This is a genomic window from Ralstonia psammae (assembly GCF_958405935.1).
GTDB classification, from domain to species: Bacteria; Pseudomonadota; Gammaproteobacteria; order Burkholderiales; family Burkholderiaceae; genus Ralstonia; species Ralstonia psammae.
The window spans coordinates 1-50,428 of record NZ_CATZBU010000020.1; the positions used below are offsets into that span (position 1 = coordinate 1).

The window sequence follows — 50,428 nt, forward strand, 5'->3', positions numbered from 1 at the left end:
CGGCGCTCTCGCGTCTGGCAATCGCCTTTGAACACTACAATGAGCGCCACCCGCACAGCGCCCTGAAATACCGTTCGCCACGGGAGTTCAGGAGGACTGCGGCATCCTTAACTTAACGATGTCCGAGTGTCCTGAGATGCGGGGGCAACTCCAAGAACTGGTTTGTCTTATTCATAGCTCCATTCTCTCAAGAGTTGGAGCCTCCTCGATTCCCGGGGCGATTCACCCCTGGCAATCAGGCCAGCGTTGTACTGCGCCCAGTTCTTGACGCGATAGGTGCCCTTGGGCTCGGCTCGCTTCTTTGTGTCCCTGCGCATCTTCTCGGCAAAAGACGAGAATCTACGCAGCCAGCCGGATTGTTTACAGCGCTATCTGCCCAAGCCGTTGCGCGTAAACGTCAGCATGCCGCGCACCAGCGACCGGATTTATGCAACAACGCCTTGTACGTCCGAAATTAGCCGACAGCGCGCAGTTGTAAATTGATACGCGGACGTACTTTGGAATTGATACACCTCGTTGTAGAGTCGTCTTTTTTGGGCGCCCGTGATCAGCTACGAGGATTACATGGAAGTACAGATTCTGCGTCGCCGGGGCTGCAGCTTGCGAGAGATCGCAACCGAGACTGGCATGGCCGTGAATACCATCAGGAAGTACGCGGTACGCCCGCCGCGGTTCTCGAAGAGAGCATCGATTTTCGCAATCAGGTCTGGCCCAAGTGCATCGGCGATTGTGCCGTAGATGGTCGCATTGACTTAGCTTCGGGCGCGGGCGGCGATCCAGCCCGCAAAAACGAACATGGGTTCCACTTGCGCGCTAGACGCCGACTCGCGCAGCCTCAGCGCAGCAGTGCTAAGTCCCGAGCAGACGGATACCCCGCTGACGGCCACGCAAACTTTGCGTCGCAGTCAAGTGAAGCCGAGTTAGGTGTTTTCGCCTGCGCGGGCCGCTTTGCTAACCTTCGCAGAGACGAACTGGCAAAAGGACGTAACGATGTCCGTGTGTAGGGTTAGGACATTACCTTCTGTGATATCAGCGGGGGTCAGCTTATGTCGACGTACCATAATCTTGCCGTGCAGTGGAGACGCTAGGAACGATCGGACAAGGTCCTTGCGGGTTTTCGCGTCGGCGTCAGTGAAGTGCCTGCGTCCGGACTGGATTTCATCGTTGACCCGATCTCGCGTCGCTGCGTCGTGCATGGCCGTGCTGGTCTGGACTGCCTTGTGGGCTGATGACTTCTCCTCCGCCAGTTTGCGCTCGGCTGTTAGGAGGTTCCCCTGAATGGTATTCATCTTCAGCTCGGCTTCGCTGACGGCCCAGTTGCCTCTCAAGGCCTGCATGAGATACCCGGCCGGACTCTTTTTCACCACGCCCTGATTGATGCGATATCGGGTGTATTCCAGCGCCTGCAGAATCCGATCGTCTGTCCACGTGCTCCGGTTTTCAGAGATTTCCGTGAATTGCTCCGTCGACAGGCGAAACTCATTCTTCAGCGTCATATACAAGTCGCTCGCATCGGAGAGATTCACAAGGACAGCATCGGCGGTTTCTTTACGCTTCAAATTCACGAACCGGATGCGGTCAATTTTCTTCGACGAGGGCGATTCACTGCGCGTTTCGTACTCCAGCTCGATGTCGGAAATCGCGTTGATTTCCTTCACGGCAGGCTCCAGCCAATCACGCTTGAAGTACTTGAAGATGGCCGCATTCGCGCCCATCTTTCCTGGCCAATTGCGGACCTCCTCGAGCGGTATCCAGTCGGTCCTGCCCTGCTGGACACTTGGCAGGATGCGGTCGTAAATTGCACGAGCCAGACTTCGCGTGAACGCCGTGGCAATGCGAAGGCTCAACCAGTGCGAGCGTTGTGGGTCACGGATGTGGGGGAGTAGCTCAGGAGGTACGCGAAATCCAATTCGGCCACGATGCATGGCCACCGTACCCATCAGTTGCACCGATACCCACGAGTCGTCGTCGCGCGGCGCTTGACCTGGCGGCGTGCTGGTAACGCGAATCTTGCCATTCTGGCACTCGTCCGCAACAGACCTCAGGTGTTTGAGGTTGCGGCTGTCATACCGCATGAGCCACTTGAAGTAATTCAGGTCGACGTCGAAGAAGTCCTTCTCGGAAGCATCCTGTGCGATGAGGAAGTACGCCGCGTCGAGAAAGCGGCGTGCGGGCAGGCCTACGTTGACAATCTCCGTGAAGAGGTTGTTGCGCTGGTAGCCAATTTCCCGGTTGGCTTCGTTGATGGGCACGCCGATATCGAACATGTCCTCGAACAGTGCGAGCGCCATCTGCCGTGATGTCGCTTTGACTGTGCCATCTGCCGGGTTGTCCGCTGCCATTGCTAGGTCTGCCCTTTTTCTGTTCCGTGGACTGTAGCACGCGGTGGTGAGCAGTCAACACATAGAACCTCACCGTAGCGTTCAAGGGACAGCTGCACAACCAACCTCCCCTTACCCTGCACAACGTGCCTCACCAACAAATGCGGCACGATGCCCGCGAAGCCTTATGGAATGCGTGTCTATGTGTTATCCACAGACGCGCGCACAACCTACCTCACCCACCGGTTATCCGGGTTCATCGTGCACACGCGGGGTCACCTTGGTGTAGTCCAGAGCCTCACCTTGTCAGCACAGCTACCCTCACCTGTCAGTACACTAAACCTCACCTCTGGCACAAGAACCCTCACCTTTACGGACCTAAGCCCTTGAATTTAATGAACATTGGGTTTCCCTGTTGGTTTGTAGGTCGGTTGTTTTTGAAAAAAAACAAACAAACCTTGGGCTTTTATGAAGGTTGAGTGGTAACGCGAAGGTTCTCGGGGACCTTAATGGTGAGGTGCATTGTGTGTGTACGCGGAATGAAGTCATCACTGTGCGCAAGACGTGCCCACACCCCTTCAATCTGGGTGAGGTTCATTGTGCGGATAAGCCCAGCGCGGAGTTCAATGGTGAGATTCATTGTGCTGAATTCAATGGATGGAGGGTCTGATGGTTCTTGCCGCCACCGGTTGTGCTGAAGATTTCGGCATGGGAACCGCAGGTCGCGCACCGCATGTGCGTGGCTAAAATGCACTTCCGTGTAAACCTGCACAACGGACCTCACCTTTAAGACAGGTTCGGGGATTCTGTCGAGGGTCGATCAACTCTACCTGCTACTTGCGCACTGCCCTGCGGCGAAGCGTTTCTGCAACGAAAACGTCGAAAAGTGCCGGTCTGTTCAATAGAATCTATCGTTCACTAAAGACGCTTTCTGCATTTTGCTATATTCTGAGGTTTGTGGAATTTTTCTAGAAAACCTCAGAATGGTAAAAACAATCCAACTTCCAGCGATCGACCGGACTGTTACGCTGGAGCAGATTAGCCAGTTTGCAGACAAGGTCACGATTTTTACCGACGAGCTGCGTGAAACGATTCTCGCGCCACGACCCCGGAAGACCCCACCGATCTTCAAGACAGGCGAAATCGCCGACATGTGCAACATCTCGCATTCGCAAGTCCAGTATCTAGCGACGAAGGGAGATGGTGAGCTGCCCGCTGGGACTGCGGCTGGTACCGGCAGGACCCGTACGTTCACCCTGGCTGAAGCACGTACGTGGGTCCAGAAGGTCAGTGACATCTACCAAACACCTCTGGCTTCTGGAACTGGCGATGGCAAGGGGAAGATCTTGATTACGGCCCAGCTTAAGGGGGGGTCTGCCAAAACCACTACCACCATGTGCATTGCACAGGGGCTGACGCTTCGTGGACGAAAGGTACTTGTAGTGGACTTGGATCCGCAGGCGTCCCTCTCGGAGCTGTGTGGGCTATATGCCGAGAAGGATGTCACGTCGGACGACACGGTGCTGCCATTCATCTACGACCAAAAGATGCCTGGTGGATTGGAGTCAAAAATCCAATCCACCTACTGGGACGGCTTGGATGTGCTTCCGGCTCATACCGAGCTCATCGGTGCAGAGTTTCACCTGCCGGCCATGCAGCGAGTCACTCCAGGGTTCAAGTTCTGGACCGTGTTGCGCGATGGGCTTGAGCCACTGCGCGCGAAGTATGACTACATCCTGATGGACACTTCGCCATCGCTTTCCTACATGAATCTCAATGCGCTGTTGGCGGCCGACGCTATGGTCATGCCCATGGTTCCTGAGAGCCTGGACTTCATTAGCTCGCTGTCATTCTGGAAATTGTTCTCGGACGTGTCCAAGAGTTTCCTTCAGTACGAACAAGGCAAGAAGTACGACTTCGTTTCACTAGTGTTGTCCAAGGTCGACTATGGACGCACCTCGTCCGCGCCCGTTGTTCGTGCATGGGCGGAGTCAGCATATGAGAAATGGCTTCATTCCATCGAGGTGCCGGCGAGTTCAGTAATGAGCACCGGCGCGTTGGCGTTTTCCACCGTGTTTGACGTGAGCAGCTCCCATAGCGCGGCGAAGTCCCTTCAGCGTGTTCGTCAGCCATTGGTTGATTACTGTCGCTGGATTGATGAGACTTACGCTGAGAAGTGGAGGAACGAACAATGAGCAACAATCTGCGGGAATCCCTGCTGAACAAGACCGCCGGCCTTCGGAAGACTTCGGACATCAAAGACGGCGAAGTGCCCCGGAATAACCGCACACAGACGGCGCCGGGTCTTGCTGGCGCGCTTGCTGTTGCCCAGCTTCGAGTACAAGAGCTTGAAGCCAAAGGGACTGCTTCGGAGCTCTTGGTTGTGGAGATTGGTCCGAATCCCTGGCAGCCGCGTCGAAAGTTCAACGAAGCGAAGATGGCCGAGCTCGCCGAGTCGATTCGCGAGGTCGGGCTCATGCAGCCTATCGTTGTTCGGCGTATGGAGACGGGATACCAAATTGTGGCTGGCGAGCGACGTTGGCGAGCACACAAGATCCTCGGCCTGGAGAACATCAAAGCGGTCGTGGCGGAGTGCAGTGACGAGGATATGGCCGTGCTGGCGCTCGTCGAGAATATGGGGCGCGACGACCTGGCCGACTACGAGATCTCCTTGTCGCTTCAGCGGTCGGTCAAGGAGTTTCCGAACAGAAAGCGCCTGGCTGAGGCGCTTGGCTTGTCGAAGCAGGGGCTGCATCGTTTCTTGGCATTCGAGAGGTTGCCTGACTTCATCCGTGCTGACTTGGACCTTGAGCCAGGTCTGCTAGGCGGAAATGCTGCGGAAGCGCTTGCCGCCGCGTTGAAGAAGCACGGGGACGCTGCACTTGCGGCGGCGAAGGAACTTTGGCCGTCGGTATCGGCCGGCCAGATGGCGGAGACGAAGCTTGCTGCTGCAGTGATCGCTGTTGCGACTCGTAAGGGAACCCCTGCAGTTGCGACCGAGCGTACCATCGACAAGTTCTTTTCAGGAAAGAAGCAGGCTGGAAGTCTCACTAAGGATGTGAACTCGCTGACCCTGAAAATCAAGCGTGCCATGTTGACCGACGCTCAAGAGGTGCGAATTCGGCAGCTTATGAGTGAGCTATTCAGCGAGAACCCCGGACAGGATTGAGCTAGATGTCTGCACTGAAGAGCCCGTTGGGGCTCTTTTTTTTGGGGGGTGAATGGGGCAGTCCCTTTTAGGGACTTCGTTGTGGGAACCGGTTTTCAGAAGCCGTGTGATCGGCTGGGGGAGCTTTCATATCAAGTAGTCCCTAAAAGGGACCGGGTTCTCAGATCCTTTTTGTGGCCTCTGGAGCGACTCGAGACGCAGCGAGCACTACCAACCTTGCAAGACAGAGGGCGCTGCACTTCCCAGTATTGCGAGTACAGCGAGAGGCACACAACCACCTCGGTGTGCGCATGCTTTGCAGCGCTCACGAGAGCCCTGACTTCTGGTCGCCTCGTGGATGAGCCATAGGGCGCGGTGAATGCGGTCCCTTTTAGGGGCCGGCCTTCTGAACGTAAAGTCGTCGGTCGCGCGCTCTTCTATCTCAGGATGCGCTTGCTGCAAACCAGTCCAAGATGGCTGCTTGCGAGGCTGATTTCATTAGGACAACGGCAGCGGGCGACGTTGATCTTCGAACGGGCGATCCCGTCGCTGGTACAGGGCGGCCTGGATAGGGTGGTTGAGCGGAGGGCCCTCCGGCCCTCGGGGACGACGTCCCGCTGGGCAGCTCCACACACAAATGGCGTTGGGCGGCGCAGAGGATTGAGGCGCCACACACTTCAAAACCAAGCGGCTTCTAGAGCAGCGGCCGCACGTCGTCGCGCCCCAGCCAGGCGGCGGTGCCGACTAGCCCGCTCCGCCCTATCCGCTCAATGAACTCGTCGACCGTCCAGGGCGGGTTCTTCTTGCGCGAGCGCATTTCCTTGAAGGCCACGACGGCGCGCTTTTCCTGCAGGTCGATGAGATCCAGAACAAAGTTATCGGGGTGCAGGATTTCAATGTCGTGCGTCTGCAGCACGTGTTCCGCCGCAAAGTCCCGCAGGTTGAACGTCACCACGGCATCCGCCCTCGCAGCGATAGCAGTCATCACCACGTGGCGATCTTTGGGGTCGACCGGTGCCAAGTCGGCGGTCTCGGGCAACACGTCTTCAACGAGCGCATCGGGGAATGCCCGGTCCATGTTGTCGCGGATCGCTTCGATCCTTGCCTGAACATCGCCAGTCAGATTCAGCGCCTGACGATGTGCAATCAGATTACGTGTCCATTCATCGTGCAGCCGGGCCGACCACTTCGGGTTGAAGAACTCGTGGTCGGCCAGGGTGAGGAGCACGTCGCGTACCACCATCGGGAACAGGACGCACGCATCGAGGACGACGGCGAAGCGGTCGAAGGCAATCACAGGTCGTATCCGCCCAACGACTCGCTGTCTTCTACCAGAGCGTCCAAGGCAGCCCGGCGCGTCTGGCGCATGGTCTCCTTAAACGCCAGCACGTCTTCCATCCGGATGCGGCGATGGCGACCTACCTTGCGGTAGTCCAGTTCGCCGGCCTCCAGGCGCGCGATCAGGTACGGGCGCGACACACCGAGCAGCTCGGCGGCCTGCTTGGTGGTCAGCTCCGTATGGGCGGGATAGAGCAGGAAGGCCTGTTCACTGGCCATCATGGCCAGTACACGCGAGAGCAGACGCAGTGTATCGGGCGGCACCTCGATGCGGGCAATGTCGCGCCCCTCTTCTTCTTCAACAAGGGCGACGCGGGCGGCGTGGGGCCGGTCCAGCGCCTCGCCCATCAGGCGGCTGGCGTCAGCCAGCAATTGCGCCACATCGTCCGGCAGGTCGATGCGGTCGGGAGTCGCGGTGGTCATGTTGTTGTCCTGGGTCGGTATGGCTGTCCGCTCGCCGGCGGCTAGTAGGTTTACTGTACTGGCACGAAGTAGCAAACGCAATAAACGCAACGAATGAAATAGATGCAGGTGTTGCCCCAAAGTTCACCCTTGCCGATAACTCTTATTACTGGCGACACGCATGAACAACTAAAGTTGTAACCATCGGTGGGCTGCATAAAATTCACCAAAGCCCTTGCCTAGCCAAGTCTTGGCGCCAATTCTGCCGTCAACTGAAGTTGTGTCGATCGGTCCCGACGGCGTCAACTAAAGTCGACACGTGATGCGCGATTTCAACTAATCGTGTGCCTGAGTGCCACGGACAGACTCACGAGGACGCGCACACGTTGCTGCCAACTGCGGTCGCCGCGTTACCGGTGAAACTGACCTGCGCCAATGTACCGGCGGCGCGATGCGATTCGAATTTCACTTCCAGTCCTCGGGGAGGGCCAGTCCGCCAGCCACGGCCGCGGCCACATCCTCCAGCGCCTCGTGCGTGTAGGTGCGGGTTGTGTTGATGTCCCGATGCCGCAGGACGCGCTGCACGTCGGTCACCAGGCGCCCGGCGCGCAGGAGTTGGGTCGCCGTTGTGTGGCGTAGCCAGTGGGTCGATGCGCACCGCAGCTTGTCCGCCAGTTCGGCGTCGTCGTGGGGCGCGAGCCGATCCGCCGCCTCCGCAAAGGCCTGTCGCACGATGCCATACACACCCTGACGAGTTCCGACCGGACGCATCAGCAAGCGCTGCAACGTTAGCCGGTCGTGAGGCCGGGTGGACTTGCGCGCTCCGCCCGGGATCGCCGGGATGACGGCCGCGGTGTCGGTGCTGCGCGGCTCCGGCGACAGGCCCAGCACCTGCCGGAAACGCGCGATCTCCGCCATCGCGTTGTCGCACGGCACCTCCTGCGCGTCGCCCCCCTTGGCTTCCCGGATGACCACCACCCAGTAGGGCCCGTGCCGGCCGCGGCGTCGCTCAAAGTCGCCCCAGCGCAGGGCCGCTAGCTCGGAGGCGCGCAGGCCGGTCTGGAAGGCCAGGGCAATCACCAGGCGGTCGCGCGCCTGCTTGATCCGGTCCCAGAAAGCCGGTGTCGGCCGCGCGGCGATGGTGTCGAACACGGCCCGCAGGTGGTCGAGCTCCAGGAAGTGCTGCTGCGAGCCAGGGCCACGTGCGCGCCGCGGGCGGGGCAGGGCCGGGAAGGGGTTGACGCGCAGCGCCGCCATCTTGACCAGCCAGCCAAAGAAGCTGCGCGCGATCAGCGCGCTCTGGCGCGCCGACGCCTCGGATAGCGGCCCCCGCAGCGGCCGCCACGCCGGGCTGTCAACGGTGCGGGTGTCGCCCACCGCGTGCGCGGGCGGCTGCAGCAGCAGCGCCAGGTAGGCCTGCGCGTGCGTCGCGTCCCACTGCTGCAGGCGGCGCCCGGTGGTCTGCGCGAACCACAACAGGCGCCGGCCTTCGAGCGCGTACTGGTGCGCGGTGTTGGGCCGGATGCCGAGGCCCCCGGCCAGCTTGGCGGCCAGCCACTGGCGCACGAGTTCGGTGTCGTCGGCGTCGGCCGGCAGCACGGGGCTGGGCAGGGCATTGGATGTGTCGGCAGCCGTTTTGGGGGCCGTGGGGAGGGTCGACATGGGTGCGAAGAGGGTCGCAGGACGGATTGGGCGGGAAATGCTACCAATTTACCATTAGTTGGTTAATGGTAAGGGATCGCGGTTTACCGTGGCAAAATTGATTGTGACATGATCGCGACTATAATGACCCAATGCCGCGCACGCCTACCGCCTTCTCCGACGACGAACTGCACGCGATCTGCCTCGCGCTGCAGCAGCTCGACGCCCGCCACGCCGACAACCGCGTGTTTCTGCGCCGCGCCTTCGATGCGATCGACCACGTCGCCGGCCGTACCTTCGGCGAGACGGTCTATCGGCGCCTGCTGGCCGTCGCCGGTATTGCGCGTGCGCCCAGCACGCGCACTGTGCAGGCGGTGCTCGCTGCGCGCCGCGCAGAAGGGAAGGGGGGGGCTACGCCGGAGGTGGCGCCGGCCGATCGCGTGCGTGCTCTGGTGCAGCGCGAATTGCAGGTGGCGTTGCAACAGCTGGCTCCCCTGCCGTCCAATGCGCCACCGGCACCCGCCACTCTACGTGCCGATGCAGAAGCCGACACTTGGCTGGCGCGCCACTGCGAGCGCCTGGAAGCGGAGCAGCCGCAGTTGCGTGCGTTGTTGCAGGCGGCCGAGGCCCGTGCGGCCGCCGCCGATGCGCGCGTGCAGTTGCTCGCTGCCCAACTCGAACACGCGCAGGCGAGCATGGCGGCGCGCGGACGCGAGGTCGCGACGCAACTCACGCGCGCCAGCGCCGACCTAATCGCCCTGGCCACGCGCCTGGAAGGCGCCGAGCGGCGCCGTGCCGTTGAGACCGATGCCGTGCGGCAGGCGTTTCGGGAGGAGCGCGGGCAGCTCGTTGCGCGCGTTGAACGCCTGGAGAAGGACTTGGTGGTGGCGCGTCAGGCGCTGGAGGTCTACCGACGCCGCGTCGGTGGCAATGCGGGGTGAGGTCGCAGGATCGATGACGCGTCGACTCCGTTAGCGCGCGATGTCGGGGGGGCGCCACTGGTCATGGACGCGGCACGATCTACTTTGACGCCTACCAGACGGCGACGCTGATGCCAGAGGTTGAAGGCAATGGGTTTTCGCCTGCGCCGCTCTCGCCAGCCTTCTCGGGAATGCCAGCCCCCTTAGGACCGGCAGCTGGGCAACCTCCCAAGCTCCCCGTTCACTCCGAACGTTTGGAAACAAGCTCAGGAGGTTTGGGTCTGGCACAGGAACCGCCGGGACGTGCCCGCAACGTCATATTGTCTTTATATCCGCGAGGCATGCCCAGGAAGATGAAGTAGGAGGCTTTGCGAGACCTGATCTTGGACCTTTGTGCCGTCGAGGCACTCAGTCTGCGGGACTTGGCTACCCTCCTGATTTCATCCGCATCCAATATATTCGGCCCATGGTCGCCGCTGGTAGTTTGGTTGCAGAATTTCCAGACCGGCCACGTCACCCGGGCCAGCGTTATCGCCGGGCTTAGCCTGCAGCAAGTCGGAGAACGCCCGTTCCGGGAGCGAGCGGCGCTCAGGGGGCAGGGGTAGGCTCCACGTCGGTGACTGTGTTGATGGCGGCCTCCGATATCTACGGCGAACTGGCCCGCTGGCTTGTGCGTCGCGAAAATGGCCGCGTTGCGGAGTGCGTAGACGTCGGTTTCAGGATCGGCTCTTCAACGGACGGGGGCGTGATTGCGCGGCGGCTGTTTCCGGTAGAACTCATGATCTTTGCTGCGCCGTCCTACCTGGAGCGGCATGGGGTGCCAAGATCCCAGCATGAGTTAGCGGCGCACAGTTGCAGCGCATTTCGCCATCCAGCCACGGGGCAGGTGTTGCCGTGGTATCTCAATATCGACGGGGAAATCGTGCATCGGCACGTCTCACCAATGTTTGCCACGAACGACACCGAATTGGAGATAAAAGCCCTCTTGGCGGGCCAAGTGATTGGACAAGCCGTCAATTTGTCTGTGGCTGAGCACATTCGGGCAGGCCGGCTTGTACCGCTGCTCCTGCAGCATATGAGCGGCCATACCCATGTCCATGTGTACTACGGCACGCGAGCCGCGCAACCACGGCGGGTGCGCGCGTTTATCGATCTGGCGGTCGAACGATTGCACGAGACACCGACTTACATGCTGATTGAGAAGAAGCGTGCCTTGGCAACGATCTTTCCTACAGGAAAAGTACGCCGCTTGTCCTGACCGCTCTGAGGATGTCCTCAATTATGCGCAGCAGGTCAGATAACAACCGGTCTATAAACCACTGTCGCTTGGTATTGGGATACCGTTGAGACGGGACGAAGCGTTGATGGCATTGATGGGTGCTCCTCCGTTTGTCTGTAGAGGAGAAGATCGAGCGTTTGAATCTCTCGGTTCCTTGGCCATCCTAGATGGAGATCCTGTCAGCTAGGACTGGGAGTCTCAGAAGGCGGCGGATGCTCAAATGATCCCTATCCGGCCTAGTGGTTGTACGCGATTAGGAGCTGCGCTTGCGGCGAATCGTTTTGGGCCGAGCAGCAGGCCATTGACTGTCGTCTTGCAATCGGTCGAACAGGCGCGTCCGTTGTTCTTCCGTGAATGGGCACAGCCCGAAAAGAGCGGATAGGACTAGGCCCTGCGCGGCGGACCAGCGCAGTAGCGACAGATCGGCGTCGGCCGCTTCGGCCGCGATGGACCGGACCTTCTCCACCGAACTCGCGCGCGAGGCCGCCAGCAGGTTGGGGTCTTCGGCCAGTACGGCTAGGATGGCCGCGGTAATCGCAGCAGGGGTGGTGACGGCCTCGCGCAGCGTGGCGAGTTGTGCCGCCAGCGTGGGCTCAGCCAACGAATCGCCCGCCGATGCAAGGTAGGCGCCTGAGAAGCGCTCGAAGTGCTCTATTTGGTGATCCAGCAACGCCTTCAGGACCGCGCCCTTGTTCGGAAACTGATGCATCAGTCCGCCCTTACTGATGCCACTTTCCCGCGCCATGGCTTCGAACGTCAACTGCTTCGGGCCATCACGCGAGACGATGGTCAGCGCGGCCTGAATGCCCGCCTGCCGAGTGCGTTCTGAACGAGTTGCGTTGTCCATGGTGTTTGTTTGAAGGCTCCTCGGAGGAGCCGGTCTGACTGGAGCGAAAAACGAAGGCGATTGTACAAGCGCTGTCCCAGTGTCGTGGTCGATGATCGGCACTAAGGTGCCGGAGCGCGCTGCTCCAACGTGCCGGAAAGCACGCCAAGAGCCTGCAACGCCTGATTCAAATGTTCGCGTGCCGGCTGGAAATCCGGTCCTTGAGACGGCGAGGCATGCAAGTCCGCTTCCGCATCGTCGAGTAGTTGTTTGGCCGCCCCTAGTGTTTCCCGCCCCTGCGGCACCAACTGCGCATTCGCCAACTTGAAGAGACGGCGCGCCCGCACGAATGAACGGCTCAGTTCGGATCCGACGGGGCCAAACGGCACGCGATCCAGGGTGTGCAGCATCTGGCTGATCTCTGCCTGCAGATCGTCAAGCGCGTTGGGAACAGTTGGTAACTCAACCGGAGACCGAACGAGATCCAACCGCACGGGTAACGCATGCGGAAACATGTCCAGTGCCACATAAAGTTGATTGGTCAGAAGATTGCCCGTGCGCAGTTGGCCTCTCAACCCATCGTCGACCAGCTTGCGCAGCAATGCCCTCCCGGCAACCGCGTCGACATGTTCAGCTGAATCCCGAAACTGTTGACCCAAGCGATCAGGGTACAAGCTCATTGTGACCAGCATCACGGGTTCCCGTTTGCCAACGTCGTGTTCGATCTCGATCTTGGTGACTTCGCCCAGGGCCAAGCCGCGAAAGTCGACCGTCGCGCCAACGGACAAGCCGCGCAGCGATGGCGCAAAGCGCATGACGACCACTGCCGGCGCACTGGTAGGCGGTTCGTCGGCGATGCGTTCGTTCTCAGCCAGCACGAACGTCATTCCGGTCGGGGCCTGTGCGCCCGGCGACTGGCCCGTCACAGGTTGGAAAGCCACAGCACCAAACCACATTCCTGTCAGTGATTGCATGCTGACTGAAAGGCCGCGCGCGTCCAACCACAGGCTGCAGCCGCTTGCGTTCCACCAGCGCGTATTGGCTACGATGTAGCGGTGATACGGCGCATCTATAAACACGTCGATCGAAACGCCTTTGCCGTCCGGGTCCAACGATACGGCGGTTACCCGGCCGACATCCACGTGCCGGTAGTAGACCGGGGCGCCGGCCTCAATGGAATTCTGCGAACGCGCCCGCAGCACGTAGCGGGTACCTCGCTGCCCATGCGTGACAGCCGGCGGGCCCTCCAGCCCCGTGAATGCGGATGCTGCTTCATGTGAAAGGCCGGCATCGAGTCCAACGTAACTACCCACCAGCAACGTGCCCACGCCAGATATGCCGCGCGATTCCACGCGAGGCCGCACAATCCAGAAATGTGTGTCGGCGACGGCGAGGCCAGCGGCCGCGCGAGCAAGTCGTACCGAAGCCAGTACGCGTTTACGATCCGGCGACAGATGCACCGCAGTGACAATCCCCACGTCGACATCCCGATATCGGACTGGCGTGCGACCGGATTCCAACCCCTCGGCGTCAAGAAAGCTGATGGTGATCAGAGGACCGGAGTCATCGACAAGCCACAAGAGCAGCCCCATGCCGATCAGCGCCGCCAAGAGCGACACCAGCACACACCAGAGACGCGCCGCGCGGCCGCTCGTCATGTGCGTTGGCTACTTCAACTTTGCGACCAGCGCGTCGGCACCTTTGTCGATACCGGTCTTGGCCGCGCTCAACGATCCCACGCTCGCCCCGATGTTCCACGGACTGGGGTATTGCTTGGTAACGTAGGCGTTCAGCAAACGATTGCTCGTCGCATCAAAAATTTCGACCGAATAGATGACGAAACCGGTGAATGTGCCTTCGCGGCCGCGAAAGGTCTGCACACCGTTGTAGATGCCACCAGCGATATCGAAACGCGACAACGTGCCGAGTACTGGCGTGGTGGTATCGGCGCCCGTGAGGGTTAGTTTCACGCGTAATGTGTTCGAGTCGCCACTGCGTACGAGTTCGAAGCGCGACTGCAACCTTTCGGCGAACTTGCTCTGCATGTAGCTGGCGAGCGCGGCACGGTCACCCTCGCTCATGTCACCGAACTGGCTGTCGGCACCGCGATAGATTGCGACGGGGTCGATCATTACGCTGCGGTATCGGTGCCAATCGGCCTGTGCTGAGTAGCTGTAGGGCACACGGTCTGAATCGTCTTGCGCGTTCGGCTTCATGTACGAGGACGATTCCACGCCCGAATATGCAACCGGCTGGACGCTCGCGCAGCCAGTGAGGCCTGCGCATGCCACGGCAATCAGCAGTACTCCTGCGTTGCTTGAATTCTTCATGTTGATCTCCGTTTTCGATGAGTGGCCCTCTGCCTTGCACAGGGGGACAGCCGAATGCCCGGGCATCCAGACGAGCCGGAGCGTAGCATCGGCACATCACAATGTAAACCGGACAGCCGGTTTGTTTGTGAAAAAAACGTGAGAGGTGCCGAAGTAATCGTCTCGAAAGACCTCGCTCCGAGGGCGGCGGCTATGACTCGAACACTGGCGAAGTACGCCAGCAGTCACAGCGATTGCTACACGGACGCGTGTTTTAGATACTTGGCCGAGTCTGCTAACACCGATGGCCGAGCAATGAGGCATCGCTAACCATGCGCGCTATGGTGCCGGTTGCCTTTTCTGGCGCAGTTCCTTGATAGCGCTTCGCAAAGAGATCCGCTTGTTGCTTCAACGATGGAGTCGAGAGCGCGGTCGTGAGCACTGTGCGTGCACTTTCAAGTGTGCGAGGCGGTTTCCACATGATCCCTGCGCCAAGATCCTCAATGCGGCGCGCCGCCAAAGCTTGCTCAATGACCTGCGGAACCATCAGGAGAGGTACCCCAGCCAGTAGTGCGTCAGCCATGGTGCCAGTTCCGTAGACCACGGCGAGGTCCACGCCCTGGAGCGTGGCATTCAAAGCGACTGGGTGCGGCAAAATCTTAAGGCGTGGCGAACTCAATCGTTTTATATCGTCTTCCGACATACCAGGCGAGACGCAAAGCACCGTTGCCGCTGTGTCCCTGAGCGCTGCAAGCATGTGCTCGAATCCGGGCACTGACGGGCGAAGATAGGCAAAGATGCGACGCCTCGCCCCTGCGGGCCAGGGGCACTCTACCGCGTTCGTCAGCATGGAGACGGGGCCGACGTACAAGACGTCAGTGCGCGCCCCATAGTGGTCCAACTCCGGAAACGTCGTTAGTACGGTCGGCAGATTGGCGAACAGGTCGGCTACGCGCAATATCGGTGCTCGGTCAAATCTGTCCAAGACGGAATTGAAGGTATGCAGGACGACCGAATCTGCTTGCTGCAACCGCTCGGTGGGAATGCTTTCCCATGGCCGGATGCTCGGAAGCGGGCTGACGGCAGGCGGCAACTCGAAACCGATGCAGGTCAGCACAACTGGCAGCCCCAAAGCGCGGGCCGCGAGGAGTGCTGTCGGCGCGTGGTTGATCACCACAACTTCGGTTTGGTGCAGGTCAAAGACGGCCGCCCATGCTTTCACACGTGCGATTGTGCCGAGCACATCTCCGTATCCGGATCCAATCAACATTTCGGAGTAGTTCGCAGGTGCGTAACTATCTTGAGGGATGCCTGCGGCAGCCGGGGCCTGGACAAATTTGAAGCCTGCCGGCGATAAAACCTGTTCAGCGACGCGCAAGTCTTTCACCGAGAAAAGCACGTCATGCCGCTGTTTTCGTAGCACTTCGGCCACGGGCAGATCGCGCGCGAGATGCCCGAGATTGGCGCCCAACTCCCAAGCGAACAGGATGCGGCTCATGCCGGAAAAAAGAGATTCGAATATCTGATTTTCAAAAGATTCATCTGCTGTCGCGAAAGATGCACACCTACCTTAGGAGGAGCTTTCTACCGGACGCCTTGCTGCTACCCTCCCTGCCCAATAACAAACGCGTCCATACGCGTAGCACGGGGAGTTTCCAGCATGTCCGAGGGCAATCACGCCAACGCCACCGGGAGCGTAGCCGATAAAGTCGGGACTGCGCGCATCAGCACGGGCCTTATTTGCGTCTGCATTGTGGCCGGGCATCACCAGCGGCCAACAGATGCAAATCAATTGGCGCGCGCGCTCGCGTTCGAGGCCGGCCGTCTTCTCTCAGACGTGGAAGTACTGCGGGCTGCAGGAGAGATTGGCCTGAAGGCAAAGTTCGCATCGTCATCCTGGGAACGGCTCGCGCGTACGCCCTTACCGGCCATTGCAACGTTGGACGGCGGGGAGCGCGTTGTTATCCTGCGCATCCTCTCGGATGACCGAATCGTCGTGGCAGATCCACGGCAACCGCGCGCCACGCTGTTTACTCGCGAAGCATTCGAAGAGGTCTGGACGGGGCAGCTTTGTCTCATCAAGACCAAGCTCCGGCTCGACAATCCCAATCGCCTTTTCGATATTGCTTGGTTCGTTCCCGCAATTTGGAAGTACAAGCGCATTCTGGGCGAGATCCTGGTCGCCGCTTTCGTCATCCAGCTGTTTGGTCTGGTCACACCGCTGTTCACGCAGGTCATCATTGACAAGGTGCTAATGCACAAGAGCTTGTCGACGCTGCACGTGCTGGCAGCTGGCATGCTGATCCTGATCGTCTTCGAAGCCATCCTGAGCGTGCTCAAGGCGCAGTTGATGGCGCATACCTCCAACCGGATCGATGTGGGGCTTGGTGCGAAGCTGTTTAAGCACTTGCTGCATATCCCACTGCGCTACTTCGAGGTCCGGCGAGTCGGCGACACCGTGGCGCGCGTACGTGAACTGGAGGGTATTCGCCAGTTCCTGACAGGCTCATCCATCAACGTCGTGATGGATCTGCTGTTCGTGGTGATCTTCATCGCTGTAATGCTGCTGTACAGCCCGCTACTGACTGCGGTGGTCTTGGCGTTCATCCCGCTATTCGTTGCGCTGTCGTTGGTAATGCGCCCGCTGATGCGTGAGCGGCTCGAAGAGAAGTTCGATCGCGGTGCGGAAAGCCAGTCCTATCTGGTGGAGGCGGTTACGGGTGTGCAGACCGTCAAGGCCATGGCGCTGGAGCCGATTCTGTACAAGCGCTGGGAAGAGCTGCTTGCACGGTATGTCACCGCGTCGTTCCGCACTTCACACCTCTCAGGCATCTCCGGCGCACTTGGCCAATCCATTCAGAAGCTATCAACCTTGGCGGTGTTGTGGGTTGGCGCCTATCTGGTGATGGAGAACAGCCTGACGGTCGGGCAGCTGATCGCGTTTCAGATGCTGTCGGGGCGCGTGATTTCGCCGGTGCTGCGTGTCGTGCAGACGTGGCAAACGTTCCAGCAGGTCGGGCTGTCGGTCGAGCGGCTCGGCGACATCCTCAATACGCGTGCAGAGCCATCGCTCAATCCAAACAAGGCGAGCCTTCCAGCTATTCAAGGGGCGGTGCGTCTGGAGAACGTGCGCTTTCGCTACAACGTCGATGGCCCCGAAATTCTGCGCAATCTATCGTTCACGATCGAGCCAGGCACGACCGTCGGCATCGTAGGGCGCAGTGGTTCCGGTAAGAGCACGCTCACGCGGCTGTTGCAGCGACTGTATGTGCCGGAATCGGGACGCGTGCTCATCGATGGTGTCGACTTGCAGCAGGCCGATCCGATGTGGCTACGCCGACAAATCGGCGTCGTGCTGCAGGAGAACTTCCTCTTCAACGGCAGTGTCCGCGACAACATTGCCATCCACGTGCCTGGCACCTCGATGCAACGCATTGTAGAAGTGGCCAAGCTCGCCGGGGCGCATGACTTCATTCTCGAGTTGCCCGAGGCGTATGACACCCCAGTCGGCGAACGCGGCACCGCGCTTTCCGGCGGGCAACGCCAGCGCATTGCGATCGCTCGTGCGCTCCTAGCCAACCCCCGCATTCTGATTTTCGACGAAGCGACCAGCGCGCTGGACTATGAGTCGGAGCGGATCATCCAGGACAACCTGAGCAAGATCTGTGAGGGCCGCAGTGTCTTCATCATTGCGCACCGGCTGTCCACCATTCGCCATGCGGACACCATTCTGGTGATGGACAAGGGCGAACTGGCTGAGCGCGGCTCGCACGCGGAACTGCTCGCGCGCGGTGGCATCTACGCGCATCTGTTCTCTCAACAAGCGGGGGCGGAATATGCCGCTGCTTAAGTTGATGAAGTTTGACCGCACGGATGCAAGCGGCCAGACCAAGGCCGAACGTCGGCGCGCCCGTCGCAATGCCCCGCTGACGCCGCTGGAGCAGGAGTTTCTGCCACATCTGCTGGAAATCCAGGAGACACCGCCATCTCCGGCGCACCGCAAGGTGTTGTGGAGCATTGTCGGGCTCGTTGTGATTTTGATTGTGTGGTCGTGCATCGGCCAAATCGCAGTCGTGGCGACGGCCCCGGGCAAGTTCATCCCCGACGGGCGGATCAAGCAGATCCAGCCGCTGGAGGCGTCGACCATCAAGGCGATCCACGTGCAAGAGGGCCAGCACGTGCGGGCTGGTGACCTGTTGCTCGAACTTGATCCGGCTATCAGCGGTGCCGCACTTCAAGCAAACACCGACAAGTACGCATACAACCGCCTTGAGCAGGCACGGTTGGCCGCAGAACTTACACACACTGCACCTGACTACCGCAACGCTGATCCTGCCTGGGTTGCGCTGCAGGAAAGTACTCGCGCCGCAAGGGAAGCCGCATATACCGCAAAGCGAGAGCAAGCGCGGTCACAAGTCGAAGAGAAAACCCACGGTTTGGCTGCAGCTCAGGCCACGCTGACGAAATACCGAGAGAACACCGCCATCAGCGAAGAGCGCGAATCCAGCGCCCGACCACTAGTGGAAAGCGGCGCTATTTCACGCGTCGACTACCTCCAACTCAAGCAAGAACTGACGAGCAACCGCAACGATCTGGCTGCCCAATCTAAAACGGTGGACGAGCAGCGCGCTGCGCTGCAGGAAGCCCAAAAGCGTCTGGCCGAAGTCGAGCACGATCACCAGGCCGAGGTCTACGGGCAGTTGAGCGACAAGGTGGCCAACGAGCCAGGGTTGCGCGGCGATATGGAGAAAAGCCGCGAACTGCACGAGTTGAAGTGGCTCAAGGCGCCGGTGGATGGCTGGGTGCAGAAGATCAACGTGACGACGGTGGGTGGTGTCGTCAATCCTGCCCAGACGCTGATGACCATCGTGCCGGATGGCATGCCGCTGGTGGTCGAAGCCACGCTTTCCAACGATGACATCGGGTACGTCAAAGTGGGACAGCCGGTGGAGCTCAAAGTCGATACCTTCCCGTTCCAGAAGTACGGGACGCTGAAAGGAACGTTGGTGTGGGTGAGCCCCGATGCGGAGGAGAAGAGCAGTGCCTCCATCAGTGATGAGAATGGCGCTGGGGGAAATCAACCGGAGAAAGCCATTCAGAACGTGAAGTCGGTGAAGGATGGGTATGTCTACAAGGCGCGAATCCGAGCTGAGCGAAGTGGCTTTGTTGTGGATGGGCTCCCCGCACCGTTGCAGGCTGGGATGACGGTACAGGCCGATATTGAGACGGATCACAGGAAGGTTATTCAGTTCATCTTGTCTCCTGTAACAAAGTACCTTAGTGAGTCAGCCAGTCTTCGCTAATCACATCGAAATGTCTCTCAAGAATTGATTGATAAACAAAGAACATCATGAAGAAAAGAACCCTACTACAGTTGCCCCGAATTCTCGCAGCGATGTTAGTGAGCGCATTGTGTCTCTGTTCGTGCAAGCAAATGCAGGCGCGTGAAAATTCAAAGTACAGCAGCACTGCAGAAAAGGCTTTTCTGCCGCCCGCAGTTCCAAGCGATGTTCTTGTGGTTTTGGCCCCTCCTCATCAGGAGTATCGAGCAGGCTTGACTGAGGAGACACTGAAGAAATTCGGGTGCGAATACCGAATCAGTGATCAGATTATCATTGGTCGATTGATTAATTCAGTCGAGAAATCCCATATTTCAGGTCGTATTACTGATCTTGTGAAATTGGATCTTAGGGAGGCTGTCTATATGAAATACACCGATAGGCCGCCAATCAAATTATTGCTCAGAGCACCGTTCCCAGGTGAGGTTCGACTACCAGGGTTCGTAGATGATGCGCCGATTTCAATTGATGCCGGCATTGTTGAGAAAATATACGAATTGGTGGCGAACCTTGGAATCGATGATGGGTGCAGTTTTTTTGTTCGGGCCGGGAAGTAATTTCAATTGATTGACGTGTTTAATATCATTTAAATATCAAATGACACTCACTGCAAACGATTTTCGTGTTATTGGCGCAACCGCAGGGGATATCGCCAACCTCAATGCCGCGCTTGCCTATCTACAACAAAGCCCGGTGGCCGCCGCGATTCTTCAGCAAATGGCTCAGAATGGAACGACGATTAATATAAATGCAAGGGATCAAGATACTTACAATCCCCCAGTTGGCGCGCCGCGGTACAACCCAAATTTCCCTCCTAATAGCATAAATTGGGATCCAAATTCCGGCCAAATTGTATCGGATGCCAACGGGACTATATTGGGGGTTCAGTCCGCTGCACTCAGTCTCCTGCATGAGGCTGCGCATGCAACGGACCCCAACTTCAATACAAATGCAATCACTCCGAATTCGCAGTACGACGATAACGCAGAGCAATACGCGATCGGCCAGGAGGATGCGGTTGCACAGCAGCTTGGCGAACCGCAACGCTTCAACCACCACGGTGGCGCCATAGACGACGCAAATCCAACGGACCATACTATTAGCAATGGAGATGGAACGTTGAGCTGGCAGGAGACCGTGCTGAATGGTGCAGCTACGGTAACCAGTGGAACGATGCAGCAAGGGGACATCCCTTCGCAAAGCGGAAATCAAGCGGTCAGCGTGATCGATAACACGATCAATGCAAGCAATGCGGCAATTACGGTGTCGGCCGGTGCCAGTGTATCTATTAGTGGGGCGGGGGATACCGTTAACCTCGGAAATGGAAGCAGCGTAAGCATTGACTCTTCGGGGAGCAATACCGTGACGTGCGGGCAAGGCACGGCCACCGTTACGGGAGGCTCAACCGCAACGTGTTCAAACGGAAGCATCACAGTTTCGGATACTACCAAGGGCGCAAGTATCGACATTACGGGAAGTGGAATCTCCGTGGCTGCCAATGGCGATTCCGTCAATGTTGCCGACAACGGCAATACCACTATTGACGGGAGTGGGAACACTGTGAATGTTGGTGCGAATGACACAGTTTCAGTGGTCGGCGGAGATAACACGATCAACATCACGGGTGCTGGAAGCCAGGTTGTAATCGGCCGCAACGATTCCAATGGCAATTTGAACTCGATCGAGAACATATCTAGCCAGAGCGGCAGCAATGGAAATCTCGAAATCACGACCACCCTCACAAGCTACGACCCCATTACAGGAGTCGAAATCGGCCGAAATGTCCAGACCAACGACGGCGAGGGCAACACCACGACGAGTAGCTACGACGCCAACGGCAATCTGACCTCCTATGGCTGGCAGACAGAAGGTGGCGGCTCGGGCTCCAACACGTACGGCCCGAACGGCCAGATCACCAGCGAAACCTGGAACGACGGCAACGGCAATTCAGGCAGCAACACCTACGATTCGAACGGCACGCTGGAATCCTCCTCGTGGCAAAGCAACGACGGCCACTCGGGTACCAACAACTACGACCAGAACGGCAATCTGACCTCCGATTCGTGGCAATCCCCCGATGGCACGACGGGCACCGACACGTATAACTCCGACGGTTCGCGCGCTTCTGACACGTGGCAATCGACGGGTGGCAGCTACGGATCGGACACCTACAACCAGGACGGGTCAGTCGCGAGCTCAAGCGTGACCACCGTTACCACCAATGCTGACGGCTCCGTCACCACCTCAACGAGAGAGGACAATTACTCGACTGGCGGCGGTGACAGTTACGGTGGTGGCTATGGCGGTGGCTACGGTGGCGACTATGGTGGTGGCTATGGCGGCAGCTATGGTGACATCTACAACGACACCACCATCACGACCAACCCGGACGGGTCGTCGGTAGAAGTCGTCAGCACCAATCAATACGGCTATGGTGATACCACCACGACCGTCAAGTCGGCCGACGGCTCTTACAGCACCACTGAGACGACCGCGATGGGTATCACTTGGGAAAACTCGTACAACGCCACCACGGGCGAGTACGACAATTCCACCATCTATAACGATGGCTCACGCGTCGACAATCAACAACAGGCCGACGGGACCAATACGTCTACCGAGCGAGACGCAAACGGGAACGTGACGCGGGTCGAAGTGAGCAACGGCGACTCGGATGTCACGACGATCTACCAAGGTAACGGTACCGTCAGCGTTGACACGCGAACCGGCGACGACCATGTGATCGAAACCACCAACCCCGACGGCTCCCATTCGGAAACGCGCATCACCAACGACTGGAACGACCGCATCACCGACAACTACGATGCGAGCGGTCGCTTGACGAGCGAGGACGGTTACAACGCTTCGATACCGAGCGACAACACGTCGAGCGGAACCATCAGTAGCAGTTGGGAAACCACATACAACAGCGACGGCTCGAGCTCAACGCATGAAATTGAGATGGCCGGGAATGGACAGATCACGCACGATACAGAAACGGACTCGTATGGCCACACTGTCAGTGCCAGCACGACGATCGAGGTGAACGGCGTCTCGGATCAAACGACGCAAAACGCTGACGGCTCGCACTCGACGGCACACTGGGACGACAACGGCAACTATGATTCGCACCAGTACGACGCCGATGGTCACGACATCCATGACGTGTCGCGCGGTTCCGACGGCTCGTACTCGGATCAGACCTATGACCCTTCCTCGGGCAGCACGACGGAGGACGCTTACAACGGGTCGACCGGTGAGCACTCAACATACGAGAGCTCTTACGACGCCGACGGTATCCATCACGAAATCACTACGCTGGATCGCGCCGATGGAAGCAGTGAGACGCAGCAGACCGACACCCTCAACGGCATCTCGCTAATGACGGATACCAGCAGCGATGGAACAACGAACTACTACATGAACGGCTCAGGAATCTCGGCGGACCAGTTCGACCAGTACTGGCAGGACTACTTTGCCGGCGACGCTGCCAGCAATGATCCGGGCGCAGGTGATCCGGGCACGGGGGATCCTGGCGTTGCCGGTGGCAGCACAAGCGCTACTTCTACCGATATGGCCGCTGGAACGACGGACCAACAAGCAGCTGCGTAGTGAGTAAGCAGGACGAGCCGTGCATGGGTGCGGCTCGTCTTTTTTCTTGTGATAGATCCGCTACCCGCGGTGGCGGCAAAGTTGTTTTTCATGTTCGAACGTCTCGCACTGGTCTTTCTAACAGCGCTTTGGTGCGGCGCATGTCATGCCGTAGGGGGAGTCGGATCAGATGGTGCCGTACCGTGCGCTGGCTTAAGTGCAGAACCGATTGCTCTGAGCAAATCGCTGCAGATTGCATCGCAAGGACAGCCACAGTACCTGATGACGCTGCAGGATCAGGAAAAAGCCAAAGCGGGTGTCCTGCGCGCTTGGTCTGCCTTTCTGCCTTCCGCTGCCGCAACGGTTGAGAACGACCGCTACAAGCCAGCGAACGGAGGTAGTCCTGCGATTGTCGTCGGCAACTCCATCGTCGGTGGCAACGGCCAGGGCTACACCAGTTACGGCGCTGTCAGCGTTAATCTGAACCTATACAACGGCGGCCGAGATGTCGCTGGCTATCGTGGCAGCAAAGCGCTGGAGCGCGCTAGCGCAGCGACCCTTGATGCCACGTTCGCTGACACCCTGCAGGCTGTCATCGTTGCCTATGGCGACTTATATAAGGCACAACTTGCCGTGGATGAAACTGGGCGGGTACTGAAGAGCCTGAAAATCATTCAGGGCACAGCGACGGAACGTTATCGTGATGGCCACGGAACGACCATCACCATTGGGAAGGCACGCAATGATGTGCTGGATGCAGAGCGTCAGCTCTACCAGGCCTGCCACACACTGCGCGATAGGTCGGATACGTTGGTCAAGGCCATGGGCGCGGATGTGTCGCCGGGCAAAGTCCTGGTAGCGAGCGGCAATGTTCCCTCCGCTGATACGGAGATCGCTGATGCCGTCACGATGGATGCCGTGGTCATGGCTGATCCCGCAGTGATTGCAGCACGCCAGCAGGTCGACGCAGCATATGCCAAGGTCGATCAGGCCCGTGGTGCTTTCCTTCCTGTTGTCAGTGCTTTTGCTAAGAAGGATTTCTTGGGGCAGAGCCTCTCCGGCTTCGGATCAGCCAATGGCGCATTGGGATACCAAAGCTATCGCGTGGGCGTATCGGTTCAGCAGCCGCTGGGCCCATTCACCACCGAGTATGCGGAGTTAGAGACCGCGAAGGCCGATGCACTCCGGCAGGAGGCCGTGTTACAGCAAGTCATTGTCGACACCAGAAATCGGCTGCATGCGGCTTTCAATGCCTTGCTTGAGGCGAAGGATGCTGTTCGAGCGGCCAAAGACAGCGTTGAGGAATCGCGCAAGCTGCTGGCTCTTACTGAATCACTCTACAAGGCGGGTCGAGCCGCCATAGATAGCGTCGAACAGTCGCGCATCGACGTTCGAAAGTCGGAGCGCTTGTTAGATGAGCAGACTGCCGAACTGCGTGTCGCTGGCTGGCGGTTGTCCAAGTCGATGGACGCGCGCTCTTTTGTGGACCGTGCACTTGGAATACTCCCCTAGCCATGAAGCGCCTCCTTTATCGCCTTTGAGTCGCTAACAAAACCAAGTCATCGCGTCATGCACTTGGGGCGTTGTAGGTGGCATGACACGAAAGAAGATCAGCAACCAACTGTGGAAGGCTCTGCAACCGCTGCTGCCGGTTGTGGATCCTTCGACCAAAGGCGGTCCCGTGCGTGGATGATCGGGCGGCGCTCAACGGCATCCTGTTTGTTCTGCATACCGGTATCCCGTGGGAAGACCTGCCTAAAGAACTGGGCTTTGGCAGCGGTATGACGTGCTGGCGCCGCTTGCGCGACTGGCAGGCCAACGGCATTTGGGAGCGGCTGCATTTGGCTCTGCTCAAGCGCCTACGGGAGCACGACCAGATCGACTGGAGCAGGGCTAGCCTCGACGGTGCAACGGTGGCCAGCCCCCGGGGGGGCGAACAGACTGGGCCGAACCCAACGGATCGCGGCAAGTTCGGCAGCAAGCGCCATCTCGTCGTAGACCGGCGCGGCGTGCCGTTGGCGCTGATGGTCACGGTGCCAATCGTCACGATTCGATGGTGATCGAGGAACTCGTTGACGCCACCCCGAGCGTGCCCGGACTCGATGGCCGCCCGCGATGCCGTCCCGACAAGCTTCACGCGGGTAAGGGATACGACTTCGCGCGATGCCGCCGACATCTGCGCGAGCGCAGTATCACTCCCCGGATCGCTCGCCGAGGCATCGAGAAGAACGACCGGCTCGGCAAGCATCGCTGGATTGTAGAAAGCCCCCATGCTTGGCTTGCCGGCTTCGGCAAGATGCGCATTCGTTTCGAGCGCTCTCTTCAGACTCATCTCGCGTTGCTTACCCTGGCTTGCGCCGTCATCTGCGGCCGACTTGTTGATCGGCTTTGTTAGCGACTCTTATGCAGCAACGCCCAGAAGTTCTCTAGCAACTCCCTGACGTAATGGTGCCCCGTCCTGCGCCCCGCCATCATGGGGTTGCGCTGCCATTCAATATGCACTGTCTGGTTTCGACATAGATTATTCGAGGCCCGGTTTCAAGGTCCGAACTGGATAATATTTGCAGATTTATCCCAACCCAACACATTAATCAGTAAGGACTATTATTTTTTCCCGGCGATTTCCGTTCTTGGTGGTGGGTGGCCCCACGAAACTTTGGTGCAACGCCCATGATTACCCGTGAAGCCGCCCAAAAAACGAGCGCTGTTCATTTGAGAGCAAAGCGTGGAATGAGCAAAGGCGAGACGCTCGAAATTCCATTTTCAATGGAGGTCAAATCGCACATTGCCGCTCGATGGAGATGTGGTCATTGAATCTTGCCGGCTTCAATTCTTCGCTTCGGGCCAACCTCAGAAGCTTGGGCAAGGCTATTTGACTTGAGTTAAAGCCGATGCAGAAATGAGATGCCTATCCAATCCGATAGCGTGCGCGCCAATAATCATCGTTAGTCATTTTCTGCAGGTTTCGCAATACACATGATCGCTCAACGCTTCCAATAAGGACCGCTTATGCCGTCAACCATTCCCTATGATCCGGCGCTTGCTCTAGGCAATATCGTCAGCCCTCAGCGTCTTGATGTCCTCGAAAAGATCGCCGCTGCCCAAGCTCCGGCTGACGCGGCCGAAGACAATCTCAACTCGCTAATTGCAATGAAGCGATCATTGGATATGACTATCCAGGAAATGATCAACATGGGCACCGACCCGGCCGACGTGATCACGGCCAGCAGCGACACAGGCAAACAGATTTCCGCGGCGGCATCGGAATTCGCCAAGGCCAAGATTCAGTCGCTCAAAGATACTCAGCCGCTCAAGGCAACGATCCGGGGCATCAACGACTCCATCGAGAGTCCGCTTGACTACAATCGCACCGCCATCAAGAAGATGCCGCTGTCGGCAGACTCGATGCGCATGAACGTGCAGTACTTCGCCGTCGATCAGAACGCTCAGAGTTCCAACACGCACGCGGCCACGATCAGCGCGTTCGTGAGTGACCAAGTCAGTTATTTCGGCGACGATTTCTCGTCGCAGGCCAGCACCTCGGCATCTTCGCAAGTGAACAGCCAGATGGCCAATCACAGCATCGCCGGCACGCTGGTCATCTCCGTCACGTGCACGCATAAGGACGCGGTACTGCTTGCCCCGTTCATCCTCGACGTGGACAAGGCCATCCGCGTCTGGAATCAGGTCCACTCCGACGCGATGATCAAGACCGATTCGATCCAGAACGTTTCCACGATCGCAGCCCAGGCCGATACCCCCGACGAAAAATCCATCACGCTGCTGTCGGGAGCCACCTACGGCTCGTGCTTCATCGGCATGGTGCATGTCCTGAATACCACTGACACAACGAGCAGCGAGGAGATGTACTCCTTTGCCGACAAGCTCCAGGAACAGTTCAAGGTTTCCGGCTGGTTCGCCGACGTGCAGGGCGGCTTCGGCGTCGATGGCAGCTTCTCTCAGGACGCGAAAAATCTGTTGAGCACCCAGAACATCACCGCACACTGTTCGCTGGTAACGATGGGCTCCATTCCGTCGATCAAGTCCAACCAGGTTGCGATGGGCGTGAAGGGCTTTAGCGATGACGACGGCGCCAAATCCATGGCCGCGCTGATGAAACTGCAGAATGCGACAGCCCAGGCGCAGGACTCCGTTGACGCATCCGCGCAGGCAGCACGTACCGGGGCGCAGATGATCACCTTGCAGAACTCAAGAATCCAGGCCGCGCTGAGCGGTCTCGCAAACATCGACAATCAGCAGAACAAGATCATCGACACCAACTCCGTGATGGACGCGCTGGACGACTACGTCCAGAAGGCGCTGGCCGGCAACATCGGCGTGCCGGTCAATTACTACCTCAAGCCCATCACGCGCTCGCAACTGGCCCAGATGTGGATGGCCAAGTACTACCCAGGCAAATTCTTGGCGATCGACGGCGACGACTCCAATTCCGGCAAACCTGCTAACCCCGCCAATCCCGGCGGAAACGGGGGCACACACTGAGTGTCGGGGTCACATGTATTCGCCATGGCCAGGCTGCTCGCCCGCAACCTGGCTACTCACGACCGAATTTTCTGAAGCCGAACGGCCCACGACGACGCTTCGTGAAGCCCGCTGTTTCGCTTCGATCAACTTTCTTCAGCAGGAACATTGACATGACGATTCAAGATGATCTTCGGGCTGCAATGACGGATGGCGCTGACCGTACGCTTGAGTTTGACGCCGTGCTCAACGCCAGATACCCAGGCAAGTTGGACGTGTATCTGCATGCAACGGAAACCGGCTTCAGAATCGACCTGGACAGTTCCGGGGAACCAGCCACCATCCTTTGGCTGCCGTGGAAGCAAGGTGAACTGACCACTCTCCGGCCAGAATCCATTGGAAACGCGGACGTTGGAACGCTCTTCTTTACGTATGACCTCTCCGGATGCAAGCTGTTTGCCATTCTCGGTGGGCCGGTATTCCACATCGATGCTCCGGTGACTGCAGACGAAATGTGGCAGCAAATTTCCAGTGACGAATGGGTTGAAGAACACTGGGAGTCCGGAAGCCAGCAGGTCGCATATGTCCATCGTGATGGTCAGGACGCCGGGCTTTGGGACCTTTCCGCGTATCTCGTTAGCGACGGCCCTCCGAGCACATATGGCAATGGCAACGTCGGTAGTGCGATTGTTGGTGGCGTCGTGAATGCAGACCATCAACTTGACTTGTATATGAGGTCCTCCCCCTGGGCTTCTCTCAAATATTCTGGCCAAACGCGCAAGTCCAAATAAGTGCGCGGGATGTCGCTGAACCGGGCGTTGTCGGATTGACGCCCGCCGTAGCCTGATCATGCAAACGCATTGCGCTCCGGCTATTCGCAAGCACCGCGCTTCAGTAGTCGCTTGCGGTTTGCAAGAGCCATGTCCACAAGAGATATGCCCGAACAACAGCAGACCGACAGGCTACCCGCATTCCGCGCATCGGAATCCGCATGGATTTCGAAGATGCTGGCCGCCACCGAAGCGCTGCCACAGCGGTTGACGAGCTTTTTGCCGGCCAATTATTTCAATGAGGCAGCGGGCCGCGCCTTGATCCTGCAGCCGGGTCGGGCGTTTGGCTACTTCTACTTGAAATCGGAGATTCACACGCAGCCGGAAAGACTCGCTTCCGAGCTCAAGGGGCTGTTGGATCTATGCATGCTTTTGGCCCGGCTGCGGGACCATCGGCTGATCTATGTGTTCCGGACGGAGCACGCTGTTTGGCACGACATGGTGTATGTCAGCGACCTGTTCCAGGACCCCAAACCGAGCACAGCCCACGTTGTGCTGAACAAGCGCGGTGATTTCACGTGCGAGCCGGAAGCGATCCAGAACGATGCGGGCGACGTCATCTATCGAGGCACCAGGCTCGACGGTGCAGTATTCGATCTCGTCCACGACTGCGTCAACGGCATGCTTTGCATTCCGGACGATTGCCGTCGGGATCTGTCGAACCTGATTGCAACGCGCGAGCCAGCATCGGCGGCGGGGCAAGGCACGCCTTCCAACGTGGTCGATCATTCATCCACAACGCCGCCAACCAATCAGAACGGAAAAAATACGGCCAGCACCACCGCCGGTTTGTTTCAGCGATACAAGACCCATGCAGCGGCAACGCTGCTGACGCTCTCCAGCGCATCCGGATCGGTCTATTGGTGGCACGGCCAACACCATGACGCACAACCCGCTGCGAGCGCCGGCTCAGCGCCAGCCGCCGTTGCCGTTGGCTCGCCAACCGCTGCGCCGGCGTTCGTGCCAAGGGAGCCATCGTCTCCTGATTCGGCAGCAAGCGCCGTGCCGGCACTCAGACCTGCGGTTTCCGTAGTGGGCCTGGATGTCTCAAAGTGGAACGGCGAGAGCGGAGCTGAAGTGCTGCAATCCAAAGGGATCGCATTTGCATTCGCCCGTGCCAGCTATGGTGCGACGATCGATCCCAGCTTCGAGGCCAACTGGCGGCGTATGGCCGATCGCGGATTGGTACGAGGTGCCTATCATTTCTTTACGCTGCAATCCGACCCGGAAACGCAAGCCGAGACCGCGCTCAGCGCAATCGGCAGGTTCGGCGCGAACGACCTGTGTCCTGCCGTGGATTTCGAAGAAACCAGCCTTCCTGGCCGCGGCGTGACCGTTCCCGTTCAACACGTTCAGCAAGCGCTTCTGAAGGTATTGCAGGCAGTTGAGCGCAAGGCCAACTGCATGCCCATTCTGTACACCAACGTGGCCATGGGTAACGCGTACCTCGCGAACGAGGCATTCAGTAAATATCCCTTATGGATCGCGGACTGGGAATCAAATGGCGCGCCTGTCGTGCCCGCCGTATGGAAGCGGCAGGGATACCGGTTCTGGCAACGATCCGCTCGGTATTCATTTGCAGCGGCACCGAAAGCGGAGACGGACTTCGATGCATTCGCCGGCGACATGCAAGCCCTGCTCGATATGCGAAGGGTTGAGGTTGCGGACGATCGTTAGTCCATGCTCCCTCTGCTACCGGGAAAGCCAGCCGCATGGGTGCGCTGCCCGACCCGAATCGCGTGGGTTTCGCCCGGTTCTGCCTCGCGACGCGCAGTTACTTCACGTACGCGCGCACCCGGCGTACCAGCCGTATGGAAGCGACCTGGATACCGGTTCTGGCAGCGATCCGCATAATAGGCATTTGATGAGCAAACACCTCTGCCTAAGAACTCGGAGGCTGCGTCACATGTTCGACCCATCCAGCGATGGAGACCTTCGACGCACGGCTGCGCTAGCGTATGCGTGCTGCAACCTCAACACTAACCTCCAGCAATACAAGGAATGCATATGCCCAGAACCTTTGCGCCGATTCTCAACGTCGGAACGACGGCCAACGACATCAACGGGAATCTTGACCAGAACTGCTACTACTGCACGGTAGCGGCGTTGAACAATACGACGGTCTCGCAGCTTTTTCAGCGGGCGGAGATCATGCAGCAAGACACGGCAACTTTGGACGAGATTCTGCAACTGTTCGCCGCAGGTGGTGTGCAGAACGCGGGCTATCGGACATACAACGACAACGCCACGTTCCAGAGCGACTTCGTGAATGCGATGCCGAAGAGCTCTGGCGTTGGGATCGCCTATACCCGTTCGAACACTACCGGGCACATGGTCGTGCTGGCGAAAGACGACAACGGCGTGGTGAAATGCGTGGACTATCAGCAGAACCCGCCCACCATCACGGATTTTCCGCCTGAAGACAGTATAACGACCGTGAACATGTTCTATCTCAACGACAATTGAGCGCTGAGGTTGCGACGTGGAACGGACGCGCAGATCAAAATCGCGCTGGAGTTTGCCAATCGCAGCGATGCGAAGGGCATCGAGTTCGGCAAGGCGCTCGAAATCAAGCGCCTGCCTCGGCCCTTGACGACCACGAGGAGCCTGCCATGTTCAAGTTGGTTGCCAAGGTCGCCATCGACGGCGAGATGCTGGAGGTGATGGAAGCCCCGGTGCTCGAGGTGAGGGGGCGGCAGATGCTGGTGCAAGCGCATGCCCACGAGCGCGCACTGCCGACCACGCGAGGTGCGACCGAAGACGGTGAGGTTTGGATCAGTCTGCGCTCTGCCGAGGGTGAGTTTGTGCCCGCCTTGCCGGTGGGGTTTCATCGGGCAGATGCTGCCGACGCCCTGCAGCTGTACTTTGAGGTAGCGCCCGACACGGTAGCGCAGTGCCTATCCCGAAGCAACATTGCAGTCCATTTCAAGGAGCATCGCGCGGCACTGAAGGGTCCGCGCCGATTGTGCACATCAACGAGCACGGTGTGCCGGACTGCGTCGTGGCCAACTTCGGTTTTGTGCCCAAACGCAGGCTACCGCCTGGCGTGAGCATCGACACCACCAACGCGCGCTCCAAGACCGTGGGCGAAAAGCCGACCTTTGCGAAGTTCTGGAAGGCTGGCCAACTCTGCCTGGTGCCGGCGCGTTCGATCTACGAGCCCAACTACGAGGCCGATCCGAAGAAGAGCAGGCGCTACAAGATCTGGTTGAAGGACGGGCCCGACTTTGCCAATGCCGGGCTGTGGCGCGCTTGGGACGCGCGTGCCGATGGCCTGCCACCCGGCTACAGCTTCACGATGCTGACCGTCAATGCCGACGAGCACCCGCTGATGCGGCGGATGCATGCTCCCAACAAGGAAAAGCGGAGCATCGTCATCGTTCCGCGCGATCACTGGGACGACTTGCGGGATTGTCGTGACCCGGAAGTCGCCCGAACCTTCCTGAGCCTCTATCCGGCCGAGCTGATGGACACTGCGCCGCGGCCGCGTCGGGCAGCCAAGCAGCCGGCGAGCGACCCCCTGGTCTAACGCTTATACACCGTCGTCACGTCGCGGTGGCGGGGCATGTGGAAGCCCTTTGGGCGCCACCGTGGCCCGCAAACACAGCTGGAGGTTCACCACGACGTGGCCGGGCGGCAAGATGCCGTTGGCCCGCAGGTGGGCGGCCAGCGTGTCCGCCGTGCGATTGTTCTGTGCGAATGCGACACCACTCCAGTCCTCGTCGGAAGTGCTCATTGTGGTCTCCCGTCGTTGCTGTGCTTGTGGGCACGAACGCGTGACTGCCGATTTGCGAGGCAAGGGCATCCAGCGCGGCCGCCTTCCGTTGCACCGTCGTGTTCCATCTTACGCCGGCGTGCGCGTGTTCTGCAGACGCTGGAGAGGGCATTGCGATCGACTCTCGAAAGGCGAGCCGTGGTGGTCCACTAGGCTGTGGACAGCCGCTGGCGCAGCCCGTGTGGATAGCCTGATGGACAACCCGATGGACAGGCTGCGCCTGCCCACAGGTTGCCCACGAGGCTACCCACACTTGCCCACAGCAGCACCAGTGTGCGAGCCAACGTCACGAGCAATGTTTGATATTTTGAACCCCATTTTGAACCCCACCTGCGAGTGATCGCGCCATGAAAAACTAGATGGGACATCAAATGAGTCAGAAGACGTCGGTCACGCTGGTGCTGCTCCCCGGCATGGATGGGACCGGCCGACTGTTTCAGCCGCTGCTCGCCGAGATGGGGAAGGGCATCGCGCCAAAGGTCATCACGTATCCCGAATCGGAGCCCCTTACCTACGAAGCGTTGATTCCTCGGATTCAGGCCGCGCTACAGGCTATCGACGGACCCTATGTCGTGCTCGGTGAGTCGTTCTCCGGGCCGTTGGCAATCGAAATCGCAGCTAACTGTCCTCCTGGCATGCGGGGCTTGATCCTCTGCTGTACCTTCGCGCGTAATCCGCATCCTCGGCTGCGTCCACTCAGATCTGCTGTGAACCTCCTGCCGTTCAACGTCGCCATCAGCAGCATTGGCAGCCGGCTGCTGTTTGGCCGATTCTTTACTCAGCCTTTGCATCGCATGTTCCAGCAAGCCGTGGCCACGGTGACGCCAGCCGTCTTTCGCGTGCGACTGAGATCCGTGCTTGAGGTGGACGTCACCGACAAACTCGCCGCGGTGCAGGTGCCGCTCCTCTATCTCCAGGGAGCGGCGGACAACGTTGTGCCGCGCTCCGCGGCTGCGCTCATTCAGCAGATCCGACCAGACGTGCAACTTGTCGAGATGGACGCACCGCATTGCCTCCTGCAGGCCGTGCCACGGAATGCGGCCCGTGTGATTGCGGACTTTGTCGCGTCGACGGCTGATCGGTTCGCAGCTTCGCAAATCAGTTCGGCTGGCTCGTGATCGTTACCCACAACTTGCCCACAGCAGCGGTGTGCGAGCCCACATCACAAGCAGTGTTTGATGGTTTGAACCCCACCTGCGAGCGCTGGAGCCATGGCAATCTAGGTGGGTCCGCACGGACCTTGCTCAGCGATGATCCGTGGCAATCCTCTCTGGAGGTCTTCTTCCGTGCTAAACCGCGTCGCGCCCCCAATCAGCGAACCCAGCTCAACCGTGGCCATTCGGCGCCGCGTCGAGGCGGTCACGTGGGTCCGTCTGCAGATTGCGCGTTACGGGCTTTCGTATGCCGACTTGGCGGCGGCAGGCGTGTTCCCGTCGCGACAGCGAAAGCGGCTGAAGGTGCGCTATCGCAGCGCGGATGGACAGACATGGGGCGGAGAGGGCGACATGCCCGACTGGCTGCAGCGGGCTGTCAATGCTGGCCAGAGCCCGGAGCATTTCCGCGTCGATAGCTGAGTCATCTGCCGGGCGCCGGACGCCCAGGCCCAACCGTCGTTGCAAAGGCGCAGACCTGTTCGAGGCCGCGCTTTTTTCGCTGTGGCCATCACGCGTTGACTGTAAGCGCCCGAGAATCGACGCTTTAACCACCGCTCCGCGCGTGCGCCTTCTTATATCGATCGACTTTTTCGGATTCTGTCGTTATTTCGGGTTGCTGCTTTTCTAGCCTAATAGACCGATTTCAATTGTGGAGTTATACAAATGCCTGTCAACAGAGCGGGTTCGTCGCGATCATCGGTCGTACAGGAATACGCACCTCTTTCACACATAAGAGATACTCGCCTTGATGCTATCGTCGGCACTCCAGCGCCCACGCGGCTAGCCGTGTCGAAGAAGACATTTGAAGCCATGGGCATTGCAAGCCGGGTGGTCAAGAAGACGGGCTATGAGACATTCCCGGATGGCCCGGCTAACCAGGAAGCAGCCATTTGGATGAGCGGTGGTCGAAGCTGGACGCGGATGAAGCTTGTTCGCGACATGATCGATGGCGGGCACTGCGCTGATGAGGCCGAAGAACTCAAGACGATTAAGGAAATGGGGGGCGGCAGTTGCGGCGAACATCGACGCCTCTCAGGAGCGGAACTCCGGCAAATGCATCGCAACTTGCCGGTCTTTCAGGTCAAAGAATCTAACGAGGACCATCACTACGCCATCATCGGCGATTGGCGGGACCGGACAGTGGGCAATCACGCGGTTGTGGTTGACCCCTGGCAAATGCTCAAGAAAGTCCACACATACGGCGAGCGACTGAATCCGACGGAGCCGGTTCGGCTGTTTGCCACGCCGCCCGGACCGCCGGAGCCGAACGAAGCGCTCGCCGAGGCGCTGTCGGCTAGCCCCGCCGATAATGCACGGATGAACCGCTTCACAAAAATGAGGGTGAAGCGCCCGGCAGGGCCTGAGGCCGCATCGGCCATCATTCAAGGGCTGAGGAACAACAATAGCGTTTGGGATCAAGCAACGGGAACGACGAATGTATTCGCCGAATACGTCGATCCGGATGGCCGTGTGTCTGCCTTCAACGATGTCCCGCCAGATTACCTTGATCGCTACCTTGAGGCAAAAGAGCAAATGATGTACCACTTGCCGATTCGAGGATAACCGGACATAGCTGGCGCCAACACCCAAAAGTGCTGCGATGTCACGCGGCGCGCAACCTTTTCGCGGCACAACCGCTCTCCAGCTTCCTGGAGATTAGCAGTCAAGGGAGGACGACTGATGGTGGATTCGGTTAGGTGCTGGCTGACGGTCTGAGCTTCCAAGGAAGCAAAGCCTCGCAATCGTCAGCGGTCTGCGCATTTGGCAGGAGTTTGAGCAAGGCAACGAGTTACCGGTACGGATCGACGCCGTTGGCCTTGGCTGTTTTCACCAGCGAATACAGGTTTGCCGAAGCGTTCGCCCCGGCCACGGTATCGCAGAACAGCCAGTTGCGGCGCCCGGCGACGAACGGCCGGATGGCGTTCTCGCATGGGTTGTTCGAGATCGGCCAAGCGCCGTTCTCGACGTAACGGGTGAGTTTTGTCCACTGGCCGTGCAGGTAGTGCAAGGCCTTGCCGAACAGGCTTTGTGGCAGCACGGTGTGCAGGAGCAACGTCTCAAGCTCGCTCTGCACCGGTCGGCTTTGCTCAGCACGGACCTGCTGCCGCTGCTGCACTGCCACTTCCTTGGTTTGGGCCTCGATGACGAACAACATGCCGATGCGCTCGATGAACCCGGCCACGGGATGCTCGGCGCGCGTGGCCTTTGGCAGCGCTTCTTCTGCCTCGATCAGGTAACGCCGCGCGTGCGCCCCAGCACCCCGGGTGCACGAGTTCGCAACGGCGGGCGATGTCTTTAGCTGCCGCGGCCCCGTTCCGTCGCCTACGTCCGCGCCCGTAAACCCATTTGTGCAACTGGTTCGCGTTGACGCCAGCCTTGAGCGCCATCCCAGAGAGCGATCGCCTGGCTGTCGACAAGCCTCGATGAGCCGGCGCTTGTTCTCCGCATCAAAGGTGCGTTTGCCGTTGTCCTCAATACGGACCACCCTCAGGGGTAGGTAGCTCACGTATCTTCTGTGGTCATTGTTGCGTCCGCAATTCTGGTTGCGGACGCAATCCTGTCAACCTATTGCCTTGACGGCGAGGACGTGATTCTCGAGCGCTTACCGCTGACTTGGGCGGGCGCGGCGTCGTGCCCATGAAATCCAAGTGCGGGCCGACGGCCCGTGAATGACGAGCGTCCCGCACTGCCCGCACCGGGCCAGTCCCGCGCCAGCGCTGCGCACTGTCACGCGTCTGGCTTGTCCGGCCACTTGCAGCGCAGACCGCTGGCGGCACCGACGCAGCCGTCACGCCAGCGCCAGTGCGCTGTCATGCCGGCGGCCTGATGTCGGCACCGCCCACAGCACAGCGACACGGTTGACCACCACGTCGCGCATCCGCACACATGCCCCGATCACGCTGTGAGGGGCCTTGTGTGGGGATGCTTGATGCGACGCGGTGACCAGCCGTGTTGCTCGCTGCTCGAACCCCACCCCATCCCAACCCTTTCCCGTGAGGGCAAGGGCTATCTCCCACCCGCCCGCCCGCCCCAGGGCGGGAGCGACGGAAGCCGAGCGAGAGGATCGCTCGCAAGCCGCCTCTCCGAAAGAAAAAGCCCCGAGGCGGTCACACCCCGGGGCTTCCCGACCATCTTCCACGGAGGCTCATGAACGATGGCTAAGCCAAAGTTTAATCATTTGGACACACACCAGCAGGCCCTGGTGAGATTAATTGAGCAATGCGCACGCCGCCATCGGCGGCACGAGGTGTTCCGCGACTTCTGCGAACTCGCGGCACTGTCTATCAGCAACCGCGTCGATCTGCTGCAGTACGAGGCGCGCGAAGCGCGCTACCTGGAAATCATCCAGCGCTACGAGCGCGCCGAAGTGGAATGCTTCCCGCGCATGCTGGGCTGTCTCGTGGAGTCGCTGGAAGGCGGGCACAAGGATGCGCTGGGTCAGATCTTTGAGGCGCTGCAGTTGTCGGACCATTATCGCGGTCAGTTTTTTACACCATGGGAAGTGTCGCGCCTGATGGCCAAGATGCTGTTCTCGGGCGCTGCGTCCGAGATCGAGTGCAAGGGCTTTATCACGGTGATGGAGCCCGCCGCCGGCGCCGTCGGCATGGTGATCGCGGCAGCATCCGCGCTGCTCGATGACGGCATCAACTACCAACAGACGATGCATGCCACGCTGATCGACATCGATGCGACGGCGTGCCAAATGGCCTATCTACAGCTCTCACTCTTGCATGTCCCGGCCATCGTGATCCACGGCAATGCGCTGGCTCCAGACGCGGTCGGGCGTCACTGGGTGACACCTGCACACGTGATGGGGCTTTGGGATATAGGGCTGCGTCGCCGAGACCGTGAAGAGGCCGAGCGGGAAGGGGAGACAGCCGACACCGAAAGCGAGAGCGCCACTATGTCCACCGCCACCACATCGTTGGAGCCGATCGCACAGCACCGCGCGGCAATTGTGACCCGCCGCATCGCGCACAGCGAGCAGCTCGATTTGTTCTCATCCTAAGCACGGCAAGATCGAGCCGCCCGCACTGGAGGCGGGCGGCATTGGTCGAGGCCGCGGCAACCCCTCAATCGAGGGACTGGGTGGGCTGGGAAGCACAGGCGCTGCCGAGGTATGGAATTGGCCATCGGCGTCGAACTATTTCAGTTTGATGTCATTTTGATGACAGGTTCGCCGATTGGAAGATTAAGCGCCGTAGCTCTGGAAGATCACTCCTTGGAGGGATGTATGAAGGATTTGTGAAAGTTATGCTGGGGTAAAAGACAACAAGCGGGGCCACGCATTGATTGGTACCGCATCGATCGGGGTCGTCATGAAATTCGCCATCCTCACCAGCAATTCTTCCAGCTTTGCGTACTTGACGGCTTGCCTGTCAGGGGATGCGACGTGCGTGCAATTCGACGATGCATTGGCACTGCTGCGCGCCCGGCGCACCCAGGTGTTCGATTTGTTGATGATCGATGCTCAGCTGTTCAGTACGGCCGGGCAACTGGTGCTGTCCTGGCGCGAGTGCAACGCCGATATGTGCTGGCCAACGCTGGTATTCGGCAACTTTGCCGAACGCGCCGAAATGCTGGGCGTTTTTGACAACGCTGTCGACGATTTGATCACCGGCTACTTCACTGCGGAAGAGTTGGGTGCCCGTGTCCGCCGCATTCTGCGCACAGAGCGCGGGACGCAGCAGACCGAATCCGTCACCCGGACGGTGGTCGGGCCGTATCGCTTGTGCCGGCTCACCCGGACGGTGACGTTACACGGGGCGCCCATCCGTTTGACCGCGCGGGAATTTGCCACCGCCTGGCTGTTGTTTTCGTCGCCGGGAGCGTTTCTGTCACGCCAGCAGATCGCCACTGCAGTATGGGGAACTGAGGCGAGTGTTGCAGAGCGCTCGATCGAGCAGCATGTCTACAAACTGCGTAAGAAGCTGGGCTTCGGCGTGGCCACCGGGGTCGAGCTCAAGACGGTCTACTCGCGGGGCTATCAGTTGGCCGTCAAGCAAGCGGGCGAACTTTCGCGGACCGTCGAGTCGCCGCAATTCATGCTGGCGGCTTGACACCTGTGGCTGAAGCGTCCGCGCTTAGGCGTTCCCGGCAGATGGGTGCGCGACCTAAGCGTTGTTGCCACCGGCCTTAGGCTCCATGTCGAAATGCACTGCGGCATAGCTCGCGTTGCAGCTCCACACTTCTGTGCCTTCGCAATAGAAGGTGCACCACCGGCCATCGCTGACGCAGATCGCCTCTGAAAAAAAACTGCCGTGTTCGTTCATCGCGGCACGGAGTACGTCCACTTCACGGCAAACAGCTCGATAGGTACCGGCGGCAAGCGGAGGGGGGTGTTCGGGCCTGCGTCTCACCATGAACGGCTTTCCTCGTACATCTGTTCTCAAAGAATTCGTGTTGCTCTAACGCCGACGATATCACGCGTGTAGGAGCTGGTGTCTGCTCGTCGTGACGCGCCGAGGGTAAGAAGCCGCGCTCCACCTTTGACGGCAATGCATTGCAAGCCGTCGCCGCCAGATATGTGCAGTTCGAATTCCAGTGCGGGCCAAGGCCCGCAATAGGCGCTCGCCGCGCGGCGTTGGCCAGCGGTGATGGCGTGCCATGCGCGCCATGCTCCCGAGTCCGTCGCCCTAATCCGGGACCGTAGGCCTCGCCGTCCCGGCGGCCAAGGGTTCGCAAGCCGCGCCAAGCGCGCCCTTGTCCGCCAGGCCCGCGCCGCCTCCTTAGGTCCCAGGGCGACGAACTCAGGAGAACGGCGGCAAGGCTGACAGGCCGCCACACCGCCTGACCAACCTGCCCACAAGGGGGCTCCGAATCTAGGAGCCCGGTAGCACAACCACCCTTTTGGAAGCGCATCATGAAAGAACAACTGATTTCCGTCCCGCTGTCCCGCCTGACCGAATCCGAAGCCAACGTCCGCAAGGGCGTGCTCGATGAAGGCAAGGTCCGCAGTCTCGCCGCCACCATCGCGGCGCATGGCCTGCTGTATCCATTGCTGCTGACGGAAGTGAAGCCGAAGGGCAGAAGCAAGAAGATGATGTACGCGGTGGTCGCAGGGCGTCGGCGCTTCGCCGCGCTGCGCCTGCTGTGCGAGGAAGGCAAGATCGATGCGGACTATGACGTGCCCGCGCGCATCGTGGCTGATGAGAACGCCGTCGAGCTATCGGCGGTCGAGAACATGCATCAGCCCATGCATCCTGCCGACGAATACGAAGCCTTCCGGCGCATGGTGGACGAGGGTGCCGGTGTCGAAACCGTGGCCGCGCACTTCGGCGTGTCGGTGGCAGTCGTGCAGCGTCGTCTGAAGCTCGCCAAGGTCGCGCCGACACTTGTCACCCTCTACCGCGAAGGAGCCATGTCGTTGGATCAGTTGATGGCCTTGACGGTGAGTGACGACCATGCCGCGCAGGAACAGGTTTGGCATGGCACGCCTGCATATCAGCGCGCACCTGCGGCGCTGCGCCGTGCGCTGCTGGGCGAAACGTCGATGGACTCGGACTCGCTGCTGGCGACCTTTGTTGGACGCGAAGCCTATCTGGCGGCCGGTGGCCGCGAGCAGGTCGACCTGTTTGCCGATCATGGTGCGCACTGGACGGATGGCGCCTTGGTGCAGCAGTTGGCCGAAGAGCGGCTGATGCAGCAGGCCGAGGCAATCCGTGAAGCCGAAGGCTGGGCGTGGGCAGTCGCGCTGGTGCAGCCCGACTATGCGACCGTCAACGCTTACGGTCGTGCGCGCATGACGTTGCGCGAACCGACCGAGGCCGAACAGGCTGCCATGGAAGCGCTGGAAGCCCGTCAGCAGGCGATCGAGGTGCAGATGGAGGCGTTGGAATTGTCCGACGAAGAGGGCTCCGATGAAGCCTACCAGCGCTTGTCACAAGAGCTTGACGATCTCTATAGCGAAGGCAGGGCGCAGGAAGCCGCATTGGAGACGGTTGAGGACAAGACCAATGTCGGCGTCATGGTTGCACTGCGTACCCATGGCGTGGAAGTGATCCGTGGCGTGATCCACCCAGAAGACCGCAAGGCCGCAGCCAAAGCCGCTCGCGCGCAGGCGCGCGGCGCAGTGGTTGCGTCCGATGGTGGCAATACCAATCGCCTGCCTGCGATGCCCGAGAAACTGGTTCGCGCGCTTACTGCACACCGTACCGCTGCCTTGCAGGCGATGCTCATGGAGAACCACCACGTGGCGCTGGCCGCTCTGGCCTACACGCTGGTGACCGAGCTGGCTCCCGAGGTGTACTACCGCTGTGACAGCGGCGTCGAACTCTCAGCCAAGAGCGCAGCGCATGCCATGCATTCCGCCGATCCGACCGTCGAACAATCACGCGCATGGCAGCAGATCAATGCTTCACGCGCCGCGTGGGGCGAGCGCTTGCCGGGTGAGCCGGATGCCCTGTGGCAATGCCTGTTGAAGTTGTCGCAGGAAGACTTGATCGCATTGCTGGCGCACTGCACGGCGCTCACCGTTGACGGCATCCAATCGCGTGCCGGCGAACATGCCACCGATGCACTCGCGCAAGCCGTCAATCTGGACATGGCGGACTGGTGGAACGCGACGCCCGACGCGTACCTGTGTCGCGTACGCAAGACCGACGTGCTGCAAGCGGTGAGTGAGGCTGTTTCGCCAGCGGAAGCCGTGCCGCTCGCGTCGATGAAGAAAGGGCCAATGGTGGAGGCCGCAGGGCGCTTGCTGGAGGGCAAACGCTGGGTGCCGCCGCTGTTGCGCCAGCACTCCGCCTAAAAAAATACCCCAGCGATAGAGCCGGGGTGAGATAAGAGTTCTGCCAGCGGGTGAGTCGCCCGCTGGCAGGCAACAGTGTAGTGACTCGCACCGTTGCCTGCAATTGGTCGCTGTCTTCTTGGCCGGTTGAGTTGCCGGGTGAGCGGCTATGTCCTCTGCGCAGTGTCGTGTCGCGCATCCCATTGCTTACTTGGATTCCAGTGCGGGCTGAAGCCCGCAATAGGCGCTCGCCGCGCGGCGTTTGCCAGTGGTGTCGCCGGGCACCACCGCCGTTCCCCTGAGTTCCTCGCCCTGTTGTGGACGGTAGTCGACGCTTGCCACGCCGCAAGGGTTCGCTGCGCCGCGTACTCGCCCGTTCGGTGCTCGCCCCAAGGGGCTGCGCTCCGCATGCGGCCTCCGTGCGCGCCCTTGCGGCGTGGCAAGCGTCGCCTCCTTTGTCCACAGGGCGAGGAACTCAGGGGAACGGCGGCAGCGCTGACAGGCCGCAACACCACCTGACAAACCTGCTCTGGAGCGGGCTCCGAATCTAGGGGCCCGGTGGCAAAAAATACAATGGGAGTTCATGCAATGAGTCAACATTACTTTGAAACGACCTACCTGAATCGTCCGGTGCGCGTGACCCTCGGCTGGGATCGTCCGGTGCAGCACTACTACCTGACGGTCGAGTATCTGGATGCAGACCGGTATGTGTATTCCAACCTGCAGGAGCGCAAGCCGTTCGCGTTCGATCTGGACGACTACCGCAGCAAGCTGGAAACTCTGGGCATCGCAGTGCCGCAGAGCATGTTCGTGCAAGCGCAGAAGGACCGCGCCGCGAACACGGCAAACCGGTACGTCTATCACGGTGAAGACGGCACCTTCACCGAACACTTCCTGAAAGCCGCACCGTCTGGCGTGGAAGCGCGCCGGGGGCTGCCCTTCAAGCTGGGCGACGTGGCGATGACGGCAGGGTGTTTTGAGTTCTTGAAGGAGCGAGGCCTGTTGCCGGCCATCCCTGCCGCTCTGGCCGCACGTCACGCCATGGGCGACTGGGGCGACCTGTGCGAAGAGGACTGGAATAGCAATAACCGGGCGCTGGAAGAGGGTGGCCGAATTCTGTCGAGCTACATGGTCGGCAGCCGCAAGGTATGGGTCATCACCGAGGCTGACCGCAGCGTGACAACGCTGCTGTTCCCGGACGAGTACTAAGCCAAACGGGGCGCCACCCTTGGCGCCCCTAGGGCGGGCATCGCTCGCCCACCGTCGCGGCATGACGGCGACAGCCGGATACGCCGCGAGCGGTTCACCTGCCAAGGCGGCTGGGCTTGCAGAGAAAGGGGGGCACGCAAGGGCGAGCTGAGGTCGGGGCGCTGTCAGTCCAACCCGCTACTCGGTCCCGCCAGCCGCGCTAGTCGCGCGACAACCGCTCTGACGCTGGCCAGCGCTCCCATGTCCCCAGAGGGGTCCCCTGTGCCCTTCGATTGCGGTGCGGACACTCCTGACGCTGGCCGCCTGCCCGGCTATCCGCTCGCCGTGGTTGATCCGGCCCCTGCGCCACCCGCTGCCGCCTGCTCCCGTTGCAGGCGTTTGCGTTCTTCCTGTTTGCGGATCAACTCATCCAACGGATTCGGTGGCTCCACCTGGAACTGCCGTGCGTACAGATCGAGGATGGCCCGCTTGTTGAGCATCGGGTTTTCCTTGGCGAGTTCTTCCGTGGTCTTGTAGCTCAATTCGGCTTTCTTCTGCGAGGCCGATACCGTGGTGTCCGCTCGAGTTGCTTCCTTGGCAGGCGGCACTGTCGCGGCCCGTGCGCGTGCGGATTCGCCTTTTGGCGTCTGCCGTGCAATGAAGGCTGCCAAGGTCGAGAACGCGACGATGACCTGATTCGCGGCGAGATATTGACGCACTTGTTCAATGGTGTAACCGGCCGCCCGGAGGGCCTGAATGTCGGCGAGCCACGGATGCATTTTTGAGCGGCGCTGTGCTGGCGACACCTGTTTCTGAAACTCTCGGATATCCATTCGCTGACCTGAATGTGATCTATTAACCGCGCGCATTGAGCCTTGGCCGGGCGCGTGAGTGAAATCGGCGAATTCTCGCGAAATTCTTGTCTGACTCTCTATCAATTTTGGGCCATTCTAATTGACTCTGGATTGCTATTGCAGAGTCCCCTGAGATTCTTGCCAGAATCTTCAATAGCCGTGCTGCGAAAAAAAATAGTAAGGCACGTCGGATATGTTTACGCGATGCTCCGCATCCCGTAAAATATCCCCGTGCCAAAGGGGCTCGCCCCTTTGAAACCCCCGCGGCGAAGCCGCAGGGAACCCCAGGCCCTCCGGCCCCGCGCCCCTGGATATGCGTAGCGCGACGCGCCCCGGCAGTGGCTCCGTTGAGCTGGCAACCCCAACAAGAAGAACCACGCGATGCCCAAACCGAAGACCGAAGGTGGCCTGTCCAAGCCGATCAGCTTCCGGCTCTCCGAGGCTGACCGCGAGGCGTATCTAGCCAAGGTGGCGGCCTCTGGTCTCACCTCATCGGAGTTCTTCCGCCAGGCGGTGCTGACCAATCGCACCCAGCTTGTCGCCCGCCTGAAGGCCACGCCCCACCGTGAGCGATTGCTTTTCATCTTCAGCAAGACGAGCCGCGACATCGAGCAGCTTGCGCGCCAGGCCTGCGCCGACCATGAGCGTGGCGCCCTGTCGGAAGAGGCGTATCTGCAGATGCTCGACCGGCTGCAGCTGATCGGGCGGTATCTGAAGGCCACGCTGGCCAACGTGGATTGAGCGGCCCATGCTGATCCGTGTGCGTGGGAACAACGATGGCGTCAAGGCTTACCTGGAGAAGGGGCAGAAGCAAGACCGCGAGTTCGGGCGCGACGAGATGGATGAGCGCGTCATCCTCGCTGGCGACTTGGATTTGACCGACGCGTTGATCCAGACGATCGCCACTGACGCTGAGCGCTACCTGCATATCACGCTGGCGTTCAAGGAAGACGAGTTGCCTCGCGAGGTGCTCGCCGACATCACGCGCGATTTCGAAGCGTTCATGTTCGCGGCGTACCGGCCGGACGAATACAACTTTTACGCCGAAGCCCACGTTCCGCGCCTTAAAAGCTATGCCGACCGCAAGTCAGGTGAGCTGGTCGAGCGCAAGGTGCACATCCACGTCGTCGTGCCGTCGCTGAATCGGCTGACGGGCCGGCGCCTGGACCCCTTCGGCAAGGTCGAGCAACAAACGCGCTTCCTGGAGGCCTTCCAGGAGCACGTCAACGCCAAGTATGGCCTGGCCAGCCCGCGCGACAACCGGCGCGTCGCCTTCACCGATTCGTCGGAGATGATCAGTCGCTACAAGGGCGACGCGTTCGACGGGTCGAACCGTGAACTGCGCTCCGCGATCTTGGATGCGCTGTTGGCACGGGACATCACACGTTACGAGGATTTCCGCGCGCTCTTATCCGAGTTCGGCGAGGTGCGCACGCGCAACGCGGGCCGTGGCAACGAATACGAGAACGTGAAGCCGCCTGGCGCGGCCAAGGGCGTCAACCTCAAGGAATACGTGTTTTCGCGCGAGTTCGTGGAACTCAATGCTGACGGCAAGCGCGCAGCCATGGAGGCCCGGGTGCATGCCGAGTACGTCGTGCCGGGCGAGTCGCGCGGCACGCCGACCGTGTTCCGTGAAGCGCTGACCGAGTGGCACGCGGTGCGCGCACGTGAGGTCAAGTACCTCAACAGCGGCAGTCCGTTCTACAAGATCTACCGAGAAGCGCCGGCGGACGAACAGCGCAGGCTGCTGGCCGAGCGGGAGTTTCAGTTCTATCAACCCTATGGAGGTTTGGATGGCAAAGCAATCGACAGAGGCGAGCGCAGCGGATACGGCGAGCGGGACGCCTGGCGTTGGGCCGAACGAAACGGTGGATGCGGATGGGGTGATCCACACCCTGCGCACGGACGAGAAATCGAAGCGCAGCCAGGCCAACGTGACCGGCGAGGCGGGCACGGGCGTGGTGGCGTTGACGTTGATGCAGATCGACCCATCGAGGCGCCCGAATCCGCAGACCGTGTGCGAGGTCTGCCCCTCGGCGGTGTGGATGGCCACCCCACGCGAGGTCAAGAGCTACTGTCGCCTGATTCACTACTGGAGCTGGGAGTCGAGCAAGCCGAACGAGCTGACGCATTGCGATGGGCTGGCGATTTCGCTGGAGCAGGAGCAGGCGAAAGACGCGGCGTAAGTCAGTCGGCTGAGGATCTCGCGTGGCGGTTTGTGGCGGCACGGATGTATGACGCTTATCAGGCGGGTGGTCCTGCAGAACGGGCGCACCTGAGGGCAGCAAGCGCGACAAAGTTTACTCAGTACCAGTTTGCGCCGCCGCCCGGTGCGGCGGGCACGCCGGCACCGTTTGGCCAGCGACCTGGGCCGCGTAACTTGGCGGACATCCCGGGCTTTGATGCGATTGACTCGATGCCGTTTGAGCTGGCGTGGCCGAGTTCGTCTGTCCGACCAAATGCAATTAACAGCCAGCCTGTTGAGGCTGACGCTCTCAACCAGCACTTTCAGCCGCCCCAGCCATGGCCACCGGCCGTCGGCGCCGGCGACATTCTGGTGCAGTTCAACAGCCGAGCTCGTCCGTCCACGGGGCGCGAGGCAGATAGCGTGCTGGATCAACTGGCGCGCGATTTGTCGGAGAGGCGGGCCGCCGGCAGCGACATCGAGCGGGCCGAGTTCCGGGAGATCAAGGCGAATCTGGATGCGCAGCGGCTGATGGATACGCTCTCACGGACGCATGGGTTGATCGTTGAGAAGTATGCGATCACCAAGGGTGCCGACGGCGGTGATCGCATCCGTGCCGGCACACGCAATCTGAACGTGTCGGACTTTTTGACGAAAGAACTGAACCTGTCGTGGGCGGACGCGGCGCAGCTGCTGCGCACGACCTACCGGGCGCAGACCGGCCGGGAAATTGAGGCGCCCTCACCGCAGCGGCCGGAGCCGACGCCGGTGCTGTGGCGCGAGTTTATGCTGGAGCGTGCGAGTTTTGGTCAAGCAGGCCGGGCGGTGTGGGCGGCGCAGTTGGGGAGTGAGCGCGAGCGGCGCGATGCCATCCGAGCGGCGTTCCGTGCGGCTCGAAGCGCGATTGGCGAAGATCCGAAGCTGTCGCGGGCTCAAGTGAAAGCCGCGTTGTCGACGGCGCGGATGACGCGCGTCGGGCGTGAAACGGCGCTAAGTCGCACGATTACCACCGAGCGCGATACGCTGCGCGCATCGCGGCCGTCGCAGGAGGATCGCTACCTCGCGTATCTAGCAGCACGTGGCCAGCGCGGCGACCACGCGGCGCTGTTCGAGCTGCAGCGACTGCGCCCGCAAGAGCCGCCAGAAGATGCACGTCGACTCACGATCCGACCGGCGCGCCCAGTGCAGCCTAACGCAATTCTGTATGACGGCCCGGTCATCACTCACCAGGTGCAGCGCAACGGCGACGTCGAGTATCAGCGCAACGGCGATGCGCTGCTGGTCGACCAGGGTGAGTCGGTGCGACTGTGGCAGAACGATCGGGACGCAATCGAAATCGCCCTGCGCCTGGCGCTGCAGAAGTTCGGGCCAGCGCTGGAGCTGACCGGCCCACTGGAGTTCCAGATGGAGGCAGCGCGGGTGGTGGCCGATGCGAGGCTCCAAGTTGAGTTTGCTGATGGCACAATTAACCGCCTCTGCCGAGAGCGAAAAGAGGACGTCGCGAGACTGGCCGAATCGAGGCAGCGACAATCCTTTGAGTGGGGCGTTGGCACCCAGAAGAGAGCACCAGAAGGGACGGTACCGGGGAAAACGGATCGGTCCCCAGAGCGTCATCCAGACCGGCTCGGTCACGACAGCCGGGATGGTGGCCAATATCCCCACCCCGATCCCGATGGCGACGTTGAGCGCTGATGCAACCTTTCGGCGCCCACGCGCACATTCTGGATGATTTGCGTAGGCTCCGGAGCACAGAATGGGGCCAAAGTTAGCCGCTTCCGCTCATAGCGATTTTGCGCGTCCTTTGAGGGTCTAGGGACGCGGCCCGAATCCGATTGATCCTAGTTTCAAAGCACTTTAAGGCTGTCGTGGAGACAGCCCTGTCGGCATAGCGAAGAAAAGTACAAAAAAGGGCAGTTTCGCCCGAAAAAATTGCGAAGTAGTCTGAAAAAATAGCGAAGGAGATTGCAATGCGTTGGCCTGCTAGGGCGGACCATAGAAGGTCCGCGTTCTCTTGACGGCCTCCAGCACAGATAGTCACGTCGCCATGCCCGTGGCGGAACTCAAAAACTGACACAGTTCCCCAGCTCAATCGTGCGCTAGTGCATCGATGATCGGACAGGTTTCGAGGTCGTCACGTGCTTCGCACTGCCGTACCAATCCCATGAGCACTTCAGCCATGGCGGCAAGATCAGTCATCTTGCGCTCAATTAAGTCCAGTTTGCGCACGGCTAATGCATGTGTTTCGCAGCACACAGATGCCGCATCCAGCAACAGCAATGTGTTGATCTCGTCCAACGTGAATCCAATCGCCTGCGCCCGTTTGATGAAGCGTACGCGCTTGACTTGTTCCGATGCATAGCGCCGGTGGCTGCCCGCCGGCTTTTGGGGTTCGTCCAGCAGGCCGCGCCGCTGGTAATAGCGGATCGTCTCCACGTTCACGCCGGCGGCTTGTGCCAACTGCCCGATGGTCAGGTCTGGGCCCATCACATTCTCCTTGACTCCGTACCCAAGTACGGACTTTAAACTAACAGCAGAGCGAGGAGATTCGGGCGGTCGGGTATCCACCGGTTCGGTGAAGACGCAAGATTGCAGGTGTCCGGGTCACCATCGGTGCATCAGTGTGCTGTGCTCGGTATCGGTGGCTCGTAGGTGGGCCGCCCGACTGTCACGCGGCTATATCTTCCGATTTTCATAGGCCTGGCGTTGCTGCTTCTCGGACTGGCAATCCGCAAGGTCCAGTGCCGCGTGCCTTTTCGGAGAGGTGCCCGGGATGGGCGCTATCGGTTTCGACTTTAGAACGGCCACAGTCATCTATGAGGCTGGCTCAACCTCGTCGCCGGCATTGACGCGGTCGATGGCGAATGCAGGCTATCCGCCCACCATTCAAAAGTGACATAGTCATGAGAGCGGTCGTCCTCGAATCGGTGCTGACCCGCCCGCACTGCGGCTCTGCCAAGCGGGACCTCATGCCTAGGAGGCCCTGCTTGTTTTACTGGGGATGCCCGCAATGGAGAACCCTGCTGCGACCTAAGCCAAGAGATTGCTGCCTATTCTGTTCATTCGGTTCGGTGCCGTGCCCGCCGTCCACTTGCAGCGGGGATACTGTGGTGGATTTGACCGAACAATATTTGCATCACCGGCCGGGTCGTTACCAATTTCCGCAACAAAAAAAGGGGAGTCGATGTGGCGCATAGGTATTGAGCTCAAGCGGAATGAAGGGCACTCGATACACTTTCTGAAACAGTTTGGCCGTAGTCTCCGAATTCGCCAGCTGGGCCACTGCCGAATTCCAGAAAACCGCGGCGGCGGAGAGTCTCGAATCGCGGCGGGAGGCCAATTCCGGTGCGGGGTCTTTACGAGATTGCTGCTTCAGGGTCAGTATTGAGGCCCTCTTTGACGGTGGGCTATGTTTCCGGAAATTTGCGCCGAAACAACCATTTCCCACGTTTCCGAAGAACTGTTTTTTTTCGGGACGCGAAAGGCTATTTCACCGTCATGTAACCGTTGCATGGCCTGACCTCCGTAAGCCGAGGCAGCACTGCAACGCCAATAGAGACTGCTTCTCCCTACTATCAACGTGTTTACGATGGCGAGCTATAAGGAACTTCTTCTGCAGATTCGAGAGCTTCGGCAACAAGCCGATGAGATGAAAATGCGTGAGCGCAACGATGCAATCCGAGATATCCGCGAAAAGATCGCGATGTTCGACCTGAAGGAGGAGGAACTCTTCAGCAGGACTGGAAGGGCGCTCTCAAAGTTCGCCGGCAGATCTGTACCTGCCAAATATCGGGACCATGAGGGACATACTTGGAGCGGACGCGGAAAGCAACCCTTGTGGCTGGTGAAGAAGCTGATGTCCGGCGCTTCGCTGGACGATTTCTTGATTCGTTAGTATGTGCCGTCGGCAGTCACGTCGTCTTCCCGCTGCACATGTGCGTAAGATTTGAATCTACTCGCTCCTCCTGTTGTTCTACACTTAGTCTGACATCCTGCGCATCTGAGAACCAGCACTCCGGAGCTTTTGAGCGCTCCGGAGGAAACCGAGGGAACTGAATCGCCCCGGGATTCGAGGAGGCTCCGACTCTTGAGAGAATGGAGCCATGAACAAGACGAACAAGTTCTCACCCGAGGTGCGCGAGCGCGCCGTACGCTTGGTGCAGGAGCACCGAGACGAATATCCGTCGCTCTGGGCGGCCGTTGAGTCCATCGCGCCCAAGATTGGCTGCGTGCCGCAGACGCTGCTGGACTGGGTTAAGCGGGATGAGATCGACAGCGGGCAACGCGACGGCCTGACCAGCAGCGAGCGAGATGAGCTCAAACGCTTGCAGCGCGAGGTCAAGGAGCTGCGCCGTGCCAACGAGATTCTCAAGACCGCCAGCGCGTTTTTTGCGCAGGCGGAGCTCGACCGCCAACTCAAGCGGTGAAGGCGTACATCGACCGCTACCGCGATGCGTACGGGGTCGAGCCCATCTGCAAAGTCTTGCAGATGGCCCCGTCTTGCTACCGACGCCACGCGGCGCGGCTTCGCAACCCGGCACTGCGCTGCAAACGCGCCCAACGCGATGACGTGCTCATCCCCGACATCGAGCGCGTCTGGCATGCCAACTGGCAGCTGTACGGTGCCGACAAGGTCTGGAAGCAGATGAACCGCGAAGGCATCCGTGTCGCGCGCTGCACGGTCGAGCGTTTGATGAAGCGTCAGGGGCTGCAAGGCGTGCGTCGTGGCAAGGTAGTGCGGACCACGACGCCGGACACTTCGGCGCCATGCCCATTGGACCGGGTCCAGCGGGTGTTCAAGGCCGAACGGCTCAACCAGTTGTGGGTATCGGACTTCACCTACGTCTCGACCTGGCAGGGCTGGCTGTACGTGGCGTTCGTCATCGACGTGTTCGCGCGGCGCATCGTGGGCTGGCGTGTGAGCAGCACCATGCGTACGGACTTCGTGCTGGACGCCCTGGAGCAGGCGCTGTATGACCGTCAACCGGCCTCCGACACCTTGGTCCACCATTCCGACCGTGGCTCGCAAGGCGGATTCAACCGGTCGTCGCAACACCGTTATAGAGAAGGTGTTTATGGGACGACCAGCGGGGTGGATGCAGAAGTTGACGGGGCGAGGA

38 protein-coding genes, 6 pseudogenes and 1 other annotated feature are annotated in these 50,428 nt (G+C 59.9%); of the genes and pseudogenes, 30 read left to right on the forward strand and 14 right to left on the reverse strand.

Annotation, left to right across the window (positions count from 1 at the left end):
* A partial coding sequence (locus R2N16_RS23595) for an integrase core domain-containing protein (protein ID WP_316669234.1) occupies positions 1–116 on the forward strand: 116 nt, incomplete at its 5' end.
* Positions 117–221: 105 nt separating this feature from the next.
* Here R2N16_RS23595 and R2N16_RS23600 read toward each other — a convergent pair.
* A pseudogene (locus R2N16_RS23600) lies at positions 222–317 on the reverse strand (IS5/IS1182 family transposase); the annotation flags it as partial.
* A 226-nt stretch (positions 318–543) separates the two neighbouring features.
* On the opposite strand from R2N16_RS23600, the pseudogene R2N16_RS25570 reads away from it, so the two are divergent.
* A pseudogene (locus tag R2N16_RS25570) lies at positions 544–660 on the forward strand (IS21 family transposase); the annotation flags it as partial.
* A gap of 260 nt (positions 661–920) precedes the next feature.
* Here R2N16_RS25570 and R2N16_RS23605 read toward each other — a convergent pair.
* Positions 921–2,342 carry a replication initiation protein gene (locus tag R2N16_RS23605; protein WP_316669167.1) on the reverse strand — a complete coding sequence of 474 codons (1,422 nt, stop codon included), beginning with the start codon at positions 2,340–2,342 and terminating at the stop codon, positions 921–923.
* A 962-nt stretch (positions 2,343–3,304) separates the two neighbouring features.
* On the opposite strand from R2N16_RS23605, the gene R2N16_RS23610 reads away from it, so the two are divergent.
* On the forward strand, positions 3,305–4,516 hold the full coding sequence (locus R2N16_RS23610; protein WP_316669169.1) for a ParA family protein: 1,212 nt from the start codon (positions 3,305–3,307) through the stop codon (positions 4,514–4,516).
* The gene (locus R2N16_RS23615) at positions 4,513–5,490 is read left to right on the forward strand and encodes a ParB/RepB/Spo0J family partition protein (protein ID WP_316669171.1); all 978 of its coding nucleotides are present in this window, start codon (positions 4,513–4,515) and stop codon (positions 5,488–5,490) included. The genes R2N16_RS23610 and R2N16_RS23615 overlap by 4 nt, the downstream gene beginning before the upstream one ends.
* A gap of 673 nt (positions 5,491–6,163) precedes the next feature.
* Here the strand turns inward: R2N16_RS23615 and R2N16_RS23620 are convergent.
* From R2N16_RS23620 to R2N16_RS23630, 3 genes are all read right to left on the reverse strand, one after another.
* On the reverse strand, positions 6,164–6,766 hold the full coding sequence (locus R2N16_RS23620; protein ID WP_316669173.1) for a PIN domain-containing protein: 603 nt from the start codon (positions 6,764–6,766) through the stop codon (positions 6,164–6,166).
* The gene (locus R2N16_RS23625) at positions 6,763–7,230 is read right to left on the reverse strand and encodes a helix-turn-helix domain-containing protein (protein ID WP_316669175.1); all 468 of its coding nucleotides are present in this window, start codon (positions 7,228–7,230) and stop codon (positions 6,763–6,765) included. Before R2N16_RS23625 ends, R2N16_RS23620 begins: the two co-directional genes overlap by 4 nt.
* Positions 7,231–7,674: 444 nt before the next feature.
* The gene (locus R2N16_RS23630) at positions 7,675–8,871 is read right to left on the reverse strand and encodes a tyrosine-type recombinase/integrase (RefSeq protein ID WP_316669177.1); all 1,197 of its coding nucleotides are present in this window, start codon (positions 8,869–8,871) and stop codon (positions 7,675–7,677) included.
* Between the two features lie 131 nt (positions 8,872–9,002).
* Here R2N16_RS23630 and R2N16_RS23635 point away from each other — a divergent pair, with 131 nt between their 5' ends.
* Both R2N16_RS23635 and R2N16_RS23640 read left to right on the forward strand, forming a co-directional pair.
* On the forward strand, positions 9,003–9,791 hold the full coding sequence (locus R2N16_RS23635) for a cell envelope biogenesis protein TolA (protein ID WP_316669179.1): 789 nt from the start codon (positions 9,003–9,005) through the stop codon (positions 9,789–9,791).
* 607 nt (positions 9,792–10,398) lie between these two features.
* On the forward strand, positions 10,399–11,028 hold the full coding sequence (locus R2N16_RS23640; protein WP_316669180.1) for a substrate binding domain-containing protein: 630 nt from the start codon (positions 10,399–10,401) through the stop codon (positions 11,026–11,028).
* Between the two features lie 274 nt (positions 11,029–11,302).
* Here the strand turns inward: R2N16_RS23640 and R2N16_RS23645 are convergent, their stop codons facing one another.
* The 4 genes from R2N16_RS23645 to R2N16_RS23660 all read right to left on the reverse strand — a co-directional run bounded on the left by R2N16_RS23645 (position 11,303) and on the right by R2N16_RS23660 (position 15,682).
* Positions 11,303–11,896 carry a TetR/AcrR family transcriptional regulator gene (locus R2N16_RS23645; protein ID WP_316669182.1) on the reverse strand — a complete coding sequence of 198 codons (594 nt, stop codon included), beginning with the start codon at positions 11,894–11,896 and terminating at the stop codon, positions 11,303–11,305.
* Between the two features lie 101 nt (positions 11,897–11,997).
* Positions 11,998–13,533 (reverse strand): PqiB family protein, encoded by a 1,536-nt coding sequence (locus tag R2N16_RS23650; RefSeq protein ID WP_316669184.1) that lies wholly within the window; start codon positions 13,531–13,533, stop codon positions 11,998–12,000.
* 9 nt (positions 13,534–13,542) lie between these two features.
* On the reverse strand, positions 13,543–14,205 hold the full coding sequence (locus R2N16_RS23655; protein WP_316669186.1) for a DUF3313 domain-containing protein: 663 nt from the start codon (positions 14,203–14,205) through the stop codon (positions 13,543–13,545).
* A 274-nt stretch (positions 14,206–14,479) separates the two neighbouring features.
* Positions 14,480–15,682, reverse strand: a complete 1,203-nt coding sequence (locus tag R2N16_RS23660; RefSeq protein ID WP_316669187.1) for a glycosyltransferase — start codon at positions 15,680–15,682, stop codon at positions 14,480–14,482.
* Positions 15,683–15,844: 162 nt separating this feature from the next.
* Between R2N16_RS23660 and R2N16_RS23665 the strand changes: the two genes are divergently transcribed.
* The 12 genes and pseudogenes from R2N16_RS23665 (at position 15,845) to R2N16_RS23720 (ending at position 31,955) form a co-directional block, all read left to right on the forward strand.
* Entirely contained in the window at positions 15,845–18,034 is a 2,190-nt protein-coding gene (locus tag R2N16_RS23665; protein ID WP_316669189.1) for a peptidase domain-containing ABC transporter, read from the forward strand.
* Positions 18,021–19,487 (forward strand): HlyD family type I secretion periplasmic adaptor subunit, encoded by a 1,467-nt coding sequence (locus R2N16_RS23670; RefSeq protein WP_316669191.1) that lies wholly within the window; start codon positions 18,021–18,023, stop codon positions 19,485–19,487. The genes R2N16_RS23665 and R2N16_RS23670 overlap by 14 nt, the downstream gene beginning before the upstream one ends.
* A gap of 47 nt (positions 19,488–19,534) precedes the next feature.
* Entirely contained in the window at positions 19,535–20,080 is a 546-nt protein-coding gene (locus R2N16_RS23675) for a hypothetical protein (protein WP_316669193.1), read from the forward strand.
* 40 nt (positions 20,081–20,120) lie between these two features.
* Complete coding sequence (locus R2N16_RS23680; protein ID WP_316669195.1) at positions 20,121–23,135, forward strand: beta strand repeat-containing protein; 3,015 nt, start codon at positions 20,121–20,123, stop codon at positions 23,133–23,135.
* Between the two features lie 90 nt (positions 23,136–23,225).
* Positions 23,226–24,626, forward strand: a complete 1,401-nt coding sequence (locus R2N16_RS23685; protein WP_316669197.1) for a TolC family protein — start codon at positions 23,226–23,228, stop codon at positions 24,624–24,626.
* Between the two features lie 82 nt (positions 24,627–24,708).
* Positions 24,709–25,509 (forward strand): annotated as a pseudogene (locus R2N16_RS23690) (IS5 family transposase).
* A gap of 614 nt (positions 25,510–26,123) precedes the next feature.
* Complete coding sequence (locus tag R2N16_RS23695) at positions 26,124–27,617, forward strand: hypothetical protein (protein ID WP_316669199.1); 1,494 nt, start codon at positions 26,124–26,126, stop codon at positions 27,615–27,617.
* 146 nt (positions 27,618–27,763) lie between these two features.
* Complete coding sequence (locus tag R2N16_RS23700) at positions 27,764–28,387, forward strand: BLF1 family deaminating toxin (RefSeq protein ID WP_316669236.1); 624 nt, start codon at positions 27,764–27,766, stop codon at positions 28,385–28,387.
* A gap of 144 nt (positions 28,388–28,531) precedes the next feature.
* On the forward strand, positions 28,532–30,103 hold the full coding sequence (locus tag R2N16_RS23705) for a glycoside hydrolase family 25 protein (RefSeq protein ID WP_316669201.1): 1,572 nt from the start codon (positions 28,532–28,534) through the stop codon (positions 30,101–30,103).
* A 330-nt stretch (positions 30,104–30,433) separates the two neighbouring features.
* A complete protein-coding gene (locus tag R2N16_RS23710; RefSeq protein WP_316669203.1) occupies positions 30,434–30,892 on the forward strand; it encodes a hypothetical protein in 459 nt (152 codons plus the stop codon).
* 146 nt (positions 30,893–31,038) lie between these two features.
* Positions 31,039–31,476, forward strand: a complete 438-nt coding sequence (locus R2N16_RS23715) for a hypothetical protein (protein WP_316669205.1) — start codon at positions 31,039–31,041, stop codon at positions 31,474–31,476.
* Positions 31,446–31,955, forward strand: coding sequence for an SOS response-associated peptidase family protein (locus tag R2N16_RS23720; protein ID WP_428984161.1), 510 nt, complete (start codon positions 31,446–31,448; stop codon positions 31,953–31,955). The genes R2N16_RS23715 and R2N16_RS23720 overlap by 31 nt, the downstream gene beginning before the upstream one ends.
* A gap of 3 nt (positions 31,956–31,958) precedes the next feature.
* Here R2N16_RS23720 and R2N16_RS23725 read toward each other — a convergent pair whose 3' ends face one another.
* Positions 31,959–32,162 carry a hypothetical protein gene (locus tag R2N16_RS23725; RefSeq protein WP_316669209.1) on the reverse strand — a complete coding sequence of 68 codons (204 nt, stop codon included), beginning with the start codon at positions 32,160–32,162 and terminating at the stop codon, positions 31,959–31,961.
* A gap of 410 nt (positions 32,163–32,572) precedes the next feature.
* Here R2N16_RS23725 and R2N16_RS23730 point away from each other — a divergent pair, with 410 nt between their 5' ends.
* The 3 genes from R2N16_RS23730 (at position 32,573) to R2N16_RS23740 (ending at position 34,918) form a co-directional block, all read left to right on the forward strand.
* Complete coding sequence (locus R2N16_RS23730) at positions 32,573–33,319, forward strand: alpha/beta fold hydrolase (protein ID WP_316669211.1); 747 nt, start codon at positions 32,573–32,575, stop codon at positions 33,317–33,319.
* A gap of 213 nt (positions 33,320–33,532) precedes the next feature.
* On the forward strand, positions 33,533–33,775 hold the full coding sequence (locus R2N16_RS23735) for an H-NS family nucleoid-associated regulatory protein (protein ID WP_316669213.1): 243 nt from the start codon (positions 33,533–33,535) through the stop codon (positions 33,773–33,775).
* Between the two features lie 366 nt (positions 33,776–34,141).
* The gene (locus R2N16_RS23740; protein WP_217495750.1) at positions 34,142–34,918 is read left to right on the forward strand and encodes a hypothetical protein; all 777 of its coding nucleotides are present in this window, start codon (positions 34,142–34,144) and stop codon (positions 34,916–34,918) included.
* Between the two features lie 130 nt (positions 34,919–35,048).
* On the opposite strand, the pseudogene R2N16_RS23745 reads toward R2N16_RS23740, so the two are convergent.
* Both R2N16_RS23745 and R2N16_RS23750 read right to left on the reverse strand, forming a co-directional pair.
* Positions 35,049–35,661: pseudogene (locus R2N16_RS23745) on the reverse strand (IS66 family transposase); the annotation flags it as partial.
* Between the two features lie 12 nt (positions 35,662–35,673).
* Positions 35,674–35,861 (reverse strand): annotated as a pseudogene (locus tag R2N16_RS23750) (transposase); the annotation flags it as partial.
* Positions 35,862–36,509: 648 nt separating this feature from the next.
* On the opposite strand from R2N16_RS23750, the gene R2N16_RS23755 reads away from it, so the two are divergent.
* The 4 genes from R2N16_RS23755 to R2N16_RS23770 all read left to right on the forward strand — a co-directional run bounded on the left by R2N16_RS23755 (position 36,510) and on the right by R2N16_RS23770 (position 42,293).
* On the forward strand, positions 36,510–37,364 hold the full coding sequence (locus R2N16_RS23755) for an N-6 DNA methylase (protein ID WP_316669216.1): 855 nt from the start codon (positions 36,510–36,512) through the stop codon (positions 37,362–37,364).
* A gap of 310 nt (positions 37,365–37,674) precedes the next feature.
* Positions 37,675–38,415: a winged helix-turn-helix transcriptional regulator gene (locus R2N16_RS23760; RefSeq protein ID WP_316669218.1), complete on the forward strand. Its 741-nt coding sequence runs from the start codon at positions 37,675–37,677 to the stop codon at positions 38,413–38,415.
* A gap of 803 nt (positions 38,416–39,218) precedes the next feature.
* Positions 39,219–41,105, forward strand: coding sequence for a ParB/RepB/Spo0J family partition protein (locus R2N16_RS23765; protein WP_316669220.1), 1,887 nt, complete (start codon positions 39,219–39,221; stop codon positions 41,103–41,105).
* Between the two features lie 567 nt (positions 41,106–41,672).
* The gene (locus R2N16_RS23770) at positions 41,673–42,293 is read left to right on the forward strand and encodes a hypothetical protein (protein WP_316669222.1); all 621 of its coding nucleotides are present in this window, start codon (positions 41,673–41,675) and stop codon (positions 42,291–42,293) included.
* Between the two features lie 311 nt (positions 42,294–42,604).
* Here the strand turns inward: R2N16_RS23770 and R2N16_RS23775 are convergent, their stop codons facing one another.
* Positions 42,605–43,105 (reverse strand): hypothetical protein, encoded by a 501-nt coding sequence (locus R2N16_RS23775; RefSeq protein WP_316669224.1) that lies wholly within the window; start codon positions 43,103–43,105, stop codon positions 42,605–42,607.
* 402 nt (positions 43,106–43,507) lie between these two features.
* On the opposite strand from R2N16_RS23775, the gene R2N16_RS23780 reads away from it, so the two are divergent.
* The gene (locus R2N16_RS23780) at positions 43,508–43,867 is read left to right on the forward strand and encodes a plasmid mobilization protein (RefSeq protein ID WP_316669227.1); all 360 of its coding nucleotides are present in this window, start codon (positions 43,508–43,510) and stop codon (positions 43,865–43,867) included.
* Positions 43,868–43,874: 7 nt separating this feature from the next.
* A complete protein-coding gene (locus tag R2N16_RS23785) occupies positions 43,875–47,003 on the forward strand; it encodes an LPD7 domain-containing protein (protein WP_316669229.1) in 3,129 nt (1,042 codons plus the stop codon).
* 393 nt (positions 47,004–47,396) lie between these two features.
* On the opposite strand, the gene merR is transcribed toward R2N16_RS23785, so the two are convergent.
* Positions 47,397–47,795 (reverse strand): mercury resistance transcriptional regulator MerR, encoded by a 399-nt coding sequence (gene merR / locus R2N16_RS23790; protein WP_316669231.1) that lies wholly within the window; start codon positions 47,793–47,795, stop codon positions 47,397–47,399.
* 416 nt (positions 47,796–48,211) lie between these two features.
* Here merR and R2N16_RS25575 point away from each other — a divergent pair, with 416 nt between their 5' ends.
* The 3 genes and pseudogenes from R2N16_RS25575 to R2N16_RS23805 form a co-directional block, all read left to right on the forward strand.
* Complete coding sequence (locus tag R2N16_RS25575; protein ID WP_428984160.1) at positions 48,212–48,505, forward strand: GDCCVxC domain-containing (seleno)protein; 294 nt, start codon at positions 48,212–48,214, stop codon at positions 48,503–48,505.
* Positions 48,506–48,897: 392 nt separating this feature from the next.
* A complete protein-coding gene (locus tag R2N16_RS23800) occupies positions 48,898–49,203 on the forward strand; it encodes an H-NS histone family protein (protein WP_316669232.1) in 306 nt (101 codons plus the stop codon).
* 208 nt (positions 49,204–49,411) lie between these two features.
* Positions 49,412–50,428 (forward strand): annotated as a pseudogene (locus R2N16_RS23805) (IS3 family transposase); the annotation flags it as partial.
* Positions 49,690–49,806 (forward strand) — a sequence feature (AL1L pseudoknot). Its footprint overlaps the pseudogene before it by 117 nt.

Coding starts and splice junctions, on each gene's coding strand:
- R2N16_RS23605 (WP_316669167.1), bottom strand. CDS start 2,342: ATGGCAGCGGACAACCCGGCAGATGGCACAGTCAAAGCGACATCACGG.
- R2N16_RS23610 (WP_316669169.1), top strand. CDS start 3,305: ATGGTAAAAACAATCCAACTTCCAGCGATCGACCGGACTGTTACGCTG.
- R2N16_RS23615 (WP_316669171.1), top strand. CDS start 4,513: ATGAGCAACAATCTGCGGGAATCCCTGCTGAACAAGACCGCCGGCCTT.
- R2N16_RS23625 (WP_316669175.1), bottom strand. CDS start 7,230: ATGACCACCGCGACTCCCGACCGCATCGACCTGCCGGACGATGTGGCG.
- R2N16_RS23630 (WP_316669177.1), bottom strand. CDS start 8,871: ATGTCGACCCTCCCCACGGCCCCCAAAACGGCTGCCGACACATCCAAT.
- R2N16_RS23635 (WP_316669179.1), top strand. CDS start 9,003: ATGCCGCGCACGCCTACCGCCTTCTCCGACGACGAACTGCACGCGATC.
- R2N16_RS23640 (WP_316669180.1), top strand. CDS start 10,399: ATGGCGGCCTCCGATATCTACGGCGAACTGGCCCGCTGGCTTGTGCGT.
- R2N16_RS23645 (WP_316669182.1), bottom strand. CDS start 11,896: ATGGACAACGCAACTCGTTCAGAACGCACTCGGCAGGCGGGCATTCAG.
- R2N16_RS23650 (WP_316669184.1), bottom strand. CDS start 13,533: ATGACGAGCGGCCGCGCGGCGCGTCTCTGGTGTGTGCTGGTGTCGCTC.
- R2N16_RS23655 (WP_316669186.1), bottom strand. CDS start 14,205: ATGAAGAATTCAAGCAACGCAGGAGTACTGCTGATTGCCGTGGCATGC.
- R2N16_RS23660 (WP_316669187.1), bottom strand. CDS start 15,682: ATGAGCCGCATCCTGTTCGCTTGGGAGTTGGGCGCCAATCTCGGGCAT.
- R2N16_RS23665 (WP_316669189.1), top strand. CDS start 15,845: ATGTCCGAGGGCAATCACGCCAACGCCACCGGGAGCGTAGCCGATAAA.
- R2N16_RS23670 (WP_316669191.1), top strand. CDS start 18,021: ATGCCGCTGCTTAAGTTGATGAAGTTTGACCGCACGGATGCAAGCGGC.
- R2N16_RS23675 (WP_316669193.1), top strand. CDS start 19,535: ATGAAGAAAAGAACCCTACTACAGTTGCCCCGAATTCTCGCAGCGATG.
- R2N16_RS23680 (WP_316669195.1), top strand. CDS start 20,121: ATGACACTCACTGCAAACGATTTTCGTGTTATTGGCGCAACCGCAGGG.
- R2N16_RS23685 (WP_316669197.1), top strand. CDS start 23,226: ATGTTCGAACGTCTCGCACTGGTCTTTCTAACAGCGCTTTGGTGCGGC.
- R2N16_RS23695 (WP_316669199.1), top strand. CDS start 26,124: ATGCCGTCAACCATTCCCTATGATCCGGCGCTTGCTCTAGGCAATATC.
- R2N16_RS23705 (WP_316669201.1), top strand. CDS start 28,532: ATGCCCGAACAACAGCAGACCGACAGGCTACCCGCATTCCGCGCATCG.
- R2N16_RS23710 (WP_316669203.1), top strand. CDS start 30,434: ATGCCCAGAACCTTTGCGCCGATTCTCAACGTCGGAACGACGGCCAAC.
- R2N16_RS23715 (WP_316669205.1), top strand. CDS start 31,039: ATGTTCAAGTTGGTTGCCAAGGTCGCCATCGACGGCGAGATGCTGGAG.
- R2N16_RS23725 (WP_316669209.1), bottom strand. CDS start 32,162: ATGAGCACTTCCGACGAGGACTGGAGTGGTGTCGCATTCGCACAGAAC.
- R2N16_RS23730 (WP_316669211.1), top strand. CDS start 32,573: ATGAGTCAGAAGACGTCGGTCACGCTGGTGCTGCTCCCCGGCATGGAT.
- R2N16_RS23755 (WP_316669216.1), top strand. CDS start 36,510: ATGGCTAAGCCAAAGTTTAATCATTTGGACACACACCAGCAGGCCCTG.
- R2N16_RS23760 (WP_316669218.1), top strand. CDS start 37,675: ATGAAATTCGCCATCCTCACCAGCAATTCTTCCAGCTTTGCGTACTTG.
- R2N16_RS23765 (WP_316669220.1), top strand. CDS start 39,219: ATGAAAGAACAACTGATTTCCGTCCCGCTGTCCCGCCTGACCGAATCC.
- R2N16_RS23770 (WP_316669222.1), top strand. CDS start 41,673: ATGAGTCAACATTACTTTGAAACGACCTACCTGAATCGTCCGGTGCGC.
- R2N16_RS23775 (WP_316669224.1), bottom strand. CDS start 43,105: ATGGATATCCGAGAGTTTCAGAAACAGGTGTCGCCAGCACAGCGCCGC.
- R2N16_RS23780 (WP_316669227.1), top strand. CDS start 43,508: ATGCCCAAACCGAAGACCGAAGGTGGCCTGTCCAAGCCGATCAGCTTC.
- R2N16_RS23785 (WP_316669229.1), top strand. CDS start 43,875: ATGCTGATCCGTGTGCGTGGGAACAACGATGGCGTCAAGGCTTACCTG.
- merR (WP_316669231.1), bottom strand. CDS start 47,795: ATGGGCCCAGACCTGACCATCGGGCAGTTGGCACAAGCCGCCGGCGTG.
- R2N16_RS25575 (WP_428984160.1), top strand. CDS start 48,212: ATGAGAGCGGTCGTCCTCGAATCGGTGCTGACCCGCCCGCACTGCGGC.
- R2N16_RS23800 (WP_316669232.1), top strand. CDS start 48,898: ATGGCGAGCTATAAGGAACTTCTTCTGCAGATTCGAGAGCTTCGGCAA.